Source organism: Oscillochloris sp. ZM17-4, from assembly GCF_019599295.1.
In the GTDB taxonomy this organism is placed as follows: domain Bacteria; phylum Chloroflexota; class Chloroflexia; order Chloroflexales; family Chloroflexaceae; genus Oscillochloris.
On sequence record NZ_JAIEWN010000036.1, the window covers coordinates 8,504 to 51,416 of the forward strand.

General features: G+C 68.4%; 40 protein-coding genes and 1 pseudogene. 23 read left to right on the forward strand and 18 right to left on the reverse strand.

Annotated elements, in window-relative coordinates; translation table 11 throughout:
- Window positions 1-441: 441 nt before the first annotated feature.
- Window positions 442-2,199 carry a glycosyl hydrolase gene (locus tag K2Z83_RS20805; RefSeq protein WP_370650236.1) on the forward strand — a complete coding sequence of 586 codons (1,758 nt, stop codon included), beginning with the start codon at window positions 442-444 and terminating at the stop codon, window positions 2,197-2,199.
- Between the two features lie 595 nt (window positions 2,200-2,794).
- On the opposite strand, the gene K2Z83_RS20810 is transcribed toward K2Z83_RS20805, so the two are convergent.
- Both K2Z83_RS20810 and K2Z83_RS20815 read right to left on the reverse strand, forming a co-directional pair.
- Window positions 2,795-3,685, reverse strand: coding sequence for an SPFH domain-containing protein (locus tag K2Z83_RS20810; protein ID WP_220597155.1), 891 nt, complete (start codon window positions 3,683-3,685; stop codon window positions 2,795-2,797).
- Window positions 3,686-3,702: 17 nt separating this feature from the next.
- Window positions 3,703-4,698, reverse strand: a complete 996-nt coding sequence (locus K2Z83_RS20815; RefSeq protein ID WP_220597112.1) for an SPFH domain-containing protein — start codon at window positions 4,696-4,698, stop codon at window positions 3,703-3,705.
- A 148-nt stretch (window positions 4,699-4,846) separates the two neighbouring features.
- Between K2Z83_RS20815 and K2Z83_RS20820 the strand changes: the two genes are divergently transcribed.
- Window positions 4,847-5,107 carry a type II toxin-antitoxin system Phd/YefM family antitoxin gene (locus tag K2Z83_RS20820; RefSeq protein ID WP_220597113.1) on the forward strand — a complete coding sequence of 87 codons (261 nt, stop codon included), beginning with the start codon at window positions 4,847-4,849 and terminating at the stop codon, window positions 5,105-5,107.
- Window positions 5,104-5,526: a type II toxin-antitoxin system VapC family toxin gene (locus K2Z83_RS20825; RefSeq protein WP_220597114.1), complete on the forward strand. Its 423-nt coding sequence runs from the start codon at window positions 5,104-5,106 to the stop codon at window positions 5,524-5,526. Before K2Z83_RS20820 ends, K2Z83_RS20825 begins: the two co-directional genes overlap by 4 nt.
- A 79-nt stretch (window positions 5,527-5,605) precedes the next feature.
- On the opposite strand, the gene K2Z83_RS20830 is transcribed toward K2Z83_RS20825, so the two are convergent.
- Window positions 5,606-6,157 (reverse strand): cob(I)yrinic acid a,c-diamide adenosyltransferase, encoded by a 552-nt coding sequence (locus K2Z83_RS20830; protein WP_220597115.1) that lies wholly within the window; start codon window positions 6,155-6,157, stop codon window positions 5,606-5,608.
- 110 nt (window positions 6,158-6,267) lie between these two features.
- Between K2Z83_RS20830 and K2Z83_RS20835 the strand changes: the two genes are divergently transcribed.
- The 4 genes from K2Z83_RS20835 (at window position 6,268) to K2Z83_RS20850 (ending at window position 10,739) form a co-directional block, all read left to right on the forward strand.
- Window positions 6,268-6,801: a DapH/DapD/GlmU-related protein gene (locus K2Z83_RS20835; protein WP_305082513.1), complete on the forward strand. Its 534-nt coding sequence runs from the start codon at window positions 6,268-6,270 to the stop codon at window positions 6,799-6,801.
- Between the two features lie 19 nt (window positions 6,802-6,820).
- A complete protein-coding gene (locus K2Z83_RS20840; RefSeq protein ID WP_255604362.1) occupies window positions 6,821-7,528 on the forward strand; it encodes a DUF1405 domain-containing protein in 708 nt (235 codons plus the stop codon).
- A 141-nt stretch (window positions 7,529-7,669) separates the two neighbouring features.
- Entirely contained in the window at window positions 7,670-10,180 is a 2,511-nt protein-coding gene (locus K2Z83_RS20845; RefSeq protein WP_220597116.1) for an alpha/beta fold hydrolase, read from the forward strand.
- Between the two features lie 145 nt (window positions 10,181-10,325).
- Complete coding sequence (locus K2Z83_RS20850; protein ID WP_220597117.1) at window positions 10,326-10,739, forward strand: hypothetical protein; 414 nt, start codon at window positions 10,326-10,328, stop codon at window positions 10,737-10,739.
- An 81-nt stretch (window positions 10,740-10,820) separates the two neighbouring features.
- Here the strand turns inward: K2Z83_RS20850 and K2Z83_RS20855 are convergent, their stop codons facing one another.
- Window positions 10,821-11,531: a DUF1003 domain-containing protein gene (locus K2Z83_RS20855; RefSeq protein WP_220597118.1), complete on the reverse strand. Its 711-nt coding sequence runs from the start codon at window positions 11,529-11,531 to the stop codon at window positions 10,821-10,823.
- Window positions 11,532-11,735: 204 nt separating this feature from the next.
- On the opposite strand from K2Z83_RS20855, the gene K2Z83_RS20860 reads away from it, so the two are divergent.
- The 6 genes from K2Z83_RS20860 (at window position 11,736) to K2Z83_RS30085 (ending at window position 17,537) form a co-directional block, all read left to right on the forward strand.
- Window positions 11,736-12,641 carry an STAS domain-containing protein gene (locus tag K2Z83_RS20860; RefSeq protein ID WP_220597119.1) on the forward strand — a complete coding sequence of 302 codons (906 nt, stop codon included), beginning with the start codon at window positions 11,736-11,738 and terminating at the stop codon, window positions 12,639-12,641.
- Window positions 12,642-12,842: 201 nt separating this feature from the next.
- Window positions 12,843-14,087 (forward strand): S1C family serine protease, encoded by a 1,245-nt coding sequence (locus K2Z83_RS20865; RefSeq protein ID WP_220597120.1) that lies wholly within the window; start codon window positions 12,843-12,845, stop codon window positions 14,085-14,087.
- 80 nt (window positions 14,088-14,167) lie between these two features.
- Complete coding sequence (locus K2Z83_RS20870; RefSeq protein WP_255604364.1) at window positions 14,168-14,356, forward strand: twin-arginine translocase TatA/TatE family subunit; 189 nt, start codon at window positions 14,168-14,170, stop codon at window positions 14,354-14,356.
- Window positions 14,357-14,383: 27 nt separating this feature from the next.
- The gene (locus tag K2Z83_RS20875) at window positions 14,384-15,376 is read left to right on the forward strand and encodes a hypothetical protein (protein WP_220597122.1); all 993 of its coding nucleotides are present in this window, start codon (window positions 14,384-14,386) and stop codon (window positions 15,374-15,376) included.
- Window positions 15,377-15,386: 10 nt separating this feature from the next.
- Window positions 15,387-16,067, forward strand: a complete 681-nt coding sequence (locus K2Z83_RS20880) for a response regulator transcription factor (RefSeq protein ID WP_220597123.1) — start codon at window positions 15,387-15,389, stop codon at window positions 16,065-16,067.
- A complete protein-coding gene (locus K2Z83_RS30085; protein ID WP_220597124.1) occupies window positions 16,068-17,537 on the forward strand; it encodes a HAMP domain-containing sensor histidine kinase in 1,470 nt (489 codons plus the stop codon). It abuts the gene before it with no gap.
- Here K2Z83_RS30085 and K2Z83_RS20890 read toward each other — a convergent pair.
- From K2Z83_RS20890 to K2Z83_RS20910, 5 genes are all read right to left on the reverse strand, one after another.
- Window positions 17,467-17,913: a GNAT family N-acetyltransferase gene (locus K2Z83_RS20890; protein ID WP_220597125.1), complete on the reverse strand. Its 447-nt coding sequence runs from the start codon at window positions 17,911-17,913 to the stop codon at window positions 17,467-17,469. The two genes, K2Z83_RS30085 and K2Z83_RS20890, sit on opposite strands and share 71 nt — an antisense overlap.
- An 88-nt stretch (window positions 17,914-18,001) precedes the next feature.
- Entirely contained in the window at window positions 18,002-18,997 is a 996-nt protein-coding gene (locus tag K2Z83_RS20895; RefSeq protein ID WP_220597126.1) for a phosphoribulokinase, read from the reverse strand.
- Between the two features lie 105 nt (window positions 18,998-19,102).
- A complete protein-coding gene (gene cbbX / locus K2Z83_RS20900; RefSeq protein WP_220597127.1) occupies window positions 19,103-20,014 on the reverse strand; it encodes a CbbX protein in 912 nt (303 codons plus the stop codon).
- 6 nt (window positions 20,015-20,020) lie between these two features.
- Window positions 20,021-20,440: a ribulose bisphosphate carboxylase small subunit gene (locus K2Z83_RS20905; protein WP_220597128.1), complete on the reverse strand. Its 420-nt coding sequence runs from the start codon at window positions 20,438-20,440 to the stop codon at window positions 20,021-20,023.
- A gap of 82 nt (window positions 20,441-20,522) precedes the next feature.
- Window positions 20,523-21,968, reverse strand: a complete 1,446-nt coding sequence (locus tag K2Z83_RS20910) for a form I ribulose bisphosphate carboxylase large subunit (RefSeq protein WP_255604365.1) — start codon at window positions 21,966-21,968, stop codon at window positions 20,523-20,525.
- Between the two features lie 152 nt (window positions 21,969-22,120).
- Here K2Z83_RS20910 and K2Z83_RS20915 point away from each other — a divergent pair, with 152 nt between their 5' ends.
- The 3 genes from K2Z83_RS20915 to K2Z83_RS20925 all read left to right on the forward strand — a co-directional run bounded on the left by K2Z83_RS20915 (window position 22,121) and on the right by K2Z83_RS20925 (window position 24,916).
- Window positions 22,121-22,666, forward strand: coding sequence for a GNAT family N-acetyltransferase (locus K2Z83_RS20915; protein WP_220597129.1), 546 nt, complete (start codon window positions 22,121-22,123; stop codon window positions 22,664-22,666).
- A 247-nt stretch (window positions 22,667-22,913) separates the two neighbouring features.
- Window positions 22,914-24,209 (forward strand): GAF domain-containing sensor histidine kinase, encoded by a 1,296-nt coding sequence (locus K2Z83_RS20920; RefSeq protein WP_220597130.1) that lies wholly within the window; start codon window positions 22,914-22,916, stop codon window positions 24,207-24,209.
- A 59-nt stretch (window positions 24,210-24,268) separates the two neighbouring features.
- Window positions 24,269-24,916 carry a response regulator transcription factor gene (locus K2Z83_RS20925; RefSeq protein WP_220597131.1) on the forward strand — a complete coding sequence of 216 codons (648 nt, stop codon included), beginning with the start codon at window positions 24,269-24,271 and terminating at the stop codon, window positions 24,914-24,916.
- 167 nt (window positions 24,917-25,083) lie between these two features.
- On the opposite strand, the gene K2Z83_RS20930 is transcribed toward K2Z83_RS20925, so the two are convergent.
- The gene (locus tag K2Z83_RS20930; RefSeq protein ID WP_220597132.1) at window positions 25,084-26,022 is read right to left on the reverse strand and encodes a N(4)-(beta-N-acetylglucosaminyl)-L-asparaginase; all 939 of its coding nucleotides are present in this window, start codon (window positions 26,020-26,022) and stop codon (window positions 25,084-25,086) included.
- Window positions 26,023-26,393: 371 nt separating this feature from the next.
- On the opposite strand from K2Z83_RS20930, the gene K2Z83_RS20935 reads away from it, so the two are divergent.
- Window positions 26,394-27,758, forward strand: coding sequence for a sigma-54 dependent transcriptional regulator (locus K2Z83_RS20935; RefSeq protein WP_220597133.1), 1,365 nt, complete (start codon window positions 26,394-26,396; stop codon window positions 27,756-27,758).
- 138 nt (window positions 27,759-27,896) lie between these two features.
- Here the strand turns inward: K2Z83_RS20935 and K2Z83_RS29640 are convergent.
- From K2Z83_RS29640 to K2Z83_RS20955, 4 genes and pseudogenes are all read right to left on the reverse strand, one after another.
- Window positions 27,897-28,085 (reverse strand): annotated as a pseudogene (locus K2Z83_RS29640) (CsbD family protein); the annotation flags it as partial.
- A 168-nt stretch (window positions 28,086-28,253) separates the two neighbouring features.
- A complete protein-coding gene (locus K2Z83_RS20945; RefSeq protein WP_255604367.1) occupies window positions 28,254-29,072 on the reverse strand; it encodes a hypothetical protein in 819 nt (272 codons plus the stop codon).
- Complete coding sequence (locus tag K2Z83_RS20950; protein WP_220597134.1) at window positions 29,056-30,603, reverse strand: VanW family protein; 1,548 nt, start codon at window positions 30,601-30,603, stop codon at window positions 29,056-29,058. The genes K2Z83_RS20945 and K2Z83_RS20950 overlap by 17 nt, the downstream gene beginning before the upstream one ends.
- A 316-nt stretch (window positions 30,604-30,919) precedes the next feature.
- Window positions 30,920-31,117, reverse strand: a complete 198-nt coding sequence (locus tag K2Z83_RS20955; protein WP_220597135.1) for a hypothetical protein — start codon at window positions 31,115-31,117, stop codon at window positions 30,920-30,922.
- 234 nt (window positions 31,118-31,351) lie between these two features.
- Between K2Z83_RS20955 and K2Z83_RS20960 the strand changes: the two genes are divergently transcribed.
- Window positions 31,352-32,116, forward strand: a complete 765-nt coding sequence (locus K2Z83_RS20960; RefSeq protein WP_220597136.1) for an SDR family oxidoreductase — start codon at window positions 31,352-31,354, stop codon at window positions 32,114-32,116.
- A gap of 9 nt (window positions 32,117-32,125) precedes the next feature.
- Complete coding sequence (locus K2Z83_RS20965) at window positions 32,126-32,431, forward strand: MGMT family protein (protein ID WP_220597137.1); 306 nt, start codon at window positions 32,126-32,128, stop codon at window positions 32,429-32,431.
- Window positions 32,432-32,471: 40 nt separating this feature from the next.
- Here K2Z83_RS20965 and K2Z83_RS20970 read toward each other — a convergent pair whose 3' ends face one another.
- From K2Z83_RS20970 to K2Z83_RS20980, 3 genes are all read right to left on the reverse strand, one after another.
- Window positions 32,472-33,374: a Uma2 family endonuclease gene (locus K2Z83_RS20970; protein WP_220597138.1), complete on the reverse strand. Its 903-nt coding sequence runs from the start codon at window positions 33,372-33,374 to the stop codon at window positions 32,472-32,474.
- 80 nt (window positions 33,375-33,454) lie between these two features.
- Window positions 33,455-34,210 carry a hypothetical protein gene (locus K2Z83_RS20975; protein ID WP_220597139.1) on the reverse strand — a complete coding sequence of 252 codons (756 nt, stop codon included), beginning with the start codon at window positions 34,208-34,210 and terminating at the stop codon, window positions 33,455-33,457.
- Complete coding sequence (locus tag K2Z83_RS20980) at window positions 34,203-35,087, reverse strand: MBL fold metallo-hydrolase (RefSeq protein ID WP_220597140.1); 885 nt, start codon at window positions 35,085-35,087, stop codon at window positions 34,203-34,205. Before K2Z83_RS20980 ends, K2Z83_RS20975 begins: the two co-directional genes overlap by 8 nt.
- 442 nt (window positions 35,088-35,529) lie before the next feature.
- Here K2Z83_RS20980 and K2Z83_RS20985 point away from each other — a divergent pair, with 442 nt between their 5' ends.
- From K2Z83_RS20985 to K2Z83_RS20995, 3 genes are all read left to right on the forward strand, one after another.
- Window positions 35,530-36,576 carry an acyltransferase gene (locus K2Z83_RS20985; RefSeq protein ID WP_220597141.1) on the forward strand — a complete coding sequence of 349 codons (1,047 nt, stop codon included), beginning with the start codon at window positions 35,530-35,532 and terminating at the stop codon, window positions 36,574-36,576.
- 112 nt (window positions 36,577-36,688) lie between these two features.
- A complete protein-coding gene (locus K2Z83_RS20990) occupies window positions 36,689-38,293 on the forward strand; it encodes a DUF512 domain-containing protein (RefSeq protein WP_220597142.1) in 1,605 nt (534 codons plus the stop codon).
- A gap of 31 nt (window positions 38,294-38,324) precedes the next feature.
- Window positions 38,325-40,064, forward strand: a complete 1,740-nt coding sequence (locus K2Z83_RS20995; protein ID WP_370650238.1) for an HD domain-containing phosphohydrolase — start codon at window positions 38,325-38,327, stop codon at window positions 40,062-40,064.
- Between the two features lie 75 nt (window positions 40,065-40,139).
- On the opposite strand, the gene recJ is transcribed toward K2Z83_RS20995, so the two are convergent.
- The gene (gene recJ / locus K2Z83_RS21000; RefSeq protein WP_220597143.1) at window positions 40,140-41,852 is read right to left on the reverse strand and encodes a single-stranded-DNA-specific exonuclease RecJ; all 1,713 of its coding nucleotides are present in this window, start codon (window positions 41,850-41,852) and stop codon (window positions 40,140-40,142) included.
- Between the two features lie 272 nt (window positions 41,853-42,124).
- Between recJ and K2Z83_RS21005 the strand changes: the two genes are divergently transcribed.
- Window positions 42,125-42,913: hypothetical protein (locus K2Z83_RS21005; protein ID WP_220597144.1), on the forward strand; the 789-nt coding region annotated here is incomplete at its 3' end.

The window sequence follows — 42,913 nt, forward strand, 5'->3', positions numbered from 1 at the left end:
TGGAATGCCATGCACGGCAATCTGCAATCCAAAATCTGCAATCTGAAATGGTATAAGAACATGACGTGGCCCTGGATCGACAGGGCGACGCCCGACGCGGCGAAGACGTGCTACTATACATTGACGGCAGGTCTTCGCCGCTGTGCGGGTGCACCTGACAGCGGATAGCTCGCGGCTGATTGTGTCTCAGGCAGGTTCATCCAGCTTGACAGTCTGCCCGGCACCCCGACACCCCCACAGCCCTCCAGAGGGCTATGTCGGGCTGTGAGCAAACGGTAAAGCTGAAATCGCCCGATTTGAACCATGCCTAAGAATATCTACGCCCTGATAACCCAGATGAGGAGCAACGTGCTGCGAATTGGACGAGCGATAAGCCACCAACGGCGAACCCTTGAGGGTCGCAGGCTATCGGCTATCGGCTATCGGCTATCGGCTATCATCGTGGTTCTGCTCCTGCTGGCCGGGGCGGCCCCGGCCACCCCGGCCCGCGCGCTCGCCCCGCTAGCGCCGGCCGCTGTGCCGGCCAGCCCGCCCTCCTTCGGCCTGAACAGCCACCTGGCCAGCCGCTACCCCGACCCCTCCTCGATGGATGTGCCGGCGAGCATGCTGACCGACCTGGGCGTGACCTGGGTGCGCGAGGACTTCCACTGGCACCGGGTGGAGCCGCGCCCCGACGCCTGGGACTGGACCTTCACCGACGCGGCGATGCGGGCAATCCTCAGCCGCGACATCCAGGTGCTCGGCGTGCTCGGCCCGTCGGTGGGATGGGGCACCCCCTACCCCGGCGACACGCCCAACGATGTCTCCTACTACCCGCCCGACCCCGACGCCTTCGACGCCTATGTGCGCGCCGTCGTCACCCGCTACCGCCGCTACATCCACCACTGGGAGATCTGGAACGAGCCGGACCACGGCGTCTTCTGGCGGCCTCAGCCCGACGTGGCGGCCTACACCCGCCTGCTCATCCGCACGGCGGCGACGATCCGCGCGATCGACCCGCAGGCCCAGGTGGTGCTCGGCGGAATCAACCCCTTCGACACGACCTTCCTGCGCGGCGTGGCCGAGAACGGCGGCTGGGGCAGCTTCGACGTGCTCGGCATCCACCCCTACGTGGACCCCTACGGCCCCGAGGACGGCAACCTGATCGCCGCCGCCGACGGCGTGCGCGCCCTGGCCGAGCGCTACGGCAAGCGGCCGATCTGGGTCACCGAGCTGGGCTGGTCCAGCGGGCCGGGCGACCGCGACAGGGCCGGCCTCACCGATGAGCAGGCCCAGGCCAGCTACCTGGTGCGCTCGATGCTCGACCTCTGGCAGGCCGGCGTCGAGCGGATCTTCTGGTACAGCTTTAAGGACGACCCTGGCAACCCCTACGGCCTGGTGCGCGCCGGCGCCGGACGGACAGACTACCGCTCGCGCAAGCCGGCCTACGACGCCCTGCGCACGCTCAACCAGCAGCTCGCCGGGGCCACCTTCGTCGAGCGGCGCGACCTGTTCACCCGCGACACCCTGGTCAGCTTCGACAGCCTGCGCGGCTGGCGGCGCACCAGCCAGCCCAACGGCACCCTGCGCCTCAGCGACGCCCAGGCGCACGGCGGCGGGCTCAGCGCGCAGCTCGACTACAGCTTCACCACGCGCCAGAACGACTACGTCTCCTTCGAGCGCGAGCAGCCCATCCCGCTGCCCGGCCAGCCCTACGCCCTCGGCGTCTGGGTCTACGGCGACGGCAGCACCCACGGGGTGAAGGTCTGGCTGCGCGACGCCGAGGGCGAGCTGCTGCAGTACGTGCTGGGCAGCGTGGGGCCGCCGGGCTGGCACTTCATCTCCGCGCCGATCGGCGGGACGGTGGAGCCGGGCAACCACCTGGAGGGCAGGGGCAACAGCCGGCTCGACTTCCCGGCCAGCCTGCAGGCGGTCGTGCTCGACGATATGGTGGACAGCTTTGTGGGCGGGGGGACGATCTACCTGGACGACCTGAGCGTGATCGGGGGGCACGAGATCTACGACCTGCGGCTCCAGCGCGGCGGCGAGTCGCTCGATGTGCTCTGGTCGCCGCCGGGCGCGCGGGTACACCTGAGCACGCGATCGGCGGCGGGCCGCCTGATCACACGCGATGGCGTGGAGAGCACGGCGTCGGCCCAGGGCGGGCAGATCACCGTGAACCTCGGCCCGGCCCCGGTCTACCTCATCCACCGGCGATGATCTCGCCGGGCCGGATGCGGGCGCTGCGCCCCGCGCCCGTATCCCCCATGCGGGCGCTGCGCCCCGCGCCCCGCCCCGGGGGCCAGCCCCCGGGACCCCCGCTGGGGGCGCGTCGCCCCCCAGACCCCCCGAATCTGATGCTGTACCGTGTGGAGTCCCCGTTGTTTGGCCTGGGCGCGGTGCGGCGAAGCTGTACGCCAACAAGTGCCTGTGCCGCGCAGCGGCCCGCCTGTCATGACAACGGGCATTGAAGCCGCCGACCACATCAGATTCGGGGTTCGAAGGGGCGGAGCCCCTCGCGGGGGTCCAGGGGGCAAGCGCCCCCTGGCGCGGGGTCTGGGGGCGCGCAGCCCCCAGCATGAATACCGCGAGCGTATTCCTGCGGGGTCTGGAGGCGCGCAGCCCCCAGCATGAATACCGCGAGCGTATTCCTGCGGGGTCTGGAGGCGCGCAGCCCCCAGCATGAATACCGCGAGCGTATTCCCGCGGGGTCTGGGGCGCGCAGCCCCCAGCATGAATACCGGGAGCGTGTTCCCCTGGCGCGGGTCCGGGGCGCGCAGCCCCGGCGGGGATGCCGGGGCGCGCAGCCCGGGCGTCACCGCCCGTTGGTCGTCGTCGTCGTCGCCAGCAGCTGGTTCAGCATCTGCCGCCCCGGCGGCACAAACGTCACCTTCGCGCCGCTCTCGGTGATGTTCTGCATCTCCAGGATGGCGAACAGCGTGTCGGCCACCTCCTTGTCGGCGCCGATCGTGTTCAGGGCCTGGCCCAGGATCTGCGGGCGGATGGCCAGCGCCTTGGCGAACTCGATCGCCGCCTGGCGCTCGGCGGTGCTGGTGATGATGCTGACCTGGTTCGCCCCATCCTGCTTGATCGCCGAGGTCACCTGGCGCAGCCGGTTGACCACCTTGGCCTCGATCTGGCGGATCATGCCCACGTCGCGGAAGTGGACCTTGCGGATGTAGACCGAGCCGAGCTGGTAGCCCCACTCGTTGGACTTGGGCGAGACCTCGGCGCGCACCGAGCGGCTCATCGCGTGGCGGTTCTCCAGCATCTCGCCGAGCGGCAGGTTGCTGAGCGTGCGCACGACGGCGTTGCTGACGTTGGCCGCCAGGGAGCCCTGCGGGTCGGCGTTCTTAAACAGGTAGGCCACCGGGTCGCTGATCTTCATCTCGTACCAGGCGCCGATGCCCATGGGCGCGCCCTCCTCGGAGTTCACCGGCTGGCTGCGCAGGTAGAGCTGGCCGAGCCGCATGTCGAGGACGTAGCGCTTGCCGAAGAAGTTGATGATCAGGGCCGACAGGCCCATCTTTGTGGGCAGGATGTGCAGCCCCGGCTCGCGGATCACCGCCACCACGTTGCCGAACAGCGTGTAGACGTGGCAGGTGCCCTCGCGCACGATCGTGTAGATCCCGAACACCTGGCCGATCCCGATGAAGAGCGGCACCAGGATGAAGGACAGCACGAAGGTGATGCCGGCCGCCGTCATGAATGAGATGATCGCTGTCACTTCTCCACCTCCATGATCACCCGCTCGGCCTGGCGGAATAGGTTCAGGCGCACGTTGCGCACGTACGAGGCCAGGGCGCCGGGGCCGCTCTCGCGCAGGGCGCGCAGCTGCTCGGCCTGGGCCTTCAGCGGCTCCACCTCGGCCTGGGCCTTCAGCGTCTCGATCTCCACCGCCCGCTTCGACTGGACGATCTTCTGGTCGGCCGAGGCCTGGGCCAGGCTGATGTCCGACGAGACCTGGTTGTGGGCCGTGTTGATCGCCGCCATCGCCGACTCGACCTCGGTCGGCGCGTCGATCTCGGTGATCAGCGAGGCGTCGAGGATGATCCCGTAGCGCGCCGGCGACGAGAGGCTCTCGCGGTCCATGTGCTCGTTCAGGTCGCGCAGGTTCTTGCGCAGGTCGTTGATCGAGACCCCCGAGACCGCGCTGGCGTCGGTCGGCTGCGAGGCCAGCCCGACCGCCGTGCTGGGCGGCGCCTCGAAGTTGGCGATCCGCTCGCGCAGGATGGAGATGAAGTAGCCCATCACATGCACGATCGGGCTCTTCACGCCGAACAGGTAGGCGTAGAGGTGGCGCTCCGAGACACGGTAGCGGATCTGGCCCTTCAGCCCGACGTTCAGCTGGTCCTTGGTGACGGCCTCCAGGAAGGTGCCGCCGTTGTTCGCCCGCGGGTCCTCAAGGTCCAGGGCCATGTTCACCGTCTGGGTGGCCACCGAGACCTTGTAGATCTTCTCCCAGGGCCACTTGAAGTAGGGGCCGCCGGGCTGGATGACCCGCAGCTGCGGGTAGATGTAGCGGTCGCGCTCGTCGGGGTGCAGGTACTCGGCGAAGGGGTCCTCGCTGCTGGCCGAGGCGGGCATGCGCTCGGCGCGCCCGAAGACCGTCTTCACCGCGCGCTCGTTCTGGTTCAGGGTGTAGAAGCTGAGCAGGATGTAGCGGACGAGGAACCATCCGATGAAGCCGGCGATGATGCCCAGGGTTGTGGCAGTCATTGGCGGTGACGCTCCTTTCGAGCATTCCTGGCGATGATTGTGTGCTCCTCCATCATATACGCAGCGCGGGGGATTAGGGTGTCATTCTCTTGACGAGTTTCGCTGCCGGGCCTATACTATATCTAGACAGACTAGACAGGAGGCATCTATGGCACGAACCTGGCAGCTCCAGGAGGCAAAGAACCGGCTCAGCGAGGTCGTCGATGAGGCGCTCACCCACGGCCCGCAGATCATCACCCGGCGCGGTATCGAGACGGCCATCGTCCTCTCATACGCAGAGTACCAGCGCCTCGCCCTGAGCCGTGTCGGGATCTCGACATTTTTCCGCGAGTCGCCCCTGGCTGCAGCGGCCGAGGATCTCGACCTGGCGCGCGACAGCAGCCCGCCCCGCCCCGACATCGCCCTATGAACTACCTGCTCGACACAAACATTATCTCGGAGCTGATCGCAAAGCGCCCCAGCCAGCGCGTGATCGACTGGGTCGATGCGCGTGACCCGGACAGCATCTACCTGAGCGTGATCACGATCGGTGAGATTCAGAAGGGCATCGCGAAGCTGCCGACGTCGGATCGGCGAGATGCGCTCCAGGCATGGCTTGAGGGCGACCTGCTGGCGCGCTTCTACGGGCGGATTCTGCCCTTGACGACGGAGGTGCTGCTGCGCTGGGGAAAGCTCGTGGGTGAGCTTGAGCGGGTCGGGCGACCGCTCCCCGCAATCGACTCACTGCTCGCCGCACTGGCGCTTCAGCACGGCCACGCGCTCGTCACGCGCAACGCGGGCGACTTCGCCGATGCTGGCGTGGTGATGATCAACCCGTGGGGGGAATGAGACCACGATTGTGCAGGAGGCACGATGGGAGGGGCGCGTCACAACGCGCCCCTATACCCTAATATACCTTGGACCGTACCTAGCCCAGCCGGGGGCTGACCCAGGGCACATCGGGGGTGCTCGCGCGGGCGTTGGCGGCGCGGGATGCCACGAAGAGGAAGTCGGAGAGGCGGTTGAGGTACATCAGCACGTCGGGGCTGATCGCATCCTCGTGGGCCAGGCTGACCGCCCAGCGCTCGGCGCGCCGGCAGATGGTGCGGGCCAGGTGCAGGTGGGCCGCCGCCGGCGTGCCGCCCGGCAGGATGAACTGCTTGAGCGGCTCCATCTCAGACTCCAGGGAGTCGATCTGGGCCTCTAGGAAGCCGATCTCGGCCGGGCCGACCCGCGGGATGTTCGCGCCGCCCTCGCCGGGGGTGGCCAGATCCGCGCCGACGACGAACAGCTGGCTCTGCACCTGGCCGAGCAGCTCGTCGAGGCCGGCCTCCAGCCCGCTGGCCCGGGCCACCCCGATCGCCGCGTTACACTCGTCGGCGGTGCCGTAGGCGTGGACGCGCAGGGCATCCTTGCTCACCCGCTGCCCGCCCCACAGCCCAGTCTCACCGGCGTCGCCGGTCTTCGTGTAGATCTTCATTGCGCTCCTCGGTTGACGAATGACGAACGGCCGCACTCAGCATACCATAGCCGCGTAGCGAGCGGAATATGCTACACTGTGCGCAGATACGCGCCCTACTAGGAAGAGCCATGGAGCTGACCGAGACGCGCGCCGACGGGCTGGGCACCAGCGCGGCGCGCAAGGCCCGCATGCACGTCGCCCGCTTGCCGGGGCCGCACAACGCGCTGTGGTACTGGCCGCAGCTCGCCGGCGGCTACCTGCGGGTGATCCGTAATGGATTGCTGATCCAGGTGGCCCGCTACACGCCCTTCCTCGCGCTCAAGGGTGCGATCTATCGCCTGCTGGGGGCGAAGGTCGGCCGCCACACCAGCGTCGGCCTGATGGTCATGCTCGACGTCTTCTTCCCCCAGGACGTGACGATCGGCGACGAGTGCGTGGTCGGCTACAACACGACGATCCTCTGCCACGATGTGACCCGCGGCGAGTGGCGGCGCGGCCCGGTGCTGATCGGCGACAATGTCACCATCGGGGCGAACTGCACCATCCTGCCCGGCGTGATGATCGGCGACGGGGCCACCGTCTCGGCCATGAGCCTAGTCAACCGCGACGTGCCCGCCGGGGCCTTCGTGGGCGGGGTGCCGATACAGCGCCTGCGGCGCTGATCTCAATGTTGAATGTTGAATGTTGAATGCTGAATTGAGCACCACCATTCAACATTCAACATTCAACATTGCCGGAGGCACAATGCTGCGCCTGATCGACTGGGTGTACGGGCTGATCACCAAGAGCCCGCTGATCTTCTGGGCCTGTATGGCCGCCAACGCCCTGGGCGTCGTGTGGGGCGGGGTGGTCTGGTACGGCCCGCAGATGCTCGCCTCGCCGCTGTGGGCCTGGCCCTTCATCCCCGACTGCCCCGAGGCGGCGCTGTGGGCCACGGTGGCCTTCCTGCTGCTGCGCTACGGACGGGCGCGCGGCTGGTTCACGGCCTTCGCCGCCTTCGGCTGCATCAAGTATGGGATCTGGACGCTTATGTTCTGGGCGAAGCACTGGAGCGTGGCCGGCTTTGGCGACCCCGAGCTCCCGCTTGAGCTGATGCTCTTCGTCTCGCACATGGGCCTGACCGCCGAGGGCGTGCTGCTGGCGACGCGGATCGGCCCGCTGGCCCTGCCGCTGCGCCTGGGCGTGATCGGCTGGTTCGCCCTGTCGATCTTCGTCGACTATGGGCTCGGCTTCTTCCCGCCGCTGACCTACGCCGTCCCCGAGGCCTATGTCTTCTGGGTGGCCACGGCGCTGACCACGCTGCTCGGCGCGGCCCTGCTGCTGATGCCGACGCCGGCGCTCGCCCCCCTGTCCCTCTCCCAAGCGCCGAAGGGCGGGCAGGGGGGGTGAGCGCCGACGACATCCCATGAGATAAATCACGACCCTCTCGTTTATTAGGCACCATAAAAGGGCTGGTAAACGGGGGGGCGGGCGATGGAGCGACAGGTTAACGGGCAGGATCGCGAAGGCGAGAGACACCAGGGCATAGCCATGCAGACAGTCCGCCACGAGCTACGCACGCCGGTGAACCATATCATCGGCTTTAGCGAGATGCTTCTGGAGGAGGCGTCCGACCTAGAGCTGCCCGCGCACTACGGCGCGCTCCAGCGCGTGGTGGACGCCGGGCGACAGATCCTGGCCGCGATCACCGAGATCCTGGCCGGGAGCGGCGTCGCCGTGCGTCAGTCCGACCTGCTCGCCCTGCACAGCCGGATCACCCCCTACCTGGGCGAGATCACCATGGTCTGCGCCGAGCTGATCCGCATCGCCGAGGGCGAGGGCCGCCCGCAGTTCGCTGTAGACCTGCGCAAGATCGCCGGCGCCGCCGATCAGCTTGCGCAGATCGCGTCGGGCGCCACGCCGCTCTCGACCGCCCCCCCGCTCGCCGAGGCGCAGGCCGAGGTCGCAGGCCGAGGGCCAGAGCAGATCGGCGGCAGCCTGCTCCTGGTCGATGATAACGACATGAACCGCGATATGTTCTCGCGGCGGCTGGAGCGGCTGGGCTATGCTATCACTGAGGCCAGGGATGGGCGGCCGGCCCTCGACGCGATGCGGGCCACGCACTTCGACCTCGTGCTGCTCGATATTATGATGCCGGACATGGACGGCTACGCGGTGCTGCGCGAGATGCAGGCCGACCCTGAGCTGCGCCACGTGCCGGTGATCGTGCTCTCGGCCCTGGACGATATGGCCAGCGTCGTGCAGGCGATCGAGCTGGGCGCCGACGACTACCTGCCCAAGCCCTGCGACTCGGTGCTGCTCAACGCGCGCATCGGCGCGTGCCTCTTCAAGCACCACGTGCGCGACATGGAGGTTCAGTACCTCAGGCGGATCGAGCACGAGAAGCGCCGCGCCGACGACCTGCTGAACATCGTCATCCCGATCGGCGTGGCCCTCTCGGTCGAGAAGGATTTCAACCAGCTGCTTGAGCGGATCGTCACCGAGGCCCAGCAGCTCTGCAACGCCGACGGGGCCACCCTCTATCTGCGCACCGGCGACGAGCGGCTGCGCTTTATGATCGTGCGCACCCGCTCGCTGAACATCGCCATGGGCGGGGCCAGCAGCAAGGACATCCCCTTCCCGCCCCTGCGCCTCTACGATGAGCACAGCGGCGCGCCCCAGCATAACTATGTGGTGGCCCACTCCGCGCTCACCGGCGAGACGATCAATATCGTCGACGCCTACAATACTGAGGACTATGACTTCTCAGGCACGCGCGACTTCGACACGCGCACCGGCTACCGCTCCACCTCGATGCTCACCATCCCGCTGAAAGATGGCTTCGGCCGGGTGGCTGGGGTGCTCCAGCTGATCAACGCCCAGGACGAGGCGGGCACAGTGATCGCCTTCGATGAATTCTCCGCGCAGATGCTCCGCTCCCTCGGCACGCTGGCCGCCGCCGCCCTGGCGGCCTACACCCGCGAGCAGGAGCTGCGCCAGGAGATCAGCGAGCTGCGGATCGAGATCGACCTGGTGAAAAAGCAGCGCGAGGTCGAGCAGATCACCCAGTCGAGCTACTTCGGCCAGCTCCAGGAGCGCGCCCGCCAGCTCCGCGGGACGGCGGCGGCGGCCGAGTCGTCCGACGCCACGGCGCACACAGGCAACCAGCGGCGCGACCGCGATAGGGGCAGCGAGCTACAGAAGAAGGTCTACACTATCGGCGGCCAGGAGATCCACGTCCGCGAGCAGGGGCCGCCCGGCCGGCAGACGGTCGTGCTCATCCACGGCTGGTCGAGCAGCTGGTACGCGATGTCGCCGCTGCTGACGATGCTCAGCGAGCGCAGCCACTGCGTGGCGGTGGACCTGCCGGGCTACGGCGAGTCGCCGCCGCTGCGCGAGCGGGCCACGATCGCGGCCTACGCCGACCTGCTGGCCGAGCTGATCAAGGAGATCAGCCCGGGGCAGCAGGTGGTGCTGGTGGGCCACTCGATGGGCGGCATGATCAGCGTGACGATGGCCCTGCGCCACACGCCGCTGGTCGAGCGCCTGGTGCTAATCTGCCCGACGATCAGCGGGAACCTGTCGTTCTGGATCAACACCTTCATCTCGCCGATCACGATGCTGGAGCGATTTCCGATCGCCAGCCGGGTCGTGGCGCTGCTGGAGCCGTATATGCTGAGCGTGACCGACCGGCTCATGCGGCCGGCCTCGTTCGCCGACCGCACGGTGATCAGCGCGGCCGACTACGCGCGCCTGCGGGACGACGCGCGCCGCCCCGGACAGGGCAGGGTGCGCGCCGAGTGCTTCTGGGCCATGCGCGACAACGACCTGAGCGATAAGCTCGCGCTCGTCACCACGCCCTCGCTGGTGATCTGGGGCATGGAGGACAACACCGTGCCCCTGCGCGACGCCAGCCTGGTGGATGATCTGCTGGCCGGCACCGACCTTCAGGTGCTGCCGCGCGCCGGGCACTGGCCGCAGTTCGAGTCGCCCGAGCGCACCCAGCGCCACATCCGGGCCTTCCTCGGCAAGCCGCTCAAGCTGCTCAGGGTGCAGCTCTGAGGCATTGATCACTGAGGCGCTGAGGCGCTGAGGCGCTGAAGGGTGAGGCGAGCGCTGCGCGCTCGCCTCACCCTTTGATCGTCGCCGCGCCCTGAAGCGGTATCGCTTTTTGTATCGCTTTCCGCTACCACGCCGGGCGACCGCTGTGGTTAAGTATGGCTACCCCAACCTGATGTGGAACTCGCGCTTCGCCGTGCTCTCGGGCGACCCCTTCGACAGCAGCGCCGGCCTGCAGTTCCCCGCCCCCGAGGGCATGTCGCTCTCCTACCAGCCGCATCTGCTGACGGCCCAGGCCTTCATCCCGCCCACCGAGCGCACCGAGGTGACCGGATTCGCCTTCCAGGGCGACAACGACGCCATCCGGGCCGAGGTTATGCGTCGCCTGAACGCGACGCCGGCCTACCGGCGGCTGTTCGGCACGGCCTTCCCCACGGTGCGGGCCGCCGACCAGCAGCTCCAGGGGCCGGGCCAGGCGGGCCAGCAGGGCCTCGGGCGTAAACATGTGCGTCCAGGCAGCGGCCAGCTCGATGGCGGCGCAGCAGCTCTTGCATCACAATGACCCGGCGCGGCAGCCTGTAGGCGGCCAAGTGGCCGCGTAGGAAGGCCGGGATTTCGACCCCGCGGCGGACGCGAGGCCCAGCTACGCCCCGTCCCGCAGCCGGCCGGCGCGCACCAGCTCGTTGAGCATATCCACCTGCACCTCCTGGATGCTGGCCAGGCGCTGCCACTGCTGGTTCATGAGGTGGTCGAGCTTCTCCTGCATCTGGCGGATCTCCAGCTCGGCCTTCAGGTTCACCTGGTAGTCGTGGCTTGCCCGCAGGCGGTCCTTCTCCTCCTGGCGGTTCTGGCTCATCATAATGATCGGCGCCTGCATGGCGGCCACGCAGGAGAGCACCAGGTTGAGCAGGATGAAGGGGTAGGGGTCGAAGAAGCGGGTGAGCAGGCTGTTGGCCCCGATCCAGACAATGATGATCGCGCCAAAGATGCTGATGAAGCTCCAGCTGCCGCCGAAGGCGGCGATCCGGTCGGAGAGACGGTCGCCGAAGCTGAGCTGCTGCGCGAAGGTCTCGTTGGTGTCCTCGGCGATCAGGTCGCCATCGCTAATGCTGGCGACGACCTCCCGCTCCAGCTCGCTGAGGTCACCGCCCTCATCGGCGACCAGCTGCGCGACATAGTCGGCGCGGGCGGCGGCCAGGTCCTCGGCGCAGATGTAGCCGCCCTCGTCCCAGGCGGGGCGGCCGGCGCGCAGCCGGCGCAGCAGCTCCTCGCGTACCGCCCCGGCCGGCACCACCTCGGCGAGGCGCTTCTCCTTACCACAGGCCTGGCAGCGCACACGATCATCGCTCTCCATCAGCGGCCTCCTGAACAGTGCTCTATGTTAGGTGTCGATTCTGGATCCTACCACAGCTCACGTGTCTGGCTCAAGCCTTCCCGCCACGCCGCACCCCAGCCTCAAGACAACCTCGTATATATTGGTGTGTATACTATATGCGCAGAGTGCGGCGGTGATCTGATGCTCGCGCCAGTACCCACATAGCAGTGAGAGGTATGGAGTATGAGCGACCTAAGTGTTGAGCTTGAGCAGTTGCGCGCCCGTGTCGCCGAGTACGATCGCCGCGAGCAGGAGGCGGCCGAGCGTGAGGCCGGGCTGCGCCGCGATCTGGCAATGTACCAGCTTGTGATCGACCACCTGCCGATGCGCGTCTTCTGGAAGGACGCCGTGGATCTGCGCTACCTCGGCTGCAACCTCGGGTTTGCCCAGGATAGCGGACGCCAATCCCCGTCCGACATGATCGGCGACGACGACTTTCACATGGGCTGGGCCGAGCAGGCCGACGCCTACCGCGCTGATGATCGCCACGTGCTCAACACGCGCCAGGGTCGGCCCAACTATGAGGAGCGGCAGAGCCGCCCCGACGGCGAGGCCTGGCTGCGCACCAGCAAGATCCCGCTGATCGACGCCGACGGAGCCTTGGTCGGCGTGCTCGGCACCTATGAGGATATCACCGAGCACCGCGCTGCCGAGCAGGCGCGCATAGAGTATCAGGAGCGGCTGATCGCCGCGCAGCAGGACAGCCTGCGCGAGCTCTCGACGCCGCTCATCCCCCTGGCCGAGAACGTCGTCGCCATGCCCCTGGTGGGCACGATCGACACCCGGCGGGCCGCCCAGATCATGGAGACCCTGCTTGAGGGGATCGCCGCGCTCCAGGCCGACATCGCGCTGCTCGATGTGAGCGGGGTGCGGGTGATCGACACCCAGGTGGCCGACGCCATCCTGCGCGCGGCCCGCGCCGCCAAGCTGCTCGGCGCCCAGGTGGTGCTCACCGGGATGAGCGCCGAGATCGCCCAGACGGTCGTCCACCTCGGCGCCGACATGAGCGGGATCATCACGCTGGCGACGCTGCGCGAGGGCATGCAGTACGCCGCCAGCCGGGCTACAGAGACGATATCGGGCAGCTAAAAGGCCGGCGCGATCACCGCAAAGAGCCAGTCCAGACGCGAGAGCGCCTGGACTGGCTCTTTTTTGCCCGCCCCATAGCCTTAGCTAGCCCTTAGCTACGAGTCACGGGGGATTTAGGCTTCAGGAGGATACTTAGCGAGAACGTACGGGCGCAGCGCGCTGCGCCCCAACAGGAAGCCTGGCTCTGGAGGAATGAATACTATGAACCGCTCAAAGATCATCGTCGCCGCCCTGGCCGTGCCGACAGCACTGGCCATCGCCGGCTGCGCGGCCATCACCCCCGCAGCCGCGCCGCAGCCCGCAGCCGCCGCAGCCCCAGCGCCCGCCGCCGTAGCCCCAGCGCCCGCCGCCGGCGCGCTGGCCGCCTACGAGGGTACCCTGGAGCAGATCTACAGCCAGGTCAACCCCTCGGTCGTCCACGTCGAGGTTGTCGAGCAGGCCTCGGCCCAGGCCGCGCCGCCCGACCCCTTCGGCATGTTCGGCGGCCAGCAGGGCCAGCCCCAGGTGCAGGTCGGCTCGGGCTCCGGCTTCCTCTGGGACACCTCCGGCCACATCGTGACCAACAACCACGTGGTGGCCGGGGCCAGCAAGATAACTGTCACCCTCGCCGACGGCACCACGGTGCCAGCCAAGGTGGTCGGCGCCGACCCGACCAGCGACCTGGCGGTGATCGTGGTTGACCCGAAGGTCATCGCCGGGCTACAGCCGATCAAGGTCGGCGACTCGACCCAGGTCAAGGTCGGCCAGCTGGCGATCGCGATCGGCAACCCCTTCGGCCTAGACGGCACCATGACCACCGGGATCATCAGCGCCATCGGGCGCTCGCTGCCCACCGGCGACGGCAGCGCGCCGAGCTACACCATCCCCAACGTCATCCAGACCGACGCCTCGATCAACCCGGGCAACTCGGGCGGCGTGCTGCTCGACGACGCCGGGCGGCTGATCGGCGTCACGGCGGCGATCGAGTCGCCGGTGCGCGCATCCTCGGGGGTCGGCTTCGCCATCCCGGCGGCGATCGTGCAGCAGGAGGCGCCGGCCCTGATCAAAGATGGCCACTACGACCACCCCTGGCTCGGGCTGAGCGGATCGACCCTGACGCCCGACGAGGCCCAGGCGATGGGCCTGCCGGCGGGCCAGCGCGGCGCCCTGGTCGGCAGCATCGTCAGCGGCGGGCCGGCTGACAAGGCCGGGCTGCGCGGCAGCGACCGCCAGGTGACGATCAACGGGATGCAGGGCCAGGTCGGCGGCGATGTGATCACCGCCCTCGATGGCCAGCCGGTGAAGGACTTCGACAGCCTGGTGGCCTACCTGGCCGACCACACCAAGGTCGGGCAGAGCGTGAGCGTCACCCTGCTGCGCGACGGCAAGGAGCAGACGGTGAGCCTGACCCTGGCGACGCGGCCGAGCGACCCCGCGCCCGTGGCGAGCAGCGCCAGCGGCCAGTAGGGGCGACCCGGTGTGGTCGCCCGTAGCCCCTGCGGGCGGCCCAACGTGGCCGCCCGCACCACAAAGGAAGCGAGGGCGTGATGGGCGATATCGGTGTCCCTGAGCTGCTGATCATCCTGGCGGTCGTCATGGTCGTGATCGGACCAGGGAAGCTGTCCGGACTCGGTGCCGCGCTGGGCCGCTCGATCCGCGAGCTGCGCCAGGGGCTGCGCGATGAGAAGGGAGAGGATGCGGCCAAGCCGTGCTATCATACCGATGACCAGGGCTGAGGATGGAGATGGAAGAGGAGGGCAGCTATGGCTGTTGCCGCAGATCTAACGGTGGAACAGGTCTCCTGGGAGCTTGATGGGATCGCGATGTACGGCACCCTGACGCACCCGGCCGGCGAGGGGCCATTCCCGGGGGTGGTGTTTGTCGCCGGCAGCGGGCCGACGGACCGCGACTGGAACTCGCCGCTCATCCCGGGCACGAACGGCAGCGCGGCCCAGCTGGCCGAGTCCCTGGCGCAGCGCGGCTACCTCTCGCTGCGCTACGACAAGCGCGCCTCGGGCCCGCACATCCAGGAGAATATGCAGCGCCTAGCCGGAAAGGTCAGCATGCGTGGGCACGCCGAGGAGCTGGCCGGTGCCGTGGGGCTGCTAGCCGGCCGCCCGGAGGCTATGCCGGGCCGCATCTTCGCGCTGGCCAGCAGCGAGGGCTGCATCCACGCGCTGAACTACCAGCTCGGCGCGCCGGCGACGCCGCTGGCCGGCCTGGTGCTGACCGGGGCGCCGGCCCGGCCGATCAGCGCCGTGGTCCACAGCCAGATCGCCGCCCAGCTGGCGGCGCTGCCGGATGGCGCGACACTGCTAGCCATCTACGAGGATGCCGTCGCGGCGTTCGCCGCCGGCCAGCCAGTGCCGCTCGATGAGCGGCTGCCGCAGGGGGCGATCATGCTGCTCCAGGGCCTGAGCGCCCCGGTCAACCTGCCCTTCTCCCGAGAGCTGTGGGTGACCGACCCGGCCGCGCTGCTTGCGGCTACCGCGGCGCCGGCCCTGATCGTGATTGGCAAGAAGGATATCCAGGTTGACTGGCATGTCGACGGCATGGTGTTTGAGTCGCTGGCCTCGCGGCTGCCGACGATCAGCATCGTCTACCCCGAGCACGCCAACCATGTGCTGAAGCACGAGCCGCGGCCGCGCGAGCAGCTCGGCCCGGCCGAGGTGATGGCCAGCTACAGCGCCGCGGGCGTCGCGATCGACCCGGAGGCGCTCGCGGCTATCGTCGACTGGCTCGACGCGCGGCGATAATGAGGATGTGATGAGCCAGCGCATACTGATCGTGGAGGACGAGGCGGAGATCGCGGGCTACCTGCGGCGCGGCCTCGTCTACGAGGGCTACGCCGTGGAGGTGGCGGGCACCGGCGCGGGCGCCCTGGCGGCGGCCCGCGAGCGCCCGCCGGATCTGGTCATCCTCGACCTGGGGCTGCCCGACATCGACGGCCTAGACGTGGCCCGCCGCCTGCGGGCCGGCCCGCCCCTGTCCATCCTCATGCTCACCGCCCGCGACGCCGTGACCGACCGGGTGGCTGGCCTTGAGGGCGGCGCCGACGACTACCTCACCAAGCCCTTCGCCTTCGAGGAGCTGCTCGCCCGCGTCCACGTCCAACTGCGCCGCCGCAGCGACCAGCAGGACCACGAGGTGCGCTCCGTCGGCCCGCTCAGCCTCGACCCGGCCGCCCACGAGGTGCGCGCGGCCGGCCAGCGCGTCGAGCTGACCGCCAAAGAGTTCGAGGTGCTCGACATCTTCATGCGCCACCCGCGCCAGGTGCTCACCCGCGAGCAGGTCTACGAGCAGGTCTGGGGCTACGACTTCGGCAGCGACAGCAACGTGCTGGAGGTGTACGTGCGCGCCCTGCGCCAGAAGCTGGAGGCCGCCGGGGCGCCGCGCATGATCCAGACCGTGCGCGGGGTGGGCTACGTGCTGCGCGAGGACACGTAGGTGCGCCGCCCGCTCTCGCTGCGCGCCCGGCTAGCCCTTGGCTACGGCCTCTTCTTCGCCGCCGTGCTCACGCTAATGAGCGTCGGCGTCTACTGGCTCGTGCGCCAGGCCCTGATCACCGAGGCCAGGCAGGGCGTGGCGGCGGCGGCCGAGCTGATCCAGCAGGACTTCGCTGCCAGCGCCGGGCCGCTGCCCGGCTACTTCAGCGACCCCGAGGCACTCCTGCGCTCGCTGCCGGCGCGGCTCACCGAGCTGGATACGCCGGCATTCTATGTGCAGGTGAGCGACCGCGACGGCGAGTTCAGCATCGGCTCGGCCAGCCTGCGCGGCCAGCGGCTCCCGCTCGCGCCGACGGATCAGACGGCGGCCCTGGGCGGCGCCACGACGACCCAGATCTTCACCCTTGGGCGCGGGCGGGTGATCCAGCTCAGCGCGCCCCTGCTCACCGACGGCGCGGTGGTGGGCGTGCTCCAGGTGGCCCAGTCACTACGCCCGGTCGACCAGACCCTCCAGGTGCTCATGGCCGGGCTCGCCATCACCGGCCTGATCGCCCTAGTGGCCGCCGTGCGCGGCAGCGTCTGGATCGTCGGCCGCTCGCTCGGCCCGGTGAACGAGATCACCTCGACCGCCCGCCAGATCTTCCAGGCCGCCGACCTGGCCCGCCGCGTGCCCGCCTCGCCCGCCGACGACGAGATCGGCGCCCTGGCCGACACGATCAACGCGATGCTGGAGCGGCTGGAGAGCCTCTTCACCGCCCAGCGCCGCTTTGTCGCCGACGTGAGCCACGAGCTGCGCACGCCGCTCACGGCCATGCGCGGGCACCTGGAGCTGCTCCAGCGCGGGGTGGTGCACGACGACGCCGACCACGCTGAGATGACGGCCGACCTGCTGCGTGAGGTGAACCGCCTGAGCCGCATGGCCAACGACCTGCTGCTGCTGGCCCAGGCAGAGGTCGGCCTCCAGCTACGCTACGCGCCCCTGGCCCTCGACGAGCTGGTGCTTGAGGTGGTGCGCGAGCTGCGCACCCTCGGCGAGGGCGTGGCCCTGCGACCGCAGCTCGCCGAGCAGGTGGCGATCAGCGGCGACCGCGACCGCATCAAGCAGGCGCTGATCAACCTGGTGGCAAACGCCATCCAGCACAGCCCCGCCGGCGGCACCGTCACGGTCGGGCTCGACCAGAGCGGCGCGGCGGCCCACCTGCGCGTGCGCGACGAGGGGCCGGGCATCGCCCCCGACGATCTGCCGCACGTCTTCGAGCGCTTTTACCGGGCCGACCGCGCCCGCGCCCAGCGCACAGGCGGCGCCGGGCTCGGCCTCTCGATCGCCCAGTGGGTCGCCCGCGCCCACGGCGGCGAGGTCGCCGTCGAGAGCGACCCAGGCCAGGGCGCGACCTTCATCATTAGCCTGCCGCTGACTCCGCATCCCAGCGCATCACCAGCAGGCGTCGCCCACGGGACACCAGCCGCATAAGCAGGTTCATCGCCCGGTGGATGCGTCGCAGGTCGGGGGGCATCTCCGCGCGGTCGAGCGCGCGGAAGCCGAAGCGGGCGTAGTAGCCCTCTAGGCGATCTACGCAGGTGAGGTAGATCGGCGGCGACGCCCCGCGCAGCAGGGTGCCGACAAGCGCCCCGCCGATCCCCTGCCCCTGCATCTCGGGCGCCACAGCCAGCGAGGCCAGCTCACGGCTGCCATCGCGGTGCGGCTTGATCTGCGCTGTCCCAACGACCCGACCGTCAACCTCGGCTACCAGAAAGCGCGGCCAGTGGAGGCCGGTCGGGTTGATCTTTGCCGCGCGCACCAGGTCAACAATCGCCGGCTGATCGTCTGCTGTTGCCGGGCGTACCAATGGCTCTGCTCTGTTCATGGGGAGATCGCCGCGCTATACGAGGCCGTAGGCCATCGCATAGCACGGCGATCTTCCCAGCTCACACACGCTACCGCACCGCAATTGGGTTAGTGTCCTGACCCATCCGGCTGAGGGCGGCTACGGGGCGCGCGAAAGGGAGATTTGCCACCCCGCTGTACTGGCGCAGCAGATGGTAGGTCAGCAGCAGCTGGGTGATCGCCAGCGGGTCGCTGTGCCGGGTCTCGCTGCGGTCAAGGTAATCGCCGAACTGGTCACCGCGCAGCGGGGCGAGGTCGGGCAGATGCTGCCAGATCGCATCCTCCAGCTTGATGGCATGATCCGTCGAGACGGAGCCGTCGATCTCAAGGATGTCCACCGGGCGCCCGCCATCGCGGCCGAGCTCCAGCCGCACGCCGGGGCTCTGCGTCTCGTCCTCGCAGAGGTAGGTCAGGTCGGGGTGGGGGATAGTCGGGCGCAGGGTCAGCCGCGCGTTCAGGGTGGGGCCAGCCTCCTCCATCGGCACCTCGGGCGGGGGGTAGAACTGCACCACGATGTCGGCGTGGTCGCGCTGGGGGCGGATGAAGGCCGCGGAGTCGGGCTCGCGCACTTCCATCTCAGCCAGCACCTGCTCGGGCTTGTAGCCGCGCTTGGTCACGTCGCGCTTGACCTTCCAGACCTTGCGCAGCTCCTCGGGCGGGTTGAGGTAGACCTTCACGTCGTAGAACTGGCGCATGATCGCGCTGGAGAAGCCGAGCAGGCCCTCGACGATCACGAACTCCTTGGGCTGGATGTACTCGGGGCGCACCAGGCTGCCGGTGCTGTGGTCGTAGACTGGCTTGAGGATGGGCTGGCCGTAGTGCAGGCGCTCCAGGTGCAGCTCCATCACATCCAGGTAGTTACAGTCCGGGTGCAGGGCGGTGATGCCGATCTCGGCGCGCTCACGCCGATCGTACTTGTGGTAGTCGTCGGTGCAGACGTGGGTCACCCGATCTGGGCCGAGCAGCTTCACTAGCCCCGAGGTGATCGTGGTCTTCCCCGCAGCGCTGTCGCCCACAATCCCCAGGATAATCGGTCGCTTGCGCATAATCGTGGTCGCTTTCTGAGTATTTGTTCCATTAGCCACAAGGGCCAGCTTCGCTGGCCCTTGTGGCCAATGGAACGTAGGTTTTTAGGACGACAGCCCTAAGGGCTAGCCTGCCTGGTCGGCAGTCGAGCCGCCGCGGAAGACCCGGCTGGCTCGCACATCCTCGGCGTCGATGCGGGCCAGGTCGCTGGCGACAATGCTGCCGCCGGCGCGGATGAGCCGGTTGGCCTGGCGCAGCTTGATCCGATCCAGGGCGTTGCGCACGCTGCGGGCGTTCGCGAAGTGCGGCTGCTGCACGCGCAGATCCAGGTACTCGCGGAACGCCGCCCGCGAGTCGTCGTCGAAGGCGTACATCTGCTGGCGCACCATCAGGTCGGCGATCTCCACCAGCTCATCCAGGCTGTAGTCCGGGAAGTGGATGTGGTGGGCGATCCGCGAGTGGAAGCCCGGGTTCGACTGGAAGAAGGTGTCCATGCGCTCCTTGTAGCCGGCCAGGATGACGACGAAGTCGTCGCGCTGGTTCTCCATGGCCGTCAGGAGCATCTCGATCGCCTCCTGGCCGTAGTCGCGCTCGTTCTCGGGCCGGTAGAGGTAGTACGCCTCGTCGATGAAGAGCACCCCGCCGATGGCCTTCTTGAGCATCTCCTTGGTCTTCGGCGCGGTGTGGCCCACATACTGGCCCACCAGGTCGTCCCGCGAGGCCACCACCAGGTGGCCCTTGCGCACATAGCCGAGCGAGTGCAGGATCTTGGCCATGCGCATGGCCACGGTGGTCTTGCCAGTGCCAGGGCGGCCGGTGAAGCTCATGTGCAGCGTCGGCCGGTCGGTGAGCATCTGGTGCTGCTCGCGCAGACGGGCCACCAGCAGCATGGCCGCGATCTCGCGGATGCGTGTCTTCACCGGCACCAGCCCGATCAGCTCCTCGTTGAGTTGATCGAGCAGGGACTGGATCTCCGAGCTCTGCCAGACCTGGTCCAGGTCAATCTGCGCGCTCGGGGTCTCTAGGGTATCTGCCATAGTTGGTTATTCGTAGCGCCGGCCGCTCGGCTTATCGGCGGCGTAGGAGCGGATGGTGTAGCGGATCTGGCGGTCGCCCGTCTCCTGGCGCTCCAGGTGGAAGCCGGGCTCGTCGGCGGGGCGCTGGACGATAAACTGGAGCGCGGTGGTGGCCCGACCAAGCGAGCGGTCGTAGCCCGAGATGCGGACGTAGTAGTTGGGGAAGGTGGCCTTGCACTCGGCCAGGGTCTGCATGATCGCCACCGGATCCTTGATGTCGAACATCGGCAGGCCGTACATGTCCCAGTAGCTGTTCCGCGGGTGCGGGTCGTCGGTGTACTCGATGGCGATCGGCCAGTCGTTATCCAGGCAGTACTGGATCTGGGCCTTGATCTGGTCGTCGTCGAAGTCGGGCAGGTAGGAGAAGGTCCCCTGAGTGATTCGCATGTCGCTTCCTTTCAGAAGGCAAAAGGCAAAAGGCAAAAGGTAAAGACCTCAGCGCCCTTTTACCTTTTACCTTTTACCGTGATTATGAGGGTGTGACCACCGCGTCGGGCGTGTCGGTGCTGGCATACTCGAAGGTGATATCCTTCCAGATCTCGAGGGCCTTGGCGAGCGAGGGCGACCACTTGGCGGCGCGCTCCAGGATCTCCGGCCCCTCGTTGAGGTAGTCGCGGCCCTCGTTGCGGGCCTGGATCATGGCCTCGATCGCCACGCGGTTGGCGGCCGCGCCCTCGGCGATGCCGTCGGGGTGGCCGATCGTGCCGCCGCCGAACTGGAGCACCACGTCCTCGCCCAGCAGGTGCAGCAGCTGATGGATCTGGCCGGCGTGGATGCCGCCCGAGGCCACCGGCATCACGCCCGGCATGCTCACCCAGTCCTGCTCGAAGTAGAGGCCCTGCACCGGGTTCGGCGCGATCTTGTTCTCGCGCAGGGTGGCGTAGAAGCCCTGCACGCTGTTCGGGTCGCCCTCCAGCTTGCCGACGACGGTGCCGGCGTGGATGTGGTCGACGCCGGCCAGGCGCATCCACTTGCTGATCACGCGGAAGCTGACGCCGTGGGTCTTCTGGCGGGTGTAGGTGCTGTGGCCGGCGCGGTGCAGGTGCAGGATGATGCCGTTCTTGCGGCACCAGTTGGCCATGCTCTGGATCGCCGTGTAGCCGATGGTCAGGTCGATCATGATGATCACGCTGCCCAGATCCTTGGCGAACTCGGCCCGCTCGTACATCTGCTCCATGGTGCCGGCGGTGACGTTCAGGTAGTGGCCCTTGATCTCGCCGGTGGCCGCGCTGGCCTTGTTGACGGCCTCCATGCAGAACAGGAAGCGGTCGCGCCAGCGCATGAAGGGCTGCGAGTTGATGTTCTCATCGTCCTTCACAAAGTCCAGGCCGCCGCGCAGCGCCTCGTAGACCACGCGGCCGTAGTTGCGGGCGCTCAGGCCGAGCTTCGGCTTGGTGGTGGCGCCGAGCAGCGGCCGGCCGAACTTGTTCAGGTACTCGCGCTCCATCACAATGCCGTGGGCCGGACCCTGGAAGGTCTTCGTGTAGATCGGCGGGATGCGCATATCCTCAAGGCGCAGGCTCTTGAGCGCCTTGAAGCCGAACACGTTGCCGATGATGCTCGACGTGAGGTTGGCGATCGAGCCCTCCTCGAACAGGTCGATGTCGTAGGCGATAAAGGCGATATACTGATCCGTGCCGGGCACCCGGTCGACCTTGTAGGCCTTCGCCTGGAAGTGCTCGTGGGCGGTGAGCCGGTCTGTCCAGACCACCGTCCAGGTGGCGGTGCTGCTCTCGCCGGCCACGGCGGCGGCGGCCTCAATCGGGTCGACGCCCTCCTGGGGCACGATGCGGAACGCGCACAGGATGTCGGTGTCTTTGGGCTGGTAGTCGGCGTCGTAGTAGCCCATCTCGACATAGGGGGCTACGCCCGAGGACCAGCGGCTCTTCTGGGCATCATTGTTTGATCCGGCCATACCTGTATTCTCCTTCAGCTCGCATCGGGACGCACACATATTGGTGATTACCTATAGTATATGGTACACAGTTTCTGTTGTGATGGAAATCACCAACAGGGGGGTATTTCCTCACCCCCCGGAGTTGGAGGTCAAAGCAAGGAGATCATACCATGCATATTGTCGACCTACACAATGCAGGCGCGCGCGCGATCGATCGGGCCGCCGAGGCCCTGGTGGAGGGATTCGCCGCGCACTGGCCCACGGCCTGGCCGGACATCGAGTCGGCGCGGGCCGAGGTGGCCGAGGCCCTGGAGGGCGGCAAGGTCTGCCGGGCCGCCGTAGACGACCACAACGTGTTGCTGGGCTGGGTGGGCGGGATGCCGAGCTACGCCATGGTCTGGGAGCTGCACCCGCTGGTGGTGCGCCCGCAGAGCCAGGGGCGGGGCGTGGGGCGGGCGCTGGTGGAGGATCTCGTCGTAGCGGTGCGGGCGCGCGGCGGGCTGACGCTCACCCTCGGCAGCGACGACGAGGACGACATGACCAGCCTGAGCGGGGTGGACCTCTACCCCGACCCGTGGCCGCACATCGCGTCGATCCGCAACCTGCGCCGCCACCCCTACGCGTTCTACCAGCGCTGCGGCTTCGTGATCACCGGCGTGGTGCCCGACGCCAACGGCCCCGGCAGGCCCGACATCCTGATGGCGCGGCGGGTGTAGGGTTTAGGGGCGGACAGAACATATGAGCAATGGGCGATTCATGGCATTGGAGCGGGCTATTGGCCCTCACCCCCCCAACCCCCTCTCCCAGCAGGGGAGAGGGGGAGCCGGACAGCATTCCAATGCAGAATCCTGCCGCCTGCCGCCTGCCGCCTGTCCGTCCCTAAAGGGTGTAGGGGGCGGGGAGGCCAGGCCACACACCAGCATCGCCGGTTTGTAAGCCGCAGCCCTTTGGTATAATGGGCGCATGACAGCCCCCACCCATACACAGACACCCGACCCCGCCCCAGACAGCGAGGTGGAGGCCCTGCGCCGCCGCGTGGAGGGCCTGGAGCGGGTCAACAGCATGCTGAAGACCGAGCACATCCAGCTTGAGCGGATCAGCCGGGTCTTCCACGTCACCCACGCCCTCGCCGTGGCCATGCAGTCGGCCAGCGACATCTCCGAGGTCCACGAGCGCGTGCTGACCCTGATCACCGCCGAGCTGGGCTACGAGCGCGCGGTGCTGGCCGTGGTCGAGACGCACGACATGGTGCTGACCGGGTGGCTGTGCAGCACCAGCGGGCCGGGGGGCCACGTTCAGCGCATGCCCCACACCGCCCGCCTGCCCCTCGACGATGAGAGCTGGCCGCTGGTGGCGTCGCTGCGCAGCGGCACGCCCCTGCTGGTGGCCGACGGCAGGTCGCCCACCGGCGATGTGCAGGCGAACGCGCTGCTCGGCCTGTGCGGCTACGTCGTGCTGCCGATGGTGCTGCTCGGCCAGCCCCTCGGCGTCCTGATCGTGGACAACCCGCTGGGCGGGCGGGCGCTCACCGCCGCCGACCGCGACCTGCTCCAGCACGTGGCCAACCACACCGCCGTGATGATCGGCGGCATCCAGACGGTGGTCAGCCGGGCGCAGCGCCTCGCGATCGAGGAGGAGCGCGCGCGGATCGCCCTGGAGATCCACGACGCGATCTCGCAGCAGCTCTACGGGATCACCTACACGATCGGCGCGTGCGCCCGCCAGCTCCCCGCCAACCCCGAGTCCGTGCGCGAGCAGCTGCTCTACCTGCTGCCCCAGGCCCAGCACGCCGCCCAGGGGCTGCGCCGCGCGATCTTCGACCTCTGGCCCGACGACCTCGACGCCGCGCGCTTCAAGGAGGAGCTGTCCGCCTACCTAGAGGAGATCGCCGCGCCGCCCCGGCCGCTGCTCTTCCTCCAGGTCGACGCCGTCTTCGACATGCTGCCCGCCCTGACGCGCCGGCAGCTCTACCGCATCGCCCAGGAGGCATTGAACAACGCGGCCAAGCACGCCGCCGCCCGCCAGGCCAAGCTCACCCTGCTGAGCCAGGGCGCCGAGGTGGTGATGCGCATCGCCGACAACGGCCGGGGCTTCGACCTGGCCGGCATCCTGCACGGGAGCAACGCCCGGGGGCACTACGGGTTCACCAGCATGCGCGAGCGCGCCGAGACGATCGGCGGCCAGCTGCGCATCGACAGCGCGCCCGACGAGGGCACCACGCTCACCGTGATGATCCCCTTCCGCATCCGCGATGCCTGACCGATCACGCCTGAGCCGCCACAGCGCAGACGGCAGGCACCTTGCCCGGAGGTGAATCCATGATCCGCGTCTTTATCGTAGATGACCACGCCGTCGTACGCCACGGGATCATGAGCATGCTCAAGATCGAGGGCGACATTGAGGTTGTGGGCGAGGCCGACAGCGGCATGGCCGCCATCGAGAAGGTTCGCGCCCTCGGCCCCGGCGTCGTCCTGCTCGACCTGAAGATGCCGGGGATGGGCGGATCCCTCACCTGCCGCGCGATCAAGGAGGTCTCCCCGAGGACGCGGGTGCTCATCCTCACCGGGGTTGGCGCCGAGCAGGAGGTGATGACGGCCCTTGAGCACGGTGCCGACGGCTACATGCTCAAGGACGCCCCCGCCGAGGAGCTGCTCCACGCGATCAGGGTGCTCGCCGACGGCCACGCCTACCTGCAGCCCAGCATCACCCGCCGCGTCCTACGGCGGCTGTCGGCCGGGGCATCGCCCCAGCAGCCCCTGCTGCCGCCCCAGCTCACCCCTCGCGAGCTCGATGTGCTGCGCCTGATGGCCACCAGCCGCTCGAACAAGGAGATGGCCGAGGCGCTCACCGTCACCGAGGAGACGGTGCGCTCGCACATCAAGAGCATCCTGGGCAAGCTGCGCCAGCCGAACCGCATGCAGGCGGTGCTATTCGCCCTGCGCCTGGGCATCATCGAGCTGGAGTAGGGACGGTAGCCCGCTACGTCCCTCCGCGCTGCGCACGGAGAGGGTGTGGGAGAGCGAAGCTCTTTATTCGCGCTAACAAAAACTGGTTCTGCTGCGGCGCGGCTACGCCGCGCCGCAGCAGAACCAGTGCGGCATGTGGCGCTGATTTTTAGGGCGGCAGCCCTTCCCTACAGCCCCCTGGGCGCCACATACACCCGCGGCGCCAGATCGAAGGAGCCCATGCCATCCCGCCGGAAGGCGAAGCTGCGGCCATCCGCCGTGCTCAGCGCGGTGAAGCCGCCCGCCGCATCGACGGCGACCATGTTCATGATCACCTTCGCCGGGTCCATCCCCAGGTCGTCCAGGTCGGCGAAGGCCGCCCGGCAGGCCTGCTCCACGCCCATGCCCTGGCGCAGGTAGAGCACCGTGCTGCGGGCGGTGCAGGCCCGCATCGCCAGCTCGCCCCAGCCCGTGCAGGCCGCCGCGCCGTAGCGGCTGTCGGCGTAGTTGCCCGCCCCGATGATCGGCGAGTCGCCCAGGCGGCCCGGGTACTTCCAGGCCCAGCCGCTCGTGCTCACCGCCGAGGCGATCCGGCCCGCGCGATCCTGGGCGATGAAGTTCACCGTGCCGGCGGCCCGCTCCGGGTCAGTCGCCAGGCCCGCCGCGCGGCGCAGCAGGTCGGCCATCACCGCGCCCTGGGCGTCGCGGAACTGCTCGGGCAGCCGCCCGGCGATGCCCTCGCGCCAGACCTGCGCGGCCGGCTCGGTCAGCAGGTCCTCGCGCTCCATGCCCAGCTCGGCGGCGAAGCGCGCCGCGCCCTCGCCGGCCAGCATCACATGGGGCAGCTCATCCATCACCCGGCGGGCCAGCGTGATCGCGTAGCGATAGCCGCGCAGCGCCCCCACCGCCCCCGCCCGCAGGCTGGAGCCATCCATGATCGAGGCGTCTAGCTCCACCTCGCCGAGCAGGTTCGGGAAGCCCCCGTAGCCCACCGAGTGGTCGGCCGGGTTATCCTCCACCAGCCGCGTCCCAGCCTCCACCGCGTCCAGCGCCGATCCGCCGGCCGCCAGAATCTCCCAGGCCGCATCCATCCCCACGTCGCCGTTGCTGCTTGCGATCAGGAGCATTGTCTCTCGCTGCTTTCTACTGTCGGTCTGCCGATGAATTGACGACGAACGACGAGCGACCAATGACAGAGCAGGGCGTCGTTCGTCGCTGTCTAGAAAAGAATACGAGGAGCCGAGCGCTCAGCCGCGCGAGTCGCGCCCCACAAGCTCCGCCACCGCAATAAGCAGGACGGTGCGGTCATAGAGGCCTCAGGCGAGCGGTCGACATCCGAGAGCGCCGGATCGCACAAGCAACCGCATATTCATCACACAGCTTCGGCGGCTATAATGATACACGAATGCCGCCGGGTTGACAATCGCCCACAGTGTGGCCAGCGCCGCCACGAGGCGCGGCGGTAGGCCGCGCATGTGTCTACATGAGGTGACAACCTATGGCCCTTGAACTTGAGGGGAGCACCATCCTCATCGCCGATGACGAGGCGCCGATCCGTGAGATGCTCCAGGACATCCTGGAGCAGGAGGGCGCGCGCACCATCCTCGCCGGCACCGGCAGCGAGGCCCTGGCCGCCCTGAGCGCCGAGATCCAGCCCGATGTGGCCATCCTCGATGTGCGCATGCCGCCCCCGGACGGCCTCGCGGTGCTCCAGCAGATCCGCAGCAAGGGCATCGACCTGCCCGTCCTGATCATCACCGCCCAAGACTCATCGACCATGACGATCGAGGCCATGCAGCGCGGCGCCTACGACTACCTGGCCAAGCCCTTCGACACCGACGAGATCCTGCACACCGTCCAGCGCGCCCTGGAGCACCGCCGGCTCACCCGGCGCCTGATCGCCCTGGAGAAGCGCATCCCCGCCGACCCGCGCGACATCCTGATCGGCCACAGCGCGCCCATGCAGCAGGTCTACAAGCTGATCGGCCGGGTGGCCGCCAGCGAGGCGACCGTCCTGATCACCGGCGAGAGCGGCACCGGCAAGGAGCTGGTCGCCCAGGTGCTCCACCGCAGCTCGATGCGCCACGAGGGGCCGTTTGTCGTCGTCAACTGCGCCGCCCTGCCCGAGACATTGCTGGAGAGCGAGCTGTTCGGCCACGAGAAGGGCGCCTTCACGGGGGCGATGGCCCAGCGCAAGGGGCGATTCGAGCAGGCCAACAAGGGCACGATCTTCCTCGATGAGATCGGCGAGATGAGCCCGAACACCCAGAAAAAGCTCCTGCGCGTGCTCCAGGAGCGCACCTTCGAGCGAGTCGGCGGCAACATCGCGGTGCGGGTCGACATCCGGGTGATCGCCGCCACCAACCGCGATCTGCACCAAGACGTGGGAGCCGGCGGTTTTCGCGAGGATCTCTACTACCGCCTGAACGTCGTGAACATCCACGTGCCCCCGCTGCGCGACCGCTCCGACGACCTGCCGCTGCTGATCGACCACTTCCTGCGCAAGCACCGCGTGGGCGGGAGGAACGCCCGGCTCAGCGAGGCGGCCATGGCACAGATCGCCAGCTACGATTGGCCGGGCAACGTGCGCCAGCTGGAGAACGCCATCGAGCGGGCCGTCATCCTGGCCCAGGGCAGCCTGATCGGCCCCGAGCACATGCTGATCGCCGAGGGCGGCTCGGCCCACGACCGCAGCCTCGCCGACGCCCTCGGCCGCCTGCTCGACATGGGCGGCGGGCTCGATGCCGCCCTCCAGGCCGCCCGCCAGCGCCTGATCGACCTGGCCATCGAGCGCAGCGGAGGCGACCGGGCCGCCGCCGCGCAGCTGCTCGGCGTCCCCGAGGATGAGCTGAGCTCGGCGTAAAAAAGCGGGCCAGGGGCGATATTCGCCCCTGGCCCGCGCCACACTACGGCCCTACTTATCCTGGCCGCGGGCGAAGTCCGGATTGGCGTCGCTACGTGCCTCGGTGCGCTCACCACGGGCGAAGTCCGAGTTCGACGAGCCAAAGAAGGTGTCCACCTCGCGCTCGACGCGGGCCTTCTCCCAGCCGTAGCGCTCCTGGAGCCGGCCGAAGAGCTTATCGCGCTCGCCGGCGATCTGATCCCAGTCGTCGTCGGTCAGCTTGCCCCACTGCTTGCGGGCCTCGCCCTTCATCTGATTCCACTGGCCCTTGATCACGTCCCAGTTCATCGTAATAGCCATCAAGATCCTCCTTGATTGTTTCATCGAGGTATGACGGGGCCGCTGCCGCCGTCGCGGATCTATCTGGCAAGATGCGTGCCAATGAGGGATTGCAGATTGTAGATTGCAGATTGCAGATTAGCTGCCAATCTGCAATCTGCAATCTACAATCTGCAATCAGAGCGGCCGGAAGCAGTGCGGGTTGGCCCGCATCAGGTCGTCGCTGCTGCGGAAGCCCTGGAGCACGAGGGGCGTGCCGAGCGAGCCGAGGGCCACGATCGGGCCGGTGACCATGAAGGTGTAGCGTCCGGTGCGCTTCGGGTCGGGCAGCGAGCAGTAGCGCGCGAAGCCCTCGCGGCCCAGCTCCGACTCGACGAACTCGCGGTCGGCGCCGAGCTTGAAGCCCTGGCCGAAGACCTTCACCTGCAGCTGGCGCAGGATGGTCTTGTCGAAGTCGTGCAGCGTCTGGGTGATGAAGAGCCAGCCGACGCCGTACTTGCCGGTCATGCGCACGCTCTGGGCGAGCAGGGTGCGCGTGCGCGCGCCGTCGGCGCTCTCGCTGGCGTGCTCGCCGGCGAAGAGGTGGGCCTCGTCGAGCACCACCAGCGCGTTGCTCTGCTGGCCGCCGTGGAAGCTGCGGTGGATGACCTGGCGCAGCCGGGTCAGGATCTCGTTGAGCAGGAAGTAGGGCACCGCGTCGTGGGCGCCCTCCTGCGAGAAGGAGAGCACCACGATCTCGCGGTCGGCCAGCACGCGCTGGATGATCTGCGAGAGCGGGGTGCGCCCGCTGTCGGTGCGGAAGGCCGTCAGCGACTCGGCCCAGATCCGCTTCAGGCGGGCCTCATCGAGCTGGTAGCGGGCCAGCACATCCTGGGCCCGCTGGCCCTCGCCGGGCGTCGTGCCGGGGCGGCTGGCGTAGATCACATCGGCGAAGCGGGCCAGGTCCTTCACCAGCAGCGGCAGGTCGGCCCCGCGCAGATCAGCCGCCGGTGTCATTGGTGAAGCGCATGTCCTGCACGCCGGTGAAGATCGCGGCGTCGAGGCCGGGCGGCTCGCCGAGCTCCTCGTACCAGCTGATGCGGAACGAGTGCTCGTGGCGCTCGACGATCGGCAGCCCGCCCCAGAAGGCCGCGCGGAACACCGTCGTGCTCACCTGACACAGCCCGCCGCCCCACTCCTTCTGGGTGCGGTTCTGGATGATCGCGTAGCCCTCGACAAAGCCGTTCTCAGCCGTCACCGGGCCGAGGTTATCGTTGAAGGAGAAGGTGCCGCCGGGCGGGATGAGCACGCCGTTCATCTGGCGCGCCCCGGCCCGGATGTTGGTGATCCGGTACTGCTCAGACCTGGAGAAGGAGCTGAGCCCCAGCCCAACCTGCGCGGTGATGCCGAGGCTGGCCAGGTTGGTCTCATTCACCGGTGGGGGCAGGGCGACCAGCGGCAGGCGGATCGCCCGCGGCCCGCCGCCGAGCGCGGCGTTGATCTGCGCCAGGGCCTGGGAGGCGTCCAGTCCGCGCCCCGGGTCGCCCGGCGTGGCGATGCGCAGCGCGCCGTCGTTCCAGTCGATCCGGGGCAGGGTGCCCTCCTCGCGCAGCGCGGCGGCGACAGGCATGAGGGCGCTGCGGATCGCGCCCTGGTCTACGCTCACCGCCACAGCGGGGCGGCCATCATCGCCCGTCGTGTGGCGCAGGCTGAGCCATCCGGCGATCTGGGTGGTCGGCCACGCCCAGCCGCAGCCCGGAGCGCAGCGGCTGCTCGGGCTAGACAGCGAGATCGGCCCGTCGAGCAGGGTGCGCAGCCGCGCGACGGCCGGGGCCATGTCGGCGTCGCGCACGCGCGGCTCGAGGGCGCGGGTGCGCAGCACCACCGGCTGCGGGTCAAGGGCCTGGGCCGCCGCCGTGATCTCGGCGATCGTCTCGTCGACCATCACCTGGATGCCCCAGGCCTCCGGGCGCACCAGGATCTGGGCGTCGGCCAGGGCGACATCGGCGTTGGTCGGGGGCACCTCGACGCTGGTGGCGAGGCCCAGCAGGTAGCGCTGCATCGCGGCCTGGTCGATCAGCAGGCGCAGCGGCAGATCGACCCCCTGGTCCCACACGGCGGCGGCGGTGCGCAGATTATCGGCCCGCTCGTCCTCACGGCCGATGGCGAGCGCCGCGCCCACCGCCCCGTCCACATCGAGGCTCACGCCGAGCTCCTCGGCGCTGGGGCGCCAGATCTGCGCGCCGTAGCTAATGCTCACCGGGCTATAGAGAAACGAGGCGTAACGCCGCGCGATCGCCCGCCGGGCGGCGTCGCGGTCGAGGCCGCCCACCGGCACGCCGCGCACGCTGATGTGCGGGTAGATCCGCTGCGCGAGCCCGCGCTCGCCGAGGAGCACCGCCGCCGTCGCCAGGGTGGCCGCCAGGGCGGCGAGGGTGAGCAGCACAAGCAGCCACTCGAAGAGCCGCCGCAGAGGGCCGCGGGCGCGCGCGCGCGGGGTGGGGCGTCGGCGCTCGCGCGGCGGCACTGACACCGTCCGCTCGCTCATGGTACCGTGCGTCGCTTTCCTAAAGGGTGAACGATGAGCGGAGTGTACACCACAGCCCGCACATCGTCAAGAGTTATGTGGCAAAACTCAGGGCATGAGCAACGTCGCTGGCGGCTGAAGCCGCGTCGCGGAGGCCTGCGGCCGACCGCCCACCTTCGTGGGCGGATCCGGCGTCGGCCTGCGACGACGCCCGGAGCAACGCTCCCCGCCGGCGCGACTTCAGTTGCCAGCCGGATTCGGCCCTTCTGAAACCTTGTCTAACAAATAATGCGGGGGCGGCTTCGCCGCCCCGCACCCCCACCGGGAGGTGACATCGCTACTGCCGACGCCGGCGCAGCTGCCAGCGCCAGATCACCGTCCGCTCAGATGCGCTATCAGCGCTCGTGTCATCGTCGAACAGCGACACATCCCCGGCGACACGAGCATTCATCCGGATCGTCGGCCTCGTGCTGATCGGGTCCGTCGCCAGATGCCGCTCGCTGCGCGTCGGTAGCTCCTTCCGTGACTCGTGCATGGATGCCTCCCAGTGAACATAATAAGTGCGTAATCCATGCATCTAAACGCGCCGCCTCAACCTTCCGGGCGTCGGTAGGAGAAAGTGAAAATAGTGTTATCTCTGAGGCATATACGATGAGCGCCGTTCATCAGGCGATATATTGTGAAAAATGGTATCATGTGGAGGCAAGGAGAGTCGTACATTTTTGATTGTCTCGCATCTGCGATCGATACATCATAAAGGAGGCAACCCATGGCCGAGGTAGGGCAGTTGAGCGGGAAGGTCGCCCTGATCACCGGGGCGGGCGGCGGGATCGGTCGGGCCACCGCCCTGGCCTTCGCGCGGGCGGGGGCCAAGGTTGTGGTCGCCGACATCTCCGAGGCGGCCGGCGAGGAGACGGCGAGCCTCTGCAAGGCCGAGGGCACCGACGCGATGTTTGTGCGCGCCGATGTGTCGAGCCGCGCCGATGTAGAGATGCTGATCAACCGGGCCGCGCAGACCTACGGGCGGATCGACATCGCCCACAACAACGCCGGTATCGAGGGAGCCCAGGCGATGCTGGCCGACTACCCAGAGGATGTCTGGGACAAGGTGATCGACATCAACCTGAAGGGCGTCTGGCTCTGCATGAAGTACGAGCTCCAGCAGATGCTCAAGCAGGGCGGCGGGACGATCGTCAACACCTCGTCGGTGTCGGGGCTCACCGGCTCACGCGGGGTCTCGGCCTATGTGGCCAGCAAGCACGGCATTGTGGGCCTCACCAAGGCGGCGGCCCTGGAGTACGCCCGCAGCGGCATTCGGGTCAACGCCGTCTGCCCGAGCACGATCGACACAGCGATGATCGACCGCTTCACCGGCGGCGACCGCGAGGCCCGCAAATCGTTCGCCGAGGGCGAGCCGATCGGCCGCATGGGCACGCCCGAGGAGGTCGCCGCCGCCGTGCTCTGGCTCAGCTCCGATGCGTCGTCCTTCGTCACCGGCGCCACCCTGGCCGTCGACGGCGGCCGCCTGGCGTAGGGGCGCAGCGTGCTGCGTCCCTACGATGACATCTACGCCGCCGTGGGCCGCATCCCGCCCGGCCGGGTGAGCAGCTACGGGCGGGTCGCCGTTGCCGCAGGCCTGCCCGGCCACGCGCGCATGGTCGGCTACGCCCTCCACGCCCTGCGCGGCGACGCCGCCGTGCCCTGGTGGCGGGTGGTCAACGCCGGTGGCTATATCTCCAACGCCTACGGGCGCGAGCACCAGCGCTCGCGCCTGCTGGCCGAGGGCGTCGCCGTCGATGAGCGGGATCGGGTGGATCTTGCGGTCTACCTGTGGGATGAGGAGGCGTAGGGACGTGTAGGGATGCAGCGCGCTGCGTCCCTACACGTCCCTACGCGTCCGGGCTTTCCCCGAGATGACGGAGTCGCTCGCCCAGACGCTCGGCGCGCGCGCGCTCATCCTCGGCCTGCCGCTGCGCCGCCTCGGCCTGCCGCTGCGCCGCCTCGGCCTGCCGCTGCGCCACCTCGGCCTGCCGCTGCGCCACCACAATCTCCCGATCCACCGCCTCGGCCCGTCGCTGCGCCGCCTCGGCCTGCTGGAGCGCCTGCTGCATGCGCTGGATCGCCGTGGACGCCTGCCGCTCGGCCGCCTCGGCGCGCTGCTGGGCCGCCTCGGCCCACTGCTGGGCCGCATCGGCCTTCTTGGCGAGCCCGTCGCGCCCAAGCAGTACATCTTCGTAGGTTGGCAGACGCCGCCCATTTGGCCGGTAGATCTCCAGCTCCTCTACGCCGATCACAAAGCGCAGCCCGAGGCGCGGACTCACCCAGCCATCGATCTGCACAATCTCTAGCAGCTCGTCGCCCGTGCGCAGCCAGCCCTCAAGCTCGTTGGCCTCCGGGTCGTACAGATAGTACTCCTCGACCCCGTACTCCTCGTAGAAGCGGAACTTGCGCACCATCTCGCGGTGGCGGTTCCCCGGCGAGAGTACCTCGAAGACGACCTGCGGTGCCACGCCCGCCTCAAGCCACTGCATGTACGAGCCGCGGTCGCCCTTGGGCCGGCCAAAGGCCACCAGCGCGTCGGGGGCGACGCGGATGTCGGGTCGGCCCTCGACCGGGTACCAGAGCAGGTTGCCAGCCACGAACACATCGTCCTGGTCGGCGAAGATCGCCTCCAGCCCACCGGCGATCGTGACGATCCAGCGGAACTGGCGCGTGTTCTCGGCGATCGGCTGGCCATCGCTCTCGGGGTAGAGTATATACAGCGGCTTCCCGCGCTTGATGCCGGCGCTCATGTGGTACCTCCCTTCGCCATGTCTACACGGATAAGGATAGCATATCCGGCGCGCGTTGTCAAACACCTGTTCGCATCAGCCTACGCCACATGGGCGACCAGGGCCGCCGCCATCCCGAGATCATCGCCGGCCTGCAGCCGGTAGGCCGCCCGCACCAACCCCGTCAGATCGCCCAGGACATCGAGCGCCACAACCGGCAGCGGGGCGATCTGGCTGGCCCGCCCCGCGCCCCGCCCCACCAGCAGCACCGTCGCCGGCCCCGCGCAGCGCAGCAGGTCGCCGCCCGCGCCGTCGCCCCAGATCTGGAGCCCGCCCGCGCCGTCGCTCACATGGACAACGCCGCGCGACAGGAGACGCATCCCCCGCCCCACGCAGGCATCCAGCAGCGGGCCGCAGCCCTCGCCGATCAGCAGCGCCGCACGACCGGCGTGCGCCAGCGCCGCCGACCGGACCGGCGTCCGCCCGTGGGCGCGGGCCAGCAGCGCGCCCAGCTCCCAGATCGCCGTGATCGCATCGCCGAGCGCATCGGGCGGCAGGCAGGCCAGGCCGTAGCCCCGGTCGGCCTGGGACAGCAGCAGGCGCGAGCCATCCCCAGCTAAGGCCGTCGGCCCGTGGCGGAAGAGGCGCAGATCGCCGATCTGACCGGTCGCCTCGGCCAGCAACACATCGATCTGGAGCGTCGGCACCGACTCGATCAGCTCCGTCGGCAGGTGCGCCCAGTCGCCCAGGGGGAGCTCCCTGTCAAGCGCCTCGCTCAGCGCCCGGCTATTTGTGCGCACCGCCAGCGGCAGACCGAGCAGCGGCAGCCAGTGCTCGTACTCCAGCGGGCTAGCCACCGCTCAGCGCCCTCTGCTTCCAGCCGAACTGGTCGGGGTCGGCCGCCCCGCCCAGCGCGATGAACACGCTCTCCACATTCACCCGGTGCTCCCCACGGTTCTCGGCCTCATTCTTCAGGCGGAGGCCGGCGCAGGCGGCCTTCGCAGCGTCCAGGTTACCGCCGGATGCCAGCGCCGACTCCACCCCGGCGCGCAGCCTGGCGAGGTAGTCCCTATCCTCGGCGACGCGGGCCGCGATGTCGGCCGGGGTGAGGGCGGGCCTGCCGTGGCCGGGCACCGCCAGGCCGGCCGGCACGGCGGACAGGCGCTCGATGGTGGCCTCATACTCGGAAAGGCTCTCGTTGATGAAGGGGATCTCACAGTCGCTCAGGGTGTCGGCCGCCCAGAGCCAGCCCTCATCGGGGCAGAAGATCGCCAGCTGATCGTTGGCGTGGCCGGGGATGTGCATGATCTGCAGCCGCGCCCCGGCAAACTCCAGCTCGCCCACGTCGCCGATCAGCCGGTCGGGCGTCGGGATGACCAGCGGCGCGGTGCGCTCGTGGCCGTTCTGAGCATCCCAGCGCGCCACCTCACGCAGGATGATCTCCCGGTCGCGCGCGACCGTCTCCGGGTAGCGGGCCTGGGCCACGATCGGCGCGGGGGGCAGCCGCTCCGGCCCCAGGATATGGTCCCAGTGGCTGTGGGTCAGCACGATCATGGCGACGGCTGCCCCGCGCTCGGCTACAAAGGCGGCGATAGCGTCGGTCTCATCCGGGTGCGGCCCCGGGTCGATCAGCAGCGCCCGGCCATCGCGCAGGAATACCCCGGCGTTATAGTTCATCGAGCGACTCGGGAACACCCACAGGCCGGCGGTGATCTGGGCTGGGCTGGAAGACATTGCTCACCTCATACATGCGCCAGATGTCGCGCTGGAAAAGCTCGGCCCACAGCCTACAAGCAGAGTCCGCCACGGCGAGCCAGACGCGGCGTGGAGGCACGGTGCGAAGCACGGGGAGTTGTGTGTAGCCGATTATACCGACCCGCCCGAGGTTTGTCTATCCGGGCCGCGCGCCCGACAGTGCCGGCTGGCCGCGGGCCTTGTCGCGAGGACGCCTCCCCGCCGTTATGTTGCCAGCAGCAACACCGTGTACGGTGAGGGCGTGGGAGAGCTTCGCTCCCCCACAAAAAAACTGATGGTGCTGCGGCGCGGCTACGCCGCGCCGCAGCACCATCAGTGTATCATGTGCCTGATGGGCACACGCCGTTATGGGAGAGTGTTAGGATTGGCCGCGAGGGCAGTCGCGCTACGCCGCACATCGACACTCGCCCACCAAGGTGCCATGTCAACTCACACACGCGTCGCCCAACCGCGAAGACTCGCCTTCCTCGACACCCTGCGGGCGCTGGCCGTCCTCGCAGTGATGCTCGCCCATATGCTCAGCGAGGTCTCGCCGAGCTTTGGGCAGTTCCGCTTCAGCATATTCGACTCTGGCAGCTTCGGCGTCACCGTCTTCTTCATGTGCAGTGGGTTCATCATCCAGCCCTCGATCGAGCACGCGCCGTCGCTGCGTAGCTTCTGGCGACGCCGGATCTACCGGCTCTACCCGCTCTACTGGTGCAGCGTGCTCGCCACCGCCGCCGTGATAGCGCTGGGCCTCACTCGGCCTAACCCTCAGATCGCCGCCGCTGCGCCGCTGATCGTGCTGGCGAACCTGACGATGCTCCAGAACATGCTCGGCGCCCCGCATCTCCAGATCATCTACTGGTCACTGAGCTTTGAGCTGATCTTCTATCTGATCGTCACCTTCTCTGTGTTCGCAAAGATCAACCGCTACAGCATAACCATTACCGCCGGGATGATCGGCGCGACCCTGATTGTCGAGGTAGTCGCCCCGCTGCTGGGCGGCCCCAAGGTGCCGCTGGCGCTCTGTGGGTTCCTGGTGATTATGTTCAGCGGGGTGCTCTTCCACCGCGCCGCCGAGGGCCAGATCAGCACGGGCGCGGCCCTGAGCCTGGCTGCGCTCGGCCTCGCGGTGAATATCGCCGCAGCACTGGTCGACTCGCTCATGCGCTACAGCGGCTGGTGGGACAACCTCTTTCTGATCAGCGCCTGGAGTGCCAGCTACGTCGTATTTATCGGGGCCTACGCCCTGCGCGACAGCCCGCTCCTAGCGCTGCCGCCCCTCCAGCTCATCGGCCGCATCAGCTACTCGATCTACCTGCTGCACCTGCCGATCACCCTGATGATCCCCCCGATCGGCGGGCCAATCATCAGCGTCGCCATCTGGTCGGCGACCACCCTCGGCGTGGCAACGATCACGTTCAGGGCGATCGAGCAGCCGATGATCAGGCGCGCAAGAGCGTACGACAGGGGCGCTGGCAGGTGATCCGACCCGCGCAGGGGTACATCATTGAGCGCAGTGTAGTATAATAGTACTTCCAGACACGAGTATGCCATATCGTGCCCTGCAACGAGCAGACACCGAGTAAATATCCACTGTGGAATACCAGCCAAACGTAAAACATATCACGGGCGAGGGCGGCCTGATCAGCGCCGTCCGGCCCGATAGCATCGCCGCCGAGCTTGGCCTCCAGCCCGGCGACATGATCGTGTCCGTGGGAAGCCAGCGCCTGCGCGACGTGATCGACTACCGCTTCACCATCGCCGATGAGCGCATCGAGGTGCTGGTGCGCTCGGCCGCCGGCGTCGAGTCGATCTACGAGATCGAGAAGGACCCCGACGAGGATCTGGGAGTCGACTTCGACGAGCCGCTCTTCGACCGGCTGCGCACCTGCAACAACAAGTGCCCCTTCTGCTTCCTCACCCAGATGCCGAAGGGCTTCCGCAAGACGCTCTACCTCAAGGACGACGACTACCGCCTGTCCTTCATCTACAACAACTTTGTCACCTTCACCAACCTGACCGAGGACGACTGGCGGCGCATCGAGGAGCAGCATCTCTCGCCGATGAACATCAGCGTCCACGCCACCGACCCGGCCTGGCGCGCGGTGATGCTCGGCAAGCGCGATGTGCCCGATGTGCGCGATCAGATCCGCCGCCTCGGCAGCATGGGCATCGCCGTCCACACCCAGATCGTGGCCTGCCCCGGCGTCAACGACGGCGACGTGCTGCGCCAGAGCATCGAGGATATGGCCGCGCTCTACCCGATCGTCCAGTCGATCGCGGTGGTGCCCGTCGGCCTGACCAAGTACCGCTTCGAGGGCAAGGCGCCCAAGTCCATCCGCGCCGCCATCGAGGTCCACGAGACGCCCGAGTGGATCGACACGAACTGGGAGCGGCAGCCTCTCTGGGAGGAGGCAGGAGGCAGGAAGCAGGAGGAAGAGAAGCGCAGTGCCTCGGGGCAACCGATGATCCTGCTGAGCAACGCACCGGATCCTGCCTCCAGCCACCTGCCTCCTGCCTCCGCGCCCCTCCACGACCCGGCCCTGGGCTTCTGCTCGCGGCTGGGCGCGGCCACCGACGTGCCGCTGCGCTGCTACACCGGCGCGGAGGCCACCGAGGTGCTCGACCTGATCCTCGGCTACAGCCAGCGCTACCAGCGTGAGCACGGGCTGACCCTGGTCTACCCCAGCGATGAGTTCTACATCCTGGCAGGCCGCGAGACGCCCGCGGCCGACTTCTACGACGATATGCCGCAGTACTCCAACGGCATCGGCATGGTGCGCGACTTCCTGGACGGGTGGGCGAAGGCCAAGCGGCGCCTGCCGGCGCGCATCCCCCACCCCGCCAGCGTCGCCCTCGTCTGCGGCACCCTCGTCGGCCCGATGATGGAGCAGGTCGCCGCCCGGCTGAACACGATCGAGGGGCTGAGCGTCCAGGTGCTGCCGGTGGTCAACCAGTTCTTCGGCGAGACGGTGACGGTCAGCGGGCTTCTCACCGCGCAAGATGTCATCCCGGCCCTGCGGGCGAGCGGCTGCACGCGCGCCATCCTGCCCCGGGTGATGTTCGATTACCAGGGCGCGCGCACGATCGACGAGCAGAGCCCGCAGCAGATCGCCGAGGCCGCCGGCGTGCCGGTGGCCCTGGCCGGCGACCCGGCCGAGCTCGCGCGCTACGTGCGCGCCCTGGCCCAGGCCCGGTGATGCAATTGCAGATTGCAGATTGAGAGCGGCGATGAAGAACAGATCAATCTACAATCTGCAATCGAGCGATCTGCAATCCGACGAGGGGGCACCTATGACTGTCCAGCAGACCCGGCTCCAGCAGTATGTCGAGGTCATCCAGCAGGCAAACCAGATCGCAGCCAGCACGGAGCTCGACGCCCTGCTCGATAAGATGCTCGGCCTGATCATCAGCGTCACCCAGGCCGAGGCGGGAACGCTCTACCTCTACGACGCGGCGACCCACGAGCTGGAGTTTAAGGTGGTGCACGGCAGCGCCGAGAGCGGGCGGCTGGTCGGGTCGCGCATCAGCGCCGACCGCGGCGTGGCGGGCCAGGCCCTGCGCAGCGCCGGCCCCCTCTTCATCGAAGATGTCGCCAGCGACCCGCGCTGGGACCGGGCGACCGGCGAGCTGGCCGGCTTGCGCCTGCGCACGATGTACTGCGTCCCGCTCATCCTGCGCGGCCAGCCGGTAGGTGTCGTCCAGGTCTTCAACCTGCCCATGGACACCTGCGACGACGCCGACGAGCTGGCGCTGATCGAACTGCTCTGCTCGCGGCTGGTGACGGAGGTGGAGAAGACCCGCCTGCTTGAGGAGTCCCAGCGGCGCGCCAAGCGCCAGCAGGCCCTGGTCGAGATCATCTCAAACCTGACGACCACGCTGGACAGCGACACGCTCCTGAACCGGATCATGACCCACGCCTGCGAGCTGCTGGGCGTGGAGGCGACCTCGATCTGGCTGCGCGACGCGCAGAGCGGCGACCTGGTGCTGCACCTGGCCACCGGCGAGATGCGCGAGCACATGCACGCCAGCCGCGTGCCCAGCGGCCACGGCATTATCGGCCACGTGGTCGACACTGGCGAGACGGTGGTGGTGAACGATGTCACCAAGGATGATCGCTTCTACCGCAACATCGACGCCCAGAGCGGATTTCAGACCCGGGCCATCCTCTGCGTGCCGATGCGCGCGCCGAAGATTATCCTCAGTGGCGAGCGCGGCGAGGTGGAGGAGCAGGTGATCGGCGGCGCACAGGCGCTCAACCCCTTCAGCAAGCGCGCCTTCTCGCAGGATGACATCAGCCTGTTCGAGTCGCTGGCCAGCCAGGCCGCCACGGTCATCCGGCTGGCCAGGCTCTACGAGGAGACGGACAAGCTCTTCACGCGGATCATCGACGCGATCACCGGCGCGATCGACCTAAAGGACCCCTACACGCGCGGCCACAGCCAGCGGGTGAGCGACTTCTCGGTGGCGATCGCCCAGGAGCTCGGGCTGCCAAGCCAGGATGTCTACCGGGTGCGCATCTCCAGCAAGCTCCACGACGTGGGCAAGATCCGCGTGCCCGACCGCATCCTCAAGAAGCGCAAGGGGCTCACCGAGGCCGAGTTCCGCCAGATGCGCCAGCACCCCACCTACGGCCTGGAGTTCCTGCGCGAGAACGGCCTGCTCGACCTGGAGCTGCTTGAGAACTCGTGGCAGGCGCTCTCGCAGCACCACGAGCGGCTCGATGGCCGCGGCTACCCCGCCGGAATCAAGGGCGATGAGATCACGATCTTCGGCCGGATCGTCGCGGTCGCCGATGTGTTCGACGCGATCACGAGCCACCGCCCCTACCGCCCGGCCCGCACCGCCGAGCAGGCGATCACGATCCTGCGCTCGGCCGCCGGGACGGAGTTCGACCCGGGGTGCGTCGAGGCGCTGGTGCGCGCCCGCGAGTGTGGGCATATCAAGACCCAGGACGAGCGGGCCGGGTAGGGGCGGCTTCGCCGCCCGTATATTTTTCATATATGCCTGGTGTGCGGCTTCGCCGCACACCAGGCATATATGCGATCATGCGCGCCGGAAATCCTTCACGTTCAGCTGGAGCTTGCGCGCGCCGTTCCACTCGTTGACCTCCAGGGTGTAGAGGACATCGATCTGCGGGTGGCGGCGCAGGGCGTCGGCCAGGTGGCCCAGGCGGAAGGCGATCGCCTCATAGGGCGCGCCGCCGTCCTTGCGCAGCACCAGCTTGAGGTGCTGTCCGTCGGCCCCGCGGGGGCGGGCGTCCACCACCTGCACCCCGGCGCTCATCAGGTTCGGCTGGGGGTTGGCCTGCCCAAACGGCTCCAGCTGAGCCAGGTCGGCCAGCATATCCCAGCTCAGATCGTTCAGGCCCACCTCGGCGTCCACGCGCATGCTCGGCTGGATCATCTCATCGCTCAGCTGCTCGGCGGCGATCGCCTGGAGCCGCTCGTCCAGCGCGGGGATGTTCTCGTTGGCGATGGTGAAGCCCGCCGCCGCCGAGTGGCCGCCGAAGCGCTCGAACAGATCGCCGCAGCTGGTGAGCGCGTCAATGATGCTGAACCCCGGCACCGAGCGGGCTGATCCGTGCGAGGTAGGCTCGCCACGCTCGATCAGCAGCACCGGGCGGCCCCACTCCTCGGCCAGCTTGCCGGCCACCAGGCCGACCACGCCGGCCTGAAAGGCCTCGCCGTCGAGCACCACGACCCGCCGCTCCGAACGCCCCTCGGCCTCGGCCATAGCCTTGGCCGCCGCCTGCACCTGCTTGGTCAGCTCCTGGCGGGCCCGGTTGGTCTGGTTCAGCTCATCGGCCAGCGCCTTCGCCTTGGCGTAGCCATCGGCCAGCAGCAGCTCGTAGGCCCGCACGGCGTCGTCCAGCCGGCCGGCGGCGTTGATCCGCGGGCCGAGCATAAACCCGATGTCCGAGGAGCTGACCTTGCCCAGGGTCAGGCCGGAGACCTCGACCAGGGCGCGCAGGCCGGGGCGCTGCGTCGCGTTCAGCGCGTCGAGGCCGGCCTTCACCAGCACGCGGTTCTCGCCATCCAGCGGCCCCATATCCGTCACGGTGCCGAGGGCCACCACATCGAGCAGGTCGCGCCCGCGCAGCTCGCCGAGGCGCAGGCCGCGCTTGACGAGGGCCTGCACGAGCTTGAAGGCGATGCCGACGCCCACCAGCTGCTTGTAGGGGTAGGCGCAGCCGGGCTGCTTGGGGTTGACCACGGCGAGGGCGGCGGGCAGCTCCGCGGGCGGGTGGTGGTGGTCGGTGACGATCACATCGAGGCCGAGTGCGTTAGCCTGGGCCACCTCATCCACATTGCTGATCCCGCAGTCCACGGTGATCAGCAGGCGCACGCCGTCCTTGGCGAGCTGGCCGACCGCCAGGTTATTCAGGCCGTAGCCCTCGCGGGTGCGGTGGGGGATGTAGGGCCGGATGTCCCCGCCCATGGCCGTGACCGCCTGGACGAGCAGCGTCACCGCCGTGACCCCGTCGGTGTCGAAGTCGCCGTAGACCGCGATCGGCTCACCCTCGGCGATGGCGCGGGCGATGCGGGCGCTGGCCTCGGGCATCCCCTTCATCAGCATCGGGTCGTGCAGGCCGCTGCGGTAGTCGGCGTCCATAAACTGCTGCACCGCGCCCGGCTCGCGCAGCTGGCGCTGGTAGAGCAGGGTCGCCAGCAGGGGGGTGCGGCCGATACGGCGGGCGAAGTCGGGCGGGGCGACGGGCATCAGATCCCATCGCTTGCGGCGTGCAGACAGGGGCATCGCGGATCTCTTCTGGCTATGGCCGGTTTCCGTGCAGGTACCAACGGGCATTATAGTGCCTCCGGGGGGAGTGTCAACAGCGCCTGAGGCGCGAGGGCTCACGCCTACATATACACCGCCTCACAGTGCGCAAAGTTACCCCGCGCACGCAAAGCCCTTGGTGTCCCGCCCCCCCGGTGCCGGCGGGAAGACAAACGAGATGTACAATGATGCGTGGCAGATCCTGAGAGGAAGCCCGTCGCGCGATTGTCAATTGCAGATAGCACACCCGCATGCCTCCCACACGACAGAGCACCTTCGCCCGCCGTCTCACCACTATTCGCGGCCAGCTCATCCTCGGGCTTGGGCTGATCGTGCTACTGATGCTGATCAGCGCCGTCATCGCCGTCGTCGGCCAGCAGGCGGTGACGCGCCGCATCAACGACACGCTCCAGGAGGTCGCCGATGAGCGCGACCTTAGCCTCCAGGTGCAGAACGCCTTCCTGATGGCCCGCCAGAGCGAGGGCGAGTTCATCAGCTCCTGGCGTGTGATCGGGCTCGCCGACGCCCAGCCCCTGATCGCGGCCAACCGCCAGCACCTGGGCGCCGCCCGCGCCTACCTCGATCAGATGGGCGCGCTGCACGGCGTCGACGTCGCGCAGGATCACGACTCGCCCCTGCGCGAGGCCTCCACCCGCCTGCGCCCGCTCCTCGACAGCTACGAGCAGACCTTCCAGGCGACGGTCGAGCAGATCAGCCGGCGCAGCGATACCGACGGGCTAGAGGCCGACCTGCGGGCCCGACTCAGCCAGATCGACATCAGCACGCAGCGGCTCGCCGACCCAGTGGTGAACGCACTCATCCTCCAGCTGCGCTCCGACAGCCTGGCCTACCTCTCGACCCAGCGCCAGGAGTTCGCCGACACGGTGCGGCTGCGCCTCAGGCACCTGAGCGACCTGCTGAGCGACTCCCCCGATGGTGAGCAGATCCTCGCCGACGCCGGGCGCCTCAGCCAGTCCTTCAGCAGCCTAGTCGATCTCGATAGCGACATCGCTCACAATATCGCTATCTTCCAGGATCTC

Excerpts from the sequence above, each read along its gene's own strand:
- K2Z83_RS20860 (WP_220597119.1), top strand. The coding sequence starts at position 11,736 with ATGAGCGACCTAAGTGTTGAGCTTGAGCAGTTGCGCGCCCGTGTCGCC.
- K2Z83_RS20865 (WP_220597120.1), top strand. The coding sequence starts at position 12,843 with ATGAACCGCTCAAAGATCATCGTCGCCGCCCTGGCCGTGCCGACAGCA.
- K2Z83_RS20925 (WP_220597131.1), top strand. The coding sequence starts at position 24,269 with ATGATCCGCGTCTTTATCGTAGATGACCACGCCGTCGTACGCCACGGG.
- K2Z83_RS20825 (WP_220597114.1), top strand. The coding sequence starts at position 5,104 with ATGAACTACCTGCTCGACACAAACATTATCTCGGAGCTGATCGCAAAG.
- K2Z83_RS20820 (WP_220597113.1), top strand. The coding sequence starts at position 4,847 with ATGGCACGAACCTGGCAGCTCCAGGAGGCAAAGAACCGGCTCAGCGAG.
- K2Z83_RS20840 (WP_255604362.1), top strand. The coding sequence starts at position 6,821 with ATGTTGAATGCTGAATTGAGCACCACCATTCAACATTCAACATTCAAC.
- K2Z83_RS20855 (WP_220597118.1), bottom strand. The coding sequence starts at position 11,531 with ATGGAGAGCGATGATCGTGTGCGCTGCCAGGCCTGTGGTAAGGAGAAG.
- K2Z83_RS20905 (WP_220597128.1), bottom strand. The coding sequence starts at position 20,440 with ATGCGAATCACTCAGGGGACCTTCTCCTACCTGCCCGACTTCGACGAC.
- K2Z83_RS20955 (WP_220597135.1), bottom strand. The coding sequence starts at position 31,117 with ATGCACGAGTCACGGAAGGAGCTACCGACGCGCAGCGAGCGGCATCTG.
- K2Z83_RS20920 (WP_220597130.1), top strand. The coding sequence starts at position 22,914 with ATGACAGCCCCCACCCATACACAGACACCCGACCCCGCCCCAGACAGC.
- K2Z83_RS20875 (WP_220597122.1), top strand. The coding sequence starts at position 14,384 with ATGGCTGTTGCCGCAGATCTAACGGTGGAACAGGTCTCCTGGGAGCTT.
- K2Z83_RS20895 (WP_220597126.1), bottom strand. The coding sequence starts at position 18,997 with ATGCGCAAGCGACCGATTATCCTGGGGATTGTGGGCGACAGCGCTGCG.
- K2Z83_RS20815 (WP_220597112.1), bottom strand. The coding sequence starts at position 4,698 with ATGACTGCCACAACCCTGGGCATCATCGCCGGCTTCATCGGATGGTTC.
- K2Z83_RS20935 (WP_220597133.1), top strand. The coding sequence starts at position 26,394 with ATGGCCCTTGAACTTGAGGGGAGCACCATCCTCATCGCCGATGACGAG.
- K2Z83_RS20835 (WP_305082513.1), top strand. The coding sequence starts at position 6,268 with ATGGAGCTGACCGAGACGCGCGCCGACGGGCTGGGCACCAGCGCGGCG.
- K2Z83_RS20915 (WP_220597129.1), top strand. The coding sequence starts at position 22,121 with ATGCATATTGTCGACCTACACAATGCAGGCGCGCGCGCGATCGATCGG.
- K2Z83_RS20810 (WP_220597155.1), bottom strand. The coding sequence starts at position 3,685 with ATGACGGCGGCCGGCATCACCTTCGTGCTGTCCTTCATCCTGGTGCCG.
- K2Z83_RS20995 (WP_370650238.1), top strand. The coding sequence starts at position 38,325 with ATGAAGAACAGATCAATCTACAATCTGCAATCGAGCGATCTGCAATCC.
- K2Z83_RS20950 (WP_220597134.1), bottom strand. The coding sequence starts at position 30,603 with ATGAGCGAGCGGACGGTGTCAGTGCCGCCGCGCGAGCGCCGACGCCCC.
- K2Z83_RS20870 (WP_255604364.1), top strand. The coding sequence starts at position 14,168 with ATGGGCGATATCGGTGTCCCTGAGCTGCTGATCATCCTGGCGGTCGTC.
- K2Z83_RS20960 (WP_220597136.1), top strand. The coding sequence starts at position 31,352 with ATGGCCGAGGTAGGGCAGTTGAGCGGGAAGGTCGCCCTGATCACCGGG.
- K2Z83_RS20980 (WP_220597140.1), bottom strand. The coding sequence starts at position 35,087 with ATGTCTTCCAGCCCAGCCCAGATCACCGCCGGCCTGTGGGTGTTCCCG.
- K2Z83_RS20910 (WP_255604365.1), bottom strand. The coding sequence starts at position 21,968 with ATGGCCGGATCAAACAATGATGCCCAGAAGAGCCGCTGGTCCTCGGGC.
- K2Z83_RS20930 (WP_220597132.1), bottom strand. The coding sequence starts at position 26,022 with ATGCTCCTGATCGCAAGCAGCAACGGCGACGTGGGGATGGATGCGGCC.
- K2Z83_RS20985 (WP_220597141.1), top strand. The coding sequence starts at position 35,530 with ATGTCAACTCACACACGCGTCGCCCAACCGCGAAGACTCGCCTTCCTC.
- K2Z83_RS20845 (WP_220597116.1), top strand. The coding sequence starts at position 7,670 with ATGCAGACAGTCCGCCACGAGCTACGCACGCCGGTGAACCATATCATC.
- K2Z83_RS20880 (WP_220597123.1), top strand. The coding sequence starts at position 15,387 with ATGAGCCAGCGCATACTGATCGTGGAGGACGAGGCGGAGATCGCGGGC.
- recJ (WP_220597143.1), bottom strand. The coding sequence starts at position 41,852 with ATGCCCCTGTCTGCACGCCGCAAGCGATGGGATCTGATGCCCGTCGCC.
- K2Z83_RS20830 (WP_220597115.1), bottom strand. The coding sequence starts at position 6,157 with ATGAAGATCTACACGAAGACCGGCGACGCCGGTGAGACTGGGCTGTGG.
- K2Z83_RS20970 (WP_220597138.1), bottom strand. The coding sequence starts at position 33,374 with ATGAGCGCCGGCATCAAGCGCGGGAAGCCGCTGTATATACTCTACCCC.
- K2Z83_RS20945 (WP_255604367.1), bottom strand. The coding sequence starts at position 29,072 with ATGACACCGGCGGCTGATCTGCGCGGGGCCGACCTGCCGCTGCTGGTG.
- cbbX (WP_220597127.1), bottom strand. The coding sequence starts at position 20,014 with ATGGCAGATACCCTAGAGACCCCGAGCGCGCAGATTGACCTGGACCAG.